The following is a 56,933-nucleotide window of genomic DNA, read 5'->3' on the forward strand; positions in this document are numbered from 1 at the left end:
ATCGGCGACCAGTGGAATCACTTGCTCGACCACGGTAGTCGCCGTCAGCTCCGCATCCTCGATCAGCAGCGCCGCACCCGCGTCCACCGCGGGACGGGCGTTGAGCGCCTGCTCACCGTTGCCGTGCGGCAGTGGAACGAAGACCGCGGGCAACCCGACCGCCGAGACCTCCGCGGCCGTCATCGCGCCGGATCGGCACAACACGGCATCCGCGGCGGCGTAAGCGAGGTCCATCCGGTCCAGATAGGGCACCGGCAGGTAGGCGGGCTTTCCCGGGAAGTCCTGGACGGCGAGGGTGTTCTTCGGTCCGTGCGCGTGCAGGACTCCGATCCCCGCGTCCGCCAGCTCCCGTGCCGCACCGGATACCGCCGTGTTGATCGAGCGCGCTCCCTGCGACCCGCCGAACACCAGCAGGGTCGGCGCGTGCGGGTCGAGCCCGAAGTACGCCCTCGCCTCCGCACGCAGTCCGGGCCGATCGAGGGTGGTGATGGAGCGGCGCAACGGAATTCCGACGACGCGCGCGCCAGGCAGCGGAGTGCCGGGCACGGCGGTGGCGACCATGCGCGCGAACCGCGCCCCCACCTTGTTCGCCAGCCCGGGATGCTTGTTCGCCTCGTGCACCACGATGGGCACCCTGCCCCTGGCGGCGAGATAGGCGGGCAGCGCCACATAGCCGCCGAATCCGACCACCACGTCCGCCCGCACCCGGTCCAGCACCTCACGAGTGCGTTTGACCGACTCGCGCACCTTCAGGGGCAGCCGGAGCAGCTCCGCGGACGGTTTGCGCGGCATCGGGACCGGCGGGATCAGTTCGAGCGGGTATCCACGCTCGGGCACCAGGGTGTTCTCCAGGCCGCGCGCGGTACCGAGCGCCACGACCTTCGCATCAGGGCGCAACCGCAGGACCGCGTCCGCGAGCGCCATCGCGGGCTCGATATGCCCGGCCGTTCCGCCGCCGGCGACCACCACGGTGGGCGGCCTTCCCGCCGGGGACGCGCCCGTCGTGGTCTCCTTCGCCGGACGGCTCGCCATGCCGTCACCGCCCGTTGCCGGCTCTGTCACCGATGTCCTCTCCGAGTCGAACCACCACGTGTCGCGCTCCCGCGTGCCGTCCCGCCCCGGCCCGAGCCGCGGGCCGTGGACCGCCGACCGTACTCCGGTGCGGCCCTCCGGCGTTCGGCGGCCGCGTTCGACCGCGCACCCCGCGCCGCGGGCCGTCCGGTGCGGCCCGAGCCGCCCCGGCTGCTGGTCCTGCGCTTGGCAGGCGGGCGGTACGGGTCCGGCGCGGGCAGCCGCAAGAGCGTGCCGAACTTACCCGGTCCCTGCGTACGCAGTGCGGCCACCGCCTCCGGCTCGTGGCGGGCACAGTTGGCGAGTATCCCGAACAGCAACATGGTGACGACGAGCGAGGTGCCACCGTAGGAGATCAGCGGCAGCGTGACGCCGGTGACCGGCAACAGGCTGACGACGTAGCCGATGTTGATCGCCGCCTGCGCGACCAGCCAGGCGGTCAGCGTGCCGGCCACGATCCGGATCCACGGGTCGAGGTTGCGCATCGCGATCCGCAGCCCGACGCTGGCCAGCAGGCCGAAAAGGCCGATCACGGCCAGGCACCCGACGAAGCCGAGTTCCTCGCCGAGCAGCGCGAAGATGAAATCGTGTTCGACGTTGGGCAGGTATCGCCATTTCGACTGCCCCTGCCCGAGCCCCTTGCCGAACAGACCGCCGTCGGCCAGCGCGTAGAGCGCCTGGGTGGCCTGCAGTCCCTTGCCCTGCGGATCGCTGCCGGGGTTGAGGAAGGTCATCACCCGGGCCAGCCGGTACGGCTCGATCAGCGCCAGCAGCACCGCTCCGGCCACGGCGCCCGAGAGGATCACCGCGAAGAGTCGTTTGGGTGCGCCCGCGAACCACAGCAGGGCGATCAGCACGACGCCGAGGGTGATCGTCCCGCCGAGGTCGGGCTGAACCATCAGCAGCGCGAACATCAGCAGCGCGGCGGGCACGACCGGCACGAGCAGGTGCCGCCACTGGTGCAGCACGTTGTACTTCGTCACCAGGATGTGCGCCCCCCACAACGCGAGCGCGACCTTGGCGACCTCGACCGGCTGCAGTGACAGCGGACCGACGACGAACCAGCCCTGCGATCCGTTCACGCTGGTGCCCAGCGGGGTGAGGACGAGGGCGAGCAGCCCGAGGCCGAGGACCATACCGGTGGAGGCCAGGGCGCGGATCCGCTTCAGTGGCATCCGCAGGCCGATCCAGAACACGACACCGCCGAGCACGACGAACAGCATGTGTTTCTGGAACTGGGCGTACACGGAACTGCCGTCGCCGGGTGCGTAGGAGGCCACCGAGGACGCCGAGAGCACCATGACGATGCCGATGGTGGTGAGCAGACCGCACACGGCGAGGATGAGGTGGAAGTCGGCGAGCGGCCGGGACAGCCACGCCGTCAGCGCCGTCCGCAGTGCGGTGATCCCGCGTTCGGGACGGTCACGCTTCTGGCGGGAGCTCCGTGGCGACCTCCGCCGCACGGTGCGGGCGGCCTCGGGGTCGTCCTCAACCACCGTCATGGTGCTGTTCCCGCGCGCCATCCACCCCGTCCGGTTCCGGCAGCGCCCGCACCGCGGAGACGAAGGCGTCACCCCGATGGGCGTAGTCGCGGAACATGTCCAGGGAGGCAGCGGCAGGCGCGAGCAGCACTACATCACCGGGTCGCGCCAGCGCGCCGGCCGCACTCACCGCCGTAGTCATGGGCTCATCGTCACCCGGAAGTAGTCTCCGGACGGGTACATCCGGCGCGTGTCGCGCAACAGCGGCGGCGATCACGTCGGCATCGATGCCCAGCAGGACGACTCCGCGCAGGCGATCCGCGGCGCCGGCCACGAGTTCGTCGACCGAGGCGCCCTTGAGTTGACCCCCCGCGATCCACACCACGTTCGGGTGCGCGTGCAGGGATCCGGCCGCGGCGTGCGGGTTGGTGGCCTTCGAGTCGTTGACGTAGCGGACTCCGCCCACCTCGCCCACCTCGACGGCGCGGTGCGCCGCGGGACGGTATGCGCGCAGACCTTCGGCGACGGCGTGAGCCGGGACCCCGTTGGCCCTGGCCAGCGCCGCCGCGGCGAGGGCGTTGGCGACGTTGTGCGGGCCGGCTGGGCGTACGTCGGCCAGCGTCGCGAGTTCCTCGGCCGCGTGTACGGGATCAGCCACGAAAGCGCGGTCCACCAGCAGGTCCTCCACCACACCGAGCTCACCGGAGCGTGGGGTCGCCAATGAGAAGGCCGTCCGCACGGCCCCTTCGGGGGCGTGCGCGTCCGCCAGCCGGGCCGACCACTCGTCGGCCGCGTTGTGCACGACGTTGCTCGCACGGTCGTGAATCGTGCCCTTCGCGGCCGCGTACTCCGCGAGGGAACCGTGCCAGTCGAGATGGTCCTCGGCGACGTTCAGCACGACCGAGGCGAGCGGCGCCAGGGTGTTCGACCAGTGCAGCTGGTAACTCGACAACTCGACGGCCAGCACCTCGTGCCCGGCAAGTACGGCGTCGAGTACGGCGAAACCGACGTTTCCGCAGGCCACGGCGTCCTGCCCGGCCGCGCGCAGGATCGACTCGAGCATTCCGACAGTGGTGGTCTTGCCGTTGGTACCGGTGACCGCGAGCCACACGGGCGGGCGGGGCAGCTCCTGCCCGATCCGCCACGCGAGTTCGACGTCGCCGATGACCTCGACACCTGCGGCCGCGGCCGCCGTGAGCAAGGGTGACGACGGCCGCCAGCCGGGGCTGGTGACCACCAGCGAGGTGCCCTCCGGCGGAGCATTCAGGCCAGGCACCAGCCGCGCTCCGTGGACCGCCAGTTCGGCGAGGCGTTCGGGATTGCCGTCGGTGACGGTCACCTCGGCGCCCATGTCCACCAGCGCGGCCGCAACGGATCGCCCGGTCACGCCCGCACCGGCGACGAGGACACGGTCCCCTCGGAACACCGGCCTAGCCTCCCGCCGCGCCGAGCTGCTCGCTGTAGAACAGGCCGAGGCCGAACATGCAGCAGATCGCCGCGAGCAGCCAGAACCGGATGATGACCGTCGTCTCCGCCCAACCGGCGAGTTCGAAGTGGTGGTGGAACGGCGCCATCCGGAACAGCCTGCGCCGCGTGGTGCGGAAGACCGCGATCTGGGCGACCACCGACAGCATCTCGACCATGAACAGGCCGCCGATGACGATCGCCAGCAATTCGGTGTGGGTGGTGATGGACAGGCCCGCGACCAGTCCACCGAGGGCCAGCGAACCGGTATCGCCCATGAAGATCTTCGCCGGTGCCGCGTTCCACCACAGGAACCCGACGCAGGCCCCGGCCGCGGCCGCGGCGACCACCGCGAGGTCCAGTGGGTCCCGTACGGCGTAGCAGGCGGCCTGCGGGGTCTCCGCGCAGCTGAGCCGGGCCTGCCAGAAGGAGATCACCACGTAGGTCGCCAGCACCATGGCCGACGCCCCGCCGGCCAGCCCGTCGAGGCCGTCGGTGAAGTTGACGGCGTTGGACCAGCCGGAGATCACCACGTAACAGAAAATGATGAAGATCGGCAGCGGGAAGGCGATCAACGCGAGGTCACGCACGTAGGAGAGATTGCGCGTCGCGGGAGTGATGCCTGATTCGTCGGCGAACTGCAGGACCAGGATCGCGAACGTCACGGCGACCACAAGCTGGCCGACGAGCTTTGCGGTCTTGTTCAGCCCGAGGTTGCGTTGCTTGCGGATCTTGATGAAGTCGTCGAGGAAACCGACGATACCCAGCGCGACAGCCAGGAACAGGACGATCAGGCCGGACGCCGACGGTCCGTTTCCTGTGGAGCCGCGCATCCAGTCCAGGGCGTGGGCGACGAAATAGCCGACGACCATCGCGACGATGATCGCGACGCCACCCATGGTCGGGGTACCGCGCTTGGACTTGTGCCCCTGCGGGCCCTCCTCGCGGATCTCCTGCCCGAACCCCTGCCTGGAGAACACCCGGATCAGGTACGGGGTCAGCAGGATGGAAACGAGCAGGCCGACCGAGGCCGCGATCAGGATGCTGATCACCGCGCACCGTCCTGTCTCGAGTCACCGGTTCCCGGCACGTCCTCGGCCAGCACGGCGTCGGCCACGCGCCACAGCTGCGCGACCTTGGAGGCCTTCACCAGCATCACGTCATCCGGCCGCAACTCCTCGCGCAGCAGCGCGATCGCGGCGTCGGTGTCGGGTACCAGGACCGACTCCTCTCCCCAAGATCCCTCGTGACTCGCGCCGAGGTGCATCGGCGCCGCGGCGGAGTCCTCCCCGCCGACGACCACGAGCCTGTTGATGTTGAGCCGGACGGCGAGGCGGCCGATCTCATCGTGCGCGGTCACGCTATCGGCCCCGAGTTCGCCCATGACACCGAGTACCGCCCATGACCGGCGGCCCCGGCTCATCGAGGCCAAAGTCTTCAGTGCTGCTCGCACGGACTCCGGATTGGCGTTGTAGGAGTCGTTCAGCACGGTCAGCCCATCGGAACGGGTGCTGACCTCCATGCGGCGTTCGGAGCGGCGCCGCACCGCGCCGAGGGCGGCCGCGAGTTCGTCCACCGGGCTGCCGAGCTCCAGTGCCACGGCCGCCGCGGCGAGCGCGTTGCTCACGTGATGTTCGCCGTACAGCGGCAGGGTCACGTCCGCCTCCCCCGCCGGGGTGATGAGGCGGAACGACGCGCGAGCCTGATCGTCGAGGGTGACGTTCTCGGCGCGCACCGTCGCCGCCGCGCTCTCGCCGAAGCCGACCACCCGCGCTGTCGTACGCGCGGCCATGGCCGCCACCAGCGGATCGTCCATGTTGAGCACGGCGACACCACCGTCGGCGGCGGAGGGTAGCGCCTCGGCGAGTTCGCCCTTGGTCTTCGCGATCCCCTCCCGGGAACCGAACTCGCCGACGTGCGCGCTGCCGACGTTGAGCACGACACCGATCCGCGGGGGCGCCACCGCGGCGAGTTCGGCGATGTGCCCGGGGCCGCGGGCGGAGAGTTCCAGCACCAGGTGCCGCGTCCCGGCGTCGGCGCGCAGCGCGGTCCAGGGGTGGCCGAGTTCGTTGTTGAACGAGCCAGGGGGCGCGACGGTCGGGCCCAGCGGCTCGAGCAGTTGTGCGATCAGGTCCTTCGTCGAGGTCTTGCCGGAGGAGCCGGTCACCCCCACGACCGTCAGTTCCCTGGCGGACAGCTCGGTGACGACATGCCGGGCCAGCTTGGCGAGCGCGGCGAGTACCGCGGCTCCGGACCCGTCGGTGTCCCCGGTGAGCGCGACCGAACGCTCGTGGGCCTCGCCCTCGGCGAGCGGCGCCGCGATGACCGAGGGCGCGTCCACCTCGCGCGCGGCGAGCACACCCGCCGCGCCGGCCTCGATCGCCTGTCTGGCGAACGTGTGCCCGTCGACCCGCTCGCCGGGCAGAGCGAGGAACAACCCACCCGGCTCCAGCGCGCGCGAGTCGAACTCGACACCGGCGGTGACCTGCTCCGTCCCCTCGGCACGGTGCAGCCTGCCGCCGACGATCCTGGCGATCTCGGCGAGGGTCAGTGCGATCACGTGTTCACCTCGAGCTGGTGAGGGTTATGCACAACCCGGATGACGGGGGCTGCCCGGAGGGCTGCTCGCGGCGGCCGGGTGCTGGTGACACTCGCGCAGTAGCCGCACCTGCGTATGTGCGTAACACTCATTCTTCTAAGCCTCGGTCCCTGATGGCTGCCTCCAGTTCGTCACGGTCGGAGAAGGGGTGCACGACGCCGCCGATGTCCTGGCCGGTTTCGTGTCCCTTGCCCGCGACCAGGACCACGTCCCCTGGCCCTGCCCGGCGCACGGCCTCGGCGATCGCGGCCCTGCGGTCGCCGATCTCGGCGACCTCGCTGTCCAGCGTCGGACCGACCGCTCGGGCTCCCGCCAGCATCGCGGAGCGGATCGGCTCCGGGTCCTCGCTACGGGGATTGTCGTCGGTCACGATCAGCACGTCGCTGCCCTTGGCCGCGGCCTCGCCCATCAGCGGGCGCTTGGCGGTGTCCCGGTCCCCTCCGCAGCCGAGGACCGTGATGATCCTGCCCTCGGTGCGGGCCCGCAGTGCCTGCAGCGCCTGGGCGACGGCGGCGGGCTTGTGGGCGTAGTCGACGACCGCGGTGAAGGGCTGGCCGAGGTAGACCCGCTCCATCCGGCCGGGCACCTCGACCGAGGCGAGCCCGGCGACGATGGCCTCGATCGGCACTCCCGCCGTGTCCAGGATCGCCGCCGCGAGCACCGCGTTGGCGATGTTGAACGTGCCGGGCAGCGGCAGGGTCGCCCGCGCGGTCAGGCCGCCGGGGCCGTGCAACCGGAAGGACTGCTCTCCGGTCCGGGTGATCGCCATGTCCGAGGCCCGCCAGGCGGCGGGACTGTCCGGCTCGATCGAGACGGTCACGGTGTGCGGGCGGACCAGCGCCTGCCCCCACGCGGTGTCCAGCATGACCACCTCTGCGGTGGAGCGGCCGTCGAACAGCATCGCCTTCGCCGCGAAGTAGTCCTCCATGTCCCGGTGGAAGTCCAGGTGGTCCTGCGAGAGGTTGGTGAACGCCCCCACGGCGAACCTGGTGCCGTTGGCGCGGCCGAGCGAGAGTGCGTGGCTGGACACCTCCATCGGCACATGCGTCACGCCCTGCTCGACCATCACCGCGAACAACGCCTGCAGATCGGGCGCCTCGGGTGTGGTGAAGGCGCTCGAGAGGCGCTGTCCCGCGATCCTGGTCTCCACGGTGCCGATGAGCCCCGTGGTCCGGCCTGCCGCGCGCAGTCCGGCCTCGACGAGGTAGGCGGTGGTGGTCTTGCCCGAGGTGCCGGTGACTCCGAGCACGGAGAGTTGCAGGGAGGGCTCGCCGTAGATCCAGGCGGCGATCGGGCCGAGGATGGCCCTCGGGTCCGGGTGCACGAGAACGGGAACCGGTGAGTCGCGCAGCGCGGGACGATCGGCGCCTGCCTGGTCGGTGAGCACGGCGGCGGCACCGGCGGCGATGGCCTCGGCCGCGAAGTCCGCACCGTGCGCCCTGGCTCCGGGCAGTGCCGCGAAGAGATCGCCGGGAAGGACCTGCTGGGCACGCAGGGTCGCGCCGGTCACGACCGTCTCGCTCTCCGGACCGGCACCACTTTCCGGGAACAGCCGTGCGTCGGCGCGCGCAGCGAGCATGGTCAGCTGCACGGGCTCGATGCGGGCAGGCCGGGGTGGCGCGACCACGGCCTTCACCGGGCTGTCCGGGACCTGCCCCCTGGACGTGGCAGGTCCGTCGTTGTTGACAGACACGCGCGGAAGGTTACCGGCGACCCTCTCCGCGCCGAGCAGGGGCCGCGAAGCCGCGTGTTCGCCTTCTGTGCACACGTGTTTGCGCTCCACGAACGGGTCTCGGGGGGTTCCCAATTGTTGTGGTTTTCTCAGTAGCGGCCGTGGTGTTCGTGTTGGGTGAGGACGAGGGCTGCTTGGGTGATGGTGCCGATGTGGGTGGGGCTGAGGGTGATGCGGTGGAGTGCTCGCCAGCGGGGGACTGTCTCAGCGTCTTTGGCTCGGACCCGCCGGACTGGTTCCGGCGGGATGGGCACGGTGAGTGATGACATCTGATGTTGTCAGCGCTGAGGAGAAGACCACCAGGCCGGCGAGGACGTCGTCGGCGCAGGAGCAGTTGGCGGCCGCGATGGTTGCTCAGGCGCAGGAGCAGGGCTTGGCCCTGACCGGCCCGCACGGGCTGCTGAAGCAGCTGACCAAGACGGTCCTGGAGACCGCATCGAACGCGGAGATGACCGACCACGTCGGATACGCCAAGCACCAGGATGAGCCCGCTCGCGTCGGCAGGAACACACGCAACGGCGTTCGGTCGAAGACCGTGATGTCGGACGCGGTGGGCGAAGTCGAGGTGGCGGTGCCGCGGGACCGGGAGGGGTCATTCAACCCGGTGATCGCCTGTTACCAACGGGACGTGCGCTACACCGGCTAACGGCGGCAGTCCTGGTCGGGGCGCGCTCAGCTGACGCAGCGAGGCCCCCGGCCGTGTTTTTTGAACCGGGGACCTCCCTTGCTCTCACGCGAGGCGTTTCAACTCGCTGTTCTTGGCCACGTCTAGAAACGCTGCCATCTCCGTCTGGGTGAAGGACAGCACCGGGCCTGCCTCGCCAAGTTTGGAGTCGCGTACTCCGACCCAGCCGTCTACGGCCGCGAGTTCGACGCACTGTCCTTGTTCGGCGCTGCGACTGCTCTTGATCCACCGGGCACCGGCGAAGTCTGGTTGTGCCATGTGCGGCCATCCCTTCTGCGGTTACTTGTATTGCTCCGCCGCCTTCCGGATGAAGTCCACAGACTCCGCCGGTCCCAACGCGGCAGCGGTCATGCGACGCCACTGGTGACCATAGGATCTCACCACGTCCTTGTCGTCGAAGTATGTGGCGTTCTCGAACGTCTCGACGTACACGACGTCCAGCGGAGAGGCGATCCCCGGAGCGCCAAGCGTGAGCATCGTGAATCCGAACGGCACGCCCACAACGTAGGTCTGGGTCTTGTACGGCAACACCTGGATCTGCACGTTCTTGCGTTGCGCGGTGTCGGCGAGGTGATGTAGCTGGGCACCCATCACGTCGCGATTGCCCACTTCGCGGTGTAGGCACGATTCCGACAGCACGAATGCTCCGGCTGGCGCGTGGGCGCCCAGAAACATCCGCTGACGCTCGATCCTGGCCTGGATCTGATTCTCAACCACGTCCGGGTCGGGAGCTGCGGCGAGCGCTTCGGCGAGCATCGCGCGGGTGTAGTCCTCGATCTGGAGCAGGCCGGGCACCAGCTCAGCTTGCACCCACTTGATCTCCTCCGCGCCGCTCTCAAGATCGACGTACATCCGGAACCATTCGGGAATCGACGCCCGATACCCGTCCCATCGGCCACGCTGGTTCGCTCCACGGGCCAGGGTGAGCAAGCCGTCGATGTGGTCCTGCTCGTCGCCGTAGTACTCCAGCAGCATCTTGACCTCGGGCACGCTCACCCGAGTCTGGCCGAGTTCCAGGCGGCTCACCTTGGTCACCTTGACGCCGATGTGCTTGGCCGCGTCGTCCTGGTTCAGTCCCTTAGCTTCGCGTGCCCGTCGCAGCTCGTTGCCGATCAGGAGTCTGCACACCGTTTGGTTCGTGGACACGTGGTTTGCCTCCAGCTCAGTCGTGACCAAGACAGTATCTCCCCCGCAGGGTGCCATTCAGTCACCACCCAATCGTCGCACTGACTAACTTGCCATTCTCAAACTATGTTGTATCTTACGGTGTAGTTCGAGAATCTGGGAATCTCCGTTAGATGATTCACCTTCCGATGGCAGTAGGACACGTGCTGAGACGAGAGGATCGCCATGAGTCGAGCTCTTTGCTCGCAGTCCAGCCTGACCTCTCGTCTTGACCTGCCATACCGACTGATTGACGAGGCAGACGCCATCGAGCCCATCAGCAGCACGCGGCCGGACGCACACGCTCCGTTTGGCCGCGTGCACCTCAGGGCAAGGGAGAACGTGAGTCGGCGAGCCGGCTACTTCCTTGCCCACGCTGGCCCGTGCGGCTGCGGATCCCAACCCGCATCGGCCGCGCGGGCCAGCCTCGACGTTCATCACCGAACAAATCGCACCCGGCCACTCGTCGGGCACCTCTCGCTCACTCAGCCAAATCCGCCCCTCCCAGTTAGAAGGGTCAGAACGTGACAGCGCTTGCCTTGGCAGACCCGCCCCTGCACACGTCGCAACTGTTCGTTGCTCTGCGCAAGGTCTCGCGCGGCCGAATCGGAGCGACCGCTCCGGATGACGTGTTGTGTCAGCCGAACGAGGAGTTGGACAGCGGAGTGTTCTCGGCGTTGTATGTGTTGCGTCGCGACGGCTTCGTCGTTCTCGCTAAGCCGCAACCGGACCAACCGGGCTGGTACCCGGCGACTTTGACGATGCGCGGTACTCAACTGCTGGCCTCATGGCAGCGTGGAGGCCGGGACCTGTGAGTGCCTTGAGCCATGAGGTGCCCGAGCAGCGTGAGCAGCGTCGTCGTGCGCTGTTCAAGAAGGCGGCGTTGTCCTATGCCGGGCGCGGGTGGGCAGTATTACCCGGCCCGGTCTGTGACGGCTTGACCTGTTGGAATCCCACCACAGTGGAGCCTTTATTGGCCGCGCAGCCCGTCGTGCTCGCGCGGCTCGCGACCACCGACCCCGCTACAGTCCACTCCTGGTGGGCGCGCTACCCCCACATCATTCTCACTCGCGCAGGCGTGAACTTCGATGTGTTGTGTGCGCCTACCTGGCTGGCCGCCACTGCGGCGATCTCGTCGGCGCTACGCCGCTATCTTGGCCCGATTGCGCTGTGTCCGGACGGCGCACGATTCCTCGTCCACCAAGGTGCCACCGTTATCGCCGCGTTGGCGGACGAACGTGGCGTGCGGATCCTGCCGCGAGGCGCGCTGATCACTCTGCCACCCAGCCGGGTCCGCTCCGGCTCGGTGTCCTGGTGGATGACGCCGGAGGCCACGGGTGGGCAACTTGGTGATGCGGTGGGGATCCAAGCTGCCCTGCACGCCGCTATCCGGACTGGGCAGCGCCCGTGACCGTCATCTTCGCCCGGCTCCTGCGCCAACACGCTCACGGCGAAAGCCAGCGCGTCACCCACCTGATCGCTCTGTCGCAGAACGGCACCCTGCCCACCGAACTTGCCGCCCACTGCGGCGCCAAATTTCCGCCGCACGTGCTGGAGAACCTGCCCGGGATCGGTGGGGCGCCTTGTACCGCCTGCTTAGCGGCGATTCCGTTACCGCCATCAGCGCTGTGCGACCCCGAGGCGATGCCCTCGCTGCCGCCGGGGCAGCGCCCGACACCGCATCCCCACCACCGCACGCCTCCTCCGATGCCGGAATCAGGGATGGTGGCTCTCGGACTTCGGGAAGAAGACCTCGTCCACCGCGTACCGGACAAGCCCCTCGCCTCGGTGCTGGACGGGCGCACTGTAGTCATCACCGCCTGCGGAGTACTGGGCTGGGTCACCACAGTCGCCCCGGGCCAACCGGGCGCTCATCTTCGGAATTGCGATGACTGCGTTCGCACGGAACCGGACTGGCCGACGGAGTAGGCCCCGCTGCCTCGGTGATCGATCCCCGCGTAGTTGAGCCGAACTTGCGGTCCACGGCAGTCCAGTCAGTTAGAGTGATCGCCGGGGGACGGTGAGTGACTGACAGGAATGGCAGCGGGGAAATCGTGGCGGACACCGAACGGACGAGACATCGTGCGGTGGTGCTGCTGGACGACCTGCCCGAACGCGCGCCTGGCGTCCTGTACGCACTGACTCTCCCTGCATCGGTGGCAGCCGGTGAGGTGGTCGAGTTGCGCAACACGCCACGAGGACCAGCCGCCGCTGTCTACAGCAGCGTGGCGAATCTGGTCGCGGCGTGCGGTCTGGGGCAACCCTGGGCAGCCACGACGGTCGAGAGGTTGCAAGCCTTGGGCGACGAGCACGACTACAACTTGGCCATCCTCGACGCCTGGCTGCCCGAAGGGCACCGCTACCCGGAGCCCGACGTCCGTGCTGAACCAGACCTGGAACCCGCAACGCCCCGAGGTGAGGGCGCCTTGCTGTATGTGCCCTCGCGTCCGGTGCGCGAAGGCCAGCAGGTCGTACACCTGGAACTGCAACCCGACAACGCCGGGCGGCTGATGGTGCTCGCGTTCACCTCTCCGGAGGCGCTCGCCGAGCGTTGCGGTCCACACCAACCGTGGGTGGCCGTCGACCGCGACGACATCGACCTCATCGCCGAGCAGGCCGGAGCGCTCGGGGTCCTGTTCAACCCCGTCCTCGCCGAGGAAGCCCGACACACCGGCCCCGTACACGACTGGACCCGCACGAACGACCCCTCTCAACAGGAAGGACCCCAAAATGCCTGACGGTGGTTACTCCTTTGAAACCGGCGCGCTGGACGACATGGCTAGCAAACTCCGGGACGGCGCGGAGGCACTGGACCAAGCTGCCACCGCACAGGCCGAGGCACCAGATGCCGGAGCCTCATCACCGTACGTCGCGCGAGCACTGCAAGCGCTGATGACCTCCACCGTGGCCGGAGCGCAGGCACTGGACGATATCGCCGAGAAGATCAACGTCGCGCAGGGCAGCTACCACACCATCGAGAACACCCACGAGGGCGCGATGGAGAAGCAGCAACACGACACGTATGAGGACTGGGGCGAGGAATCGATGGGCGAGCGCAACATCCCGCTGAACTGACTCACGCTGAACACTTGAAGGGGACGGGAACCGGCGATGGGTGGCTCCGCACTCAACACCACGGTCAACGGTAGCTCCGGCACGTGTATCGAAGCCGCCGACGGCCTGGCCAAGCTCTACGCGGGCGCGCACGAAGGTGCCGACACGGTTCGCGCCGCGCGCGGTATTGGCGATGCGAGCTGGCGCGGTCCGGCACACGACCAGTTCAACGACAGCACCCAGGGCTTGAACCCGGACATCACCATGATCTCCGACCGTGCCTTCGACTGCGAATGGGCGTTGCGCGACTTCGCCGACTCCCTCGACGCAATCCAAACCCGCATGGCTGACGCTCTGGGCAAAGCCCGCGCTGGGGGTCTGGTGGTGGATGGTCCGTACATTGTCGGCCCGCCGCCACCGCCACCCGCACCCGTCCTGCCCACCGGGCCGTGTGGCACCGCCGAAGCACGGCAAGTGATGCACGACAACCAGCAGGCCATGGCCGCCCACAACGCGGTCATCTCCGAATACAACGCCAAGGTCGCCGTCTACAACGAGTGCAAAGCCATCGTGGAAACCGCCCGCACGATGGAGGAAAACGCCCACAACGCGCTACGCGAGGTCATGGGCAAGGTCGAAACCGGGCTCACCGAGATGGTCAACCTCACTCCCGTCGTTCTCGCCCGCACTATCAGCTATATCGGCACGATGGAAAAAGGGCGACAAGCCGCGATGGACAAGGCCGAACGCGCCGTGACTCGCGCCAGCGCCTTCGAGAAGTACGCCAACGGCACCTTGGCCAATCCGGACCAGCGCACCCTGGGTTGGCTACGCGAGTCCGCCAACAAAGCACGCGTCAACGCAGACATCGCCATCGCCCGCGCGAACCAGTTCGATCTTTGGATCAAGAACGTCCCTGAAGGCACTCGACGCATCATCGCCGCTTATCCCGGCAAGAGGCAGATCGGCTCACTCGGAGAGCACGCGAAAACCCAGGTCAAGGTGGGACAACGGATCCTGAAGGGAATGCCCTACGTCGGGAGCGGGATGATCGCACTGAACGAAGTCATGGATGCGGCGAGCGGTGAGCAGTCTTGGGGTAAGGCCATCGCTGATTCCGCAGGAACCATTGGTGGCGGCGCGTTAGGTGCGGCAGCCGCATCGGCGGCGGCGGGAGCCGTGTGGGGATCGGCGATCGGTCCATGGGGCACACTGGTCGTCGGAACGGTCGGCGGCGTCGCGGGCGCCATCGGAGGTCAAGCCGTCGTTGACTTCCTCGTACCGGAGTAGAGGCTCACTATGGTTGGACGTCACCGCGGGCCTGAACGAGGCCGCACCTGGTACAACTTCTCAGACTTACCTCCCCGCCCGGATTCACAGACTGGCGAGCCATTTCCTCCACACGCCCCAGGGTTCAAGAACGACAAGGGCGTCGCGGCTGAGCACGACCCCGCACGCTCGAATAAGGTCTCTCACAAGCCAGACCCGCCCGAGGGAATGGGGCCAGTACTCACTTGGCACCGCGACAGCCGCTTCTTCAACGTCCAAAGCTTCTTTGTCGCACTCGGGCTGATGAGTGGCGGGGCTCTGCTGCTCGCACTACTTAAGGGCGACCTCGGCTATCTCGGATTTTGGCAGGTATGGGTCGTCGCGGTCGTGTTCGCGTACTTGGCTTCTGGTCCATTGGACTACGAGACCACGTCCGCCGGCTCGGACTGGATCAAACTCGACTTCAACAAGCGCTTGTATCGACGTGCCCGTTCCGGCTACTTGAAGATCTACGAACTGACGACCGTCGAAGGCTACTTCGCTGGCGGCATGCTCCACCTCCGCATCGAGGACCTCGACGGGCACTGGCTCGACCGCCAGGTTGGGGACCTGCAACGCGACCGCCGTATCTGGGATCTCTTCTACAACGGCCTGCTGCACTCCGTTGCCAACGGCGCCGAAATCAACCGGGTCGCGGTCGATCTGCTGAGCCTCAACGAGACTCCGGCACTGCGACTACGGGACCGACGACCGGAAGCATCGCAAGACTGCACCTCTAACCAGCCAGAGCCGCACACACCTTCTGGCCAGCAAAGTATGCACGAAGAGCCATAGGTGCCCGAGTCAGAACTTCAACGTCCCCAATGCCACATTGGGGACATCCCGGAGCGTGATCAGCGGGCGGCGAGGCTCGCGATCTTCCATTCGCCACCGGATCGGGTGGCGACGACGTCGAGTACGGCGGCCGAGGAGGTCTGCTCATTCGTCTCGGTCCGAAGCGTCTGCTGGTCGAGGATCACCAGCAGCCGGGCGGTGTCGCCGCGCAGTTCGTCGACACCTGCCGAGCGGATGGTGGTCGTTCGCACGAGCTGCTGCTCCAGCGCCTGTTCGCGCGCCGCGGCGAAGCTCGACTCGTACTGCACCACCGCATCGCCGACCAGCAGCGAGTCGGCGGCCCGTTCGGTGCGGGCGAGATTGCTGTAGTCGTAGGAGAAGAGCGCCTTCACCGCCGCGCCCACCTGCTCCCGCAACTCGTTGGTCGCAGCGTCGTCGACGAAGGCCACGTTGCCCGCCGGGTCACCGGCGGTGAGTTCACCCGCACGCAGGCCGGACCAGACGGCCGACACCGTGGCGAGCACCACGATCACCGACAGAACGGCCAGTACGGTGGCACGCCTGCTCCGGGCGTCCTTGACGCGCGCACGCTCGCGCCGGCCCGCGCGCCCGGCGTCCTGCCCGCCCGTACCGGTCTCGCCGGTCGTGCCGGTCGTGTCGGTTTCGTCGGTCGTGCCGGTATCCATCAGCCCGCCGCCTGCACAGTGCTCACCTTCCAGCCGTCACTGGTCCGCTGCGCCTCGACGGTGAGTCTGCTCCGCCGGGAGGTGGCTGGCTCGCCCTTGGTCGCTACCTGGACATCGAGCACCGCGACCAACCGAGCGGTGCCGGTCACCGCGTCCAGCTCGGTCACAGCCGCCTTCAGCAGGCTCGCCTCCGCCACGCTCCGGGTTCCCGCAGCCCGGTCCAGCTGGAGCTGGCGGTCCCCGCTCAGGTCGTCGTGCAGCTGCCCCGCCGTCGCCGCGATCCAGTCGTCCACGTCCTGCCGCGCGGTGCGATGGTCGATGGTGTTGAGCGTGACCAGCGCGGTCGACACCTCCGCCAGCACCCTGTCCCGCTCCCGCGCGAGTGACAGCTGCTCGTCGTGTGCGGCACTCCACCAGGTCCAGCCGAACCAGGCCGCGGCGAGCAGTGCCACCGCGGCGAGCGCGATCAGCACGTCGCGGACCGGGTCCCGCCTGGCATCGCTCATGATCGCGGCAGTCCGAGCAGGCCGCCGAGATCGGCGGGACCGGCGCCGGTGAGCAGGCCGAGTAGTCCTGGCAGGCCATCGGTCCTGGGTTGCCCACCGTGTGGCGAGGGACGCGGCTGAGGTACTTCCACCGGAGTTCCGGCGAACGGCGCGTTCTGCGCTCCCCGGACACCGGTGGGACTGCCGGGTGGCTCGGCGCAGTACGCGTCGGTGTTCGGCGGGACGTCCGAGGTGTCACTGGCCGGTCGCTGCTCGGTCGCCTCGTAGCCCTTGGTGCAGGAGAACGGGTCGAACATGTTGAACACGAATCCCAGGTGCCCTTCCCCATTGGAGGTGATCGAGGGGCCGAGGGCCGCAGCGACCGGATAGGCGACGAGCAACTGTTCGATGGCGTCCTTGCGCGAAGTGGTGATCTTGGCCGTGGTGAGCAGATTGGCGAGCACGATGCCAAGGTCGGCACCGGAAGTGGCGAGCACCTCGCTGACCTGTCTGCCCAGTTTGGGCGCCTCGTCGATGACCGCCCGCAGATCTGGGTCGGCGGCCTTCAGCTCCGCGGTGAGAGTGCGCAGGCCCTTCGACAGTTCGGTGATGTTGCCCGCCTGTCTGCGCTGGGTGTCCAGCACGATCCGGCCGTCGGAGAGCAGGGCACGGGTCTGGGGCAGATGCTCGCTGGCCTTGGTGGTGAACGATTCCGCGGTGTCGAGCAGCTGCGCCAGGTCCGGGCCCGCTCCGGCGAAGGCATCATGGGTCTCGTCCACGACGGTGCGCAACGACTGCGGGTCGACGCTGCGGACGAGTCCGTCCAGACCACTCAGGACCGTGTCCGGGGAAAGCGGGATCGAGGTGCGGCCGGGCCCGATCACCGAGCCGTCCTCGAGAAACGGCCCCTCTTCATCCGGTGGGAGCAGGTCCACGTACTGCTCACCGACCGCCGAGCGGTTGGCCACGGCGGCCTCGGTGTCGGCGGGGATGGGTGGTGCGTCGGAGTCGATGTCGAGCGACACCTCGACGCCGTTCTCGGTCAGGTCCATCGCCACGACCCGGCCCACGGCGACGCCCCGGTAGGTGACTTCGGCGTTGACGAAGATGCCGCCGGAGTCGGTCAGCTGGGCCGTGACGACGTAACCGCGGGCACCGAAGAGGCGGTCCAGCCCGGCGTATGTACCGCCGACGTAGACGACCGACACAACGGCGATGACCGCGAACGCGAGTAACTGACCTCGATGTTTCCTGGTGAGCATCAGCTACCCCCCAGCAGCGAGCCGAGCAATCCGCCGGGCATACCGGAGCCGTTCCGCTCACCGGTCGCGGCGGGCGGCAGCGGCAGCGCGGGTAACTCGGCGGGTCCGGATGTGTCGCCGCCCTGCCCCTGACCCGGCTCGGCCGAATCGCCGTCACCAGGCACAGTGGACTGCGGCGTTTGGAAAGGTGGCTGCGAGGAGTTCGTGAGGTTCCGGTAGATCGAGTCCAGGTTGAAGTCGAGGCGCGCCCTGACGTTGGCGTAGTCACCCTTGAACACCGCACCCGCGACACTCGGCAGCGGATAGGTCGGCAGGATCTTCATCGCGATCGGCAGGTTCTGTCCCGCTTCGGCGAGTTTACGCAACGTGGGTTCGAGCGCCCTGAGGTTGGCCACGAGCTGGTCCCGGCTCTGGTTCACGGTTTCCACCGCGACCCCGGACAGCCGGTCCAGGGCCTGCAACATCCCGACGAGCTGGTCCCGTTGCTCGGTCACCACCCGCAGCCCCGGGGCGAGGTCGTCGAGTGCCGTGGTGAGGTTGTCCGTCTGCTGGACCAGGGTGCTGGAGAGCCGGTTCAGTCCGTCGATCGCCCTGATGATCTCCCCCTTCTGCCCGTCCAGTTCGGTCGCAATCGTGTCCACATGAGACAGCAAGGCGCGGATCTCGGCTTCGTTGCCCGACAACGCGGCGTTCAACTCCTGCACGATAGTCCGCAGCTGTTCAACTCCACCACCGTTCAACAGCAGCGAGAGTGCACCGAGTACCTCCTCGACCTCGGCGTTGCGACCGGTCCTGGCCAACGGGATCACCGCACCCTCGCCGAGCGTCCCCTGTGCCTGCTCGTCCGCAGGGGCCCGCAGCTCGACGAATTTCTCACCGAGCAGGCTCGACTGGCGCAGCTCGGCACTCGCGTTGGCAGGCAACGGAATGTCTCCGTTGAGGGTCATGCTGACGATGGCGTGTTTCGTGTTCGGCGCAAGCTCTACCCGGTCCACCCTGCCGATCGGTACGTCATTGGTCTTGACATGGGACTGGGGCACGAGGTCGAGTACGTCGGAGAACTCCGCGGTGACGCGATAGGGGTGCGCACCGAGATCGGCGCCGCCGGGCAGCGGCGTGTTGTACAGGCCGGAGAACCCGCCCTCCCCGCAGCCCGCGGTCGCCAGCAGCAGGGCGGTGACAGCCGCCGCTGCCAACGCCCGCCGGAGAACTCGGATCCTGTTCATCGGCCACCTCCCTGCATGTCCTCGATGAGGACGTCCGCCAGCGGAAGCGGCAGCGGTGGCAGCTCACCGCGCTGCATGGAGGCCAGCATCTGCGACAGCGACGGCACCTTCAGCACGCCGGACTCGATATCCGAGATCGTCTCGCAGAGCGGGCCGAGCGCGTCCGGAAGCCGCTCGGGTGTGCCCGCGCTGAGCACCCGGCACAGGGTGGTCAGCAGCGGGTGGGTGAGTTCGTTGGCGTTGTACCGGATCTGGATGCTGCCCGAGGCGGAATCGTAGGCGTTGATGAAGTTCGTCAGCCCGGTCGGACCGACGTCGAGCACCTCGGCCAGCGCCGCCCGCTGATCCACCAGCACTCCGCTGATACCGGTGAGCTTCTCCACATTGGACGAAAGCAGGTCGCGGTTCTCTTCGACGAACTCGCGGACGTCGGTGAGCGAACCGGCCAGTGCCGACAACGCGGCGCCGACGTCGTCGGCGTCCTCGGCCAGGAAACCGGTCACATCGGCGACGCGTTCGTAGAACTCGTTGAGCTGACGGTCGCTGTCGGCGAGCGCTGAGGTGAAGGACTGCAGGTTGCGCACGGTCGCGAACAGATCGCCCTTGGAATCCGCGAACGTCCTGGACAGCTGGGCGAGCTCGGCGACCGTGTTGTTCACGTTCTTCCCGTTGCCCTCCAGGTTCGCCGCCGCGGTGTCGAGCGCGTCCGACAGCGCGCCGTCGGAGTTCGCCCCTTCCGGACCAAGGCTCGTGGACAGTTCGTTCAAACTCTCGTAGAGATCGTCCAGTTCGGCGGGGGTCGCGGTGCGCTCGAGGGGGATGATCGCGCCGCTGCGCATCTGCTCACCGGTGTCGTAGGCGGGTGTCAGCTGCACGTACCGGTCGCTCACGAGGCTCGGCGCGACCACGACGGCACCGGCCTCCGGCGGGATCGGTACCCCTGCGTCGACCACCATGTCCACTCGCACCGTGCCACCCTGCGGGGTGACGCCGGTGATCTCCCCGACCTCGATGCCCAGAACTCGCACCGAGGAACCCTCGTACAGTCCCACGGTCTTCTCGAAGTACGCCGCGAGCCGGGTTCCGCTCGAATCCCGTAGCACGAACCAGAGGCCCGCGGATAGCAGCAGGACCGCCGCGCAGCCCAATGCGAACCAGGAGTACACGCTGCGCTGCGCCCTGGTCTCGACGCGCATGGCCGACATGTCAGTTCCCCCCTTGCTGCGTGACGCCCTGATCCGGCGCGGAGAGCGGCGGTGTGCAGCCCTCGGGGTTGATCCGCGCCCCGCCCGCGTTGATGACCGGCGGGAACAGTCCGCAGATGTATCCCTCGAACCAGCGTCCGTTGCCGGTGGCGTTGGCGCCCACCCGGCTGAACGGGGCCAGCAGTTCGAGGCTGCGGTTGAGGTTGTCCTGGTTGCGCTGCAACACATCGGTGACGATGCCGAGCTTCTCCAGCGCGGGCCGCAGCTGCGCGCTGTTGTCGGCGACGAGTCCGGACAGTTCGGCGGACAGTTCCTGGGCGCCGGTGAGCAGTGCGTCGATCGCCTCCTCCCGGTTCTGCAGTTCGGCCAGCAGCAGGTTTCCGTCCCCGACGATCTTCACCAGCTCCGCGTTGCGGTCGGCGAGGATCTGACTGACCTGCCCGGTGTTGGCCAGCAGCTCACCGAGCTCGTCGTCCCTCGAGGACACCGTTCTGGACAGCGCCGACAGTCCGTCCAGCGCGTCCCGGACGTGTTCCGGGGTGTCGCGCAGACTTTCGGACAGCACGGTGAAGCTCTGGGCCAGCTGTTCGGTGTCGATCTCCTCCACGGTGCTGGAGAGCTGATCGAAGGCGTCCTGCAGCTGGAACGGGGTCCTGGTGCGTTCCAGCGGGATCGTCTCGTTCGGATCCTGCGGGCTGTCACCTGCCGGCTGGATCGCGAGGAACTTCTCGCCGAGCAGCGTCTTGATCTCAATCGAGGCGGTGGAATCGGAACCGACCCTCGCGCCCTCCACTTTGAAGGTGACGTGGACCTTCTTGCCGTCCAGCACCACATCCTCGACCTCGCCGACCCGGACTCCCGCGACCTGCACCTCGTTGTCCGGCGCCAGCCCCGCGGACTCGGCGAACTCGGCGGAGTAGGTGATGCCGTTGTCGACGAAGGGCAACGAGTCGGCGGAGTACACCACCGCCATGGTCAGCGCGAGCACGACGAGAGTCACCGCGCCGACGGCGGCCTGGTTTCGCTGGCGCAGCGGTGTCATGAGGTCTGGCACCTCTCCGGTTGCGCGGTGGCGGGCAACGGCAGGATCGGCACCGTGATGTTCAGTGAGGAGATCCCGATGGTGCCGGAGAGTCCACAGAGGAAGTAGTTGTACCAGCCGCCGTAGCTCAGGGTTCTGGTGAACTTCTCCAGATTGCCCGGCATCACCGTGAGCAGTTCGTCGAGCAGCTCCTCGGAGTCGGCGAGGTTGCCCGAAAGTTCGCCCAGCGCCTCGATGTCCTTGCGCAGATGCGGCCGCGCTTCGGACAGCAGCCCGGACGTCGCCTCGGTCAGGCCGCCCAGCGCGGTGATCGCCTCGCCGATCGGTTCGCGCTGTTCGGCGAGTCCGGTGACCAGCTGTTGAGTCGTCTCGATGAGTCCGGACAGCTCGGGCCCACGTCCGTTCACCGTCGCGAGCACCTCGTTCAGGTTGCCGATGACCTCGCCGATCACCTCGTCCTTGTCGGCGATGGTCGAGGTGAGGGACGCGGTGTGGGACAGCAGGCTCCGGATGGTGCCGCCCTCCCCCTGGAAGACCTGGATGATCTCGTAGGACAACTGGTTCACCTCCTTCGGGTCGAGCGCCTGGAACAACGGCTTGAATCCGTTGAACAGCACGGTGAGGTCGAGCGCGGGCTGGGTGCGCTCGACCGGGATCGACTCGCCCTCCCGTAGCTGCCCGCCTCCGTCCACATCGGTGTTGAGTGCGAGATAGCGCTGCCCCACGAGGTTGCGATACTTCACGGTCGCGGTCACCAGGGCGGGCAGCGTGTGGGCCGTTGCCACGTCGAAACGCACCTCGGCGGAATCGTCCTCCGCGACGGTGATGGCGCCGACCTGCCCGACCTTGACCCCGGCGATCCGCACGTCGTCACCCTCGTGCAGTCCGGAGGCGTTGGTGAACCGTGCGGTGTAACCCGAGGCATCGCCGAAGTTGGTGTTGGCGATGGTCGCGCCCAACACGGCGGTCAGCATCACCGTGACGACGGCGAAGATCAGGATTTTGACCAGTGACGGGACGAAGCTCCTCACTCGACAGTCACCTCCGCACCCCGGTAGAGCGGCCCGAGCAGCAGGCCGGTCCACCCTGGGACCTCCTCAGGTGAAACCCCCGTCTGCCCCGCACGCAGCGCGGCGATCAACCTGTGCTCCTCGGGGGAGTTCGCGATCGAAGGCACACCCGCCGGCGCTCCCCCGCCCCCGGAACCGGGCAGGGTGCCATCGGGCGAGCTGGGCGGCGGGGGATGGCTGGACCCGTCCTTGATCGGCCCGCCGGGCGGGTACTGCGGCCAGCGTCCTGGCGCGGGTACCTGGGGATAGCAGCGCGGACCGCGCTTGTCGTCGTACCGGGGTTCGTCGACACCGGGAAGATACTTGCCCCTGCTCGCGGTGAAACGGATGTTGACGTGGTTCATCTCGTCGGTGCCTGCCCCGAACGCCTCCTCGGCCGCGGGGATCGAGTCCGCGAGTTGCTTGAGCAGGCACGGATACTCGGGCGCGTACTTGGCCAGCACGTCGAGCGTCGGCTGGGCCGTCGCGGTGAGGTCGATCAGGTTGTCCTTGTTGACCTCGAGGAAACTTCGCAGATCGGTCGAGGCCGAGGTGACCGAGGCGAACAGGCCGGCCAGCTGCTCACGCTGTTGCACGAGCGTTCTCGTGGTCGTCGTCAGATCGGCGAGCGCGGCGAGGAAATCGGGCGCCGCGCGGTCGTAGGTGTCGGCGACGTCGGCCAGCGCACTGATGTCGGCCTTGAGGTCAGGCAGCGACGGTGTCAGTTCGCCGAGATAACCGGAGAGCTGGGTCAGGGTGGTGCCGAGTTGCTCGCCGCGGCCCTCCAGCGCGGTCGATACGGCACCGAGGGTGCTGGACAGTTTCTGCGGCTGCACGGACCGCAGCAGCGGCAGCACGTTACCGAGCACCTCCTCGAGTTCGATCGCGGTGCTGCTGCGATCCTGCCCGATCACGTCGCCGTCGGAGATGCGCCTGCCCGTGCCGTCCTCCGGGAGCTGGAGTGCGACGTAGCGCTCACCGAACAACGTCTTGGGCAGCAGCCTCGCCGACACGTCGGCCGGTATCACGTCGGTCTTTTCCGGCTGGATCGCGAGGTGTAGCACGGCGTGCTCACCGGTGGTCTCGATCCCGCGCACCTCACCGACCAGCATGCCCCGCACCTTCACGTCGGCGCCCGCCCGCATCTGGTTGCCGACGTGGTCGGTCTCCAGCCGGACGCCGACGTACTCGGTGAAGGCCTTGTTGTAGATCGCGACGGTGGTGGTGAAGAACAGGGCGACCACGACCAGGAAGACCAGGCCGAGCACCTGATGGCGCAGGCGTCGCAGCAGGGTGCGCCGTGCCGGTGTCATGCCCATGGCCGTCCCGCCTTCCCTGTCATCCCGAAATCCGCACGGTGGTGCTGGAGCCCCAGATCGCCAGGCTGAGGAAGAAGTCGAGCACGGCGATCAGCACGATCGCCGTGCGCACGGCCCTGCCCACGGCGATACCCACCCCGGCCGGACCCCCGCGCGCGGTGTAGCCGTAGTAGCAGTGCGAAAGGATCACCAGCGCGCTGAAGATGATCACCTTGCCGAAGGACCAGAGCACGTCCTCCGGTGGCAGGAACAGGTTGAAGTAGTGGTCGTAGGTTCCCGCCGATTGCCCGTAGAACCAGATGGTGATCTGCCGGGAGGCGAGGTACGACGACAGCAGACCGACGGCGTAGAGCGGGATGACCGCGGTGACACCGGCGAGGACCCGGGTCGTGACCAGGTAGGGCATGCTGGGCACGCCCATCACCTCGAGGGCGTCGATCTCCTCGGAGATCCGCATCGCGCCGAGCTGGGCGGTGAAGCCACAGCCGACCGTCGCCGACAACGCCAGTCCCGCCGAAAGCGGTGCGACCTCGCGGGTGTTGAAGTACGCGGAGATGAAGCCGGTGAGTGCCGCTGTCCCGAGCTGGTTCAGCGCCGAGTATCCCTGCAGGCCGACGATCAGCCCGGTGAACAGCGTCATGCCGATCATCACGCCGAGCGTGCCGCCGATCACCGCCAGCGCCCCGGTGCCGAACGACACCTCGGTGAGCAGCCGCAGATACTCCCTGCCGTAGCGGCGCAGTGTCCGGGGCGTCCAGGCCAGCGCGCGGACATAGAAGGACAGCTGTGCGCCGAACCCCTCGAGTCCGGCACCGGGACGCGCGATGATCTCCAGTGTCCGGTCGGACACGCGCTGCTCACTCACCGGAGTGCCCATGTCACAACACCCCGCACCAGACCCCGCGCGACCGCGATCGTTTCGACAGGGCGCAACACCCAGCGTCCCGCACGTCGCGCGCGAAGGCGCCCCGCCGCCCCCGCTAGCGGGCCCTCCGGGCCAGTGCGCGCATCGTTGTCGGCCTGACGGCCGCGCCTCACGGAAGCATCCATGTCACAACGCCTTCGGGGGGACGATCTGGAGGTAGATCGCGGTCAGCACGACGTTGATCAGGAACAGCAGCAGGAAGGTGATCACGACGGCCTGGTTCACGGCGTCCCCGACACCTTTGGGGCCACCGGACGGGTTCAGGCCACGGAAGGCGGCCACCACCCCGGCGACGAATCCGTACAGCAGCGCCTTGATCTCGCTGACCCAGAGGTCGGGCAGCTGGGCGAGCGCGTTGAAGCTGGCCAGGTAGGCGCCGGGCGTACCGCCCTGCATGACGACGTTGAAGAAGTAGCCGCCCAGCACCCCTACGACGCTCACCAAACCGTTGAGCAGCACCGAAACCACCATCGCGGCCAGCACACGCGGCACGATCAGGCGCTGGATGGGATTGACCCCCAGCACCTCCATCGCGTCGATCTCCTCGCGGATCTTGCGGGCCCCGATGTCGGCGCAGACGGCGCTGCCGCCCGCACCCGCGACCAGCAGCGCGGTGATCAGCGGACTCGCCTGCTGCACGATCGCGAGCGCGCTGGCGGCCCCGGTGAACGACTGTGCGCCGATCTGCTGAGTCAGCGAACCCAGTTGGAGGGCGATCACCGCGCCGAAGGGAATCGCGACCAATGCGGTCGGCAGGATGGTGACACTGGCGAAGAACCAGCACTGCTGGATCCACTCGCGGAACTGGAACGGCCTGCGCGGAATCGCGCGCAGTACCTCCCAGGAAAGGGTAGAGAGCCGGCCGACCTGGATCAGCGCGCCGGCGCCGGGAAAGGTGATGCTCGTGCTACCGCTGCCCATCACTCCTCCGCCACCGGTTCCGACTCTGGCTCTGCCTCTGGCTCTGGCTCTGTATCTCTCTGCTAACTCGGGTCCGCGATCGAGTCCCCAGGGCTACGATTCGCAGGGACAGTCCAGTTCTGCTGCGTGACGCCCTGCCGCCTCGATAGCGGGACTACGTCGGCCGAGTTCCACGAATCACCATGATCTCGCAATCCGCAGTTCACAGCCGCCGCCCTCTCACACCTTCAATGCATGGGTGGCCGTCGCTCCCCCGTCAGCGACGAACTCGGAGCCCGTGCAGTAGGAGCTGTCGTCGCAGGCCAGGAACAATGCCAGACCGGCGATCTCCTCCGGCTGACCGACCCTGCCGAGGGCGACCTTGCGGCCGACGCGGGACAGATCCACCTCGGCTCCGCCCGCAGCGTCCTGCACCATCTTGGTGTCGATCATGCCGGGATGCAGGGAATTCACCCGAATGCCCCGGTCGCCGAGTTCGAGCGCGGCGACCTTCGTCATTCCGCGAATCGCGAACTTGCTCGCCGTGTACGCGACGAGGAACGGCATTCCGGCCAACCCCTCCACAGAGGACACGTTGACGATCGAACCGCCACCGGCGGCCGTCATAGGCTCAACGACCGAGCGCATGCCGAGAAACGCGCCAATCTGGTTGACCCGGATGACCCGCTCGTAGTCGGCGAGCCGCGTGTCACCCAGTTGCGAGAAGTGCAGTATGCCCGCGTTGTTGACCAGCACGTCGATCGAGCCGAACTCATCGAGGGCCCGCTCGATCGCGACGGCCCAGTCCTCCTCCGACCCGACGTCGAGGTGCTGGTAGACGGCCGCATCGCCCAGTTCGTCCGCGAGGCACTTACCGGCCTCGTCGGCGATGTCAGCGATCAGCACGCGCGCGCCCTCGGCGACAAAGCGGCGAACGGTGGCCGCTCCCTGCCCCCGCGCCGCACCCGTGACCAGTGCGACCTTGCCATCGAGCCTGCCCATACCCGTGTCCTTCCAGGAATTCCGCTACCGCCGCGAGTGCTCCGCTCCTGCCGGCTCCTACATCATTTCGTCGGTCAGTGGCAGCATCACCGTCTTCAGTTCCGTGTACGCCTCGAAGGCGGACTGGCCGCCTTCCCTGCCGAGACCGGACTGCTTGAAGCCGCCGAAGGGCAGGTGCGGCTCGATCTGGAATCCGTTGATACCTATCGTGCCCACCCGAAGTCGCCGTGCCACGCGGAACGTGCGCTGGACGTCCGAGGAGAACAACCCGGCTCCGAGGCCGTACTCGGTGTCGTTGGCCAGCCGGACGGCCTCGTCCTCGTCGCTGAACGGGACGACTGCCAGCACCGGGCCGAAGATCTCCTCCTGCGCGATGGTCGACGAGTTCTCCACATCGGCGAAGATCGTGGGACCGACGAAGTTGCCCGAGGCCAGATCTCCGCCGAGTCGCTCGCCGCCGGTCACCAACCGGGCGCCCTCGGCCTTGCCGCGTTCGATGTAGCCGAGAACGCGTTCCAGCTGCCGCTCGTTGATCAACGGGCTGGAGATCACTCCTGGGTCGAACGGGTCGCCGTAGGTGACACCTGCCGCCATTCCCTGTGCGGCAGCGAGGAACTCGTCGTAGACGTCGCGATGCACGAGTGCCCTGGTGTTGGCGACGCAGGCCTGTCCGGACAGACCCATCGTCACCGCGCCGACCACGGTGGCGGCGGCGAGACCGATGTTGGGTGCGTCGGCGAAGACGATCGCCGGGCTCTTGCCACCGAGTTCCAGTGACACCCGCTTGAGTGTCCCCGCTGACGCTTCCACGATCCGTTTACCGATCGCCCTGCTGCCGGTGAAACTCACCTTGTCGACATCCCGGTGCGTGATCAGGGCCTCGCCAACGGGATCGCCCGGCCCGGTGACGACGTTGAGTACCCCGTCCGGCAGGCCCGCCTCGACCAGCAGCTCCACCATGCGCAACACCGAGAACGTCGCGTACTCCGAAGGCTTCAGCACGACCGTGCACCCGGCGGCGAGCGCGGGCGCGACCTTCTGTGCGAACAGCAGGAACGGCGCGTTCCACGGCAGGACCGCGGCCACCACGCCGATTGGTTCACGGAAGGTCATGGCGAGGTGGTCCCCACCCTGGTACGGCGGCAGCGTCTGCCCGCCGACCTTGTCCACCCATCCGGCGTGATGATCGAAGACGTCGGCGGCTGCCCCGACCGAGGTCGCATAGATACCGCCGAAGGACAGCGGGACGGAGTTGTCCAGCGCCTGCAGCCCACGCAGCTCCTCGGCGTGCTCACGCAACAGGTCCGCGTACCGGTGCAACAGTCCTATCCGGACGTTCGCACGGGAGTTCGACCAGATTCCCGAATCGAAGGCGCGGCGGGCGGCGGCGACCGCTTCGTTCACGTCGGCCACACCGGCCACCGCGAAATCACCGACCTCCTCGCCCGTGGCCGGATGCTGATGGGTCCATGTCGCCGCGTCCTTCGCGGGACCCCACTGGCCGTCGATGTAGAGCTGGCCGGTCTTCAGGCCGAGCGACTCGCGGTGCGGCTGCACGGTAAGCGTCATGAGCTGGCTCCTCGGATCAGCGGAGGTTCAGGATTTCGGGTGCGGAGAACATCTGGTTCGGATCTTGATCGTCGAAGTAGCCGCCGACCCGATCGGCGAGTTCAGCCGGCGTCCAAAACGGACCTTCGGTGTCGAAACGTTGCCGCACGGTGGGCGGGTTCAACAGGGCGACCATGCCTCCGTGTACGACGAAGACCTGCCCGGTGATCCGCTCGGCGGCCGGAGAGGCCAGGAACGTGACCAACGGCGCCACATGGTCGGGCGAAAGCGGGTCAGCCTCGCCCTCGGGCACGTCACCGAAAGTCCTCGCGGTCATCGCCGTGCGCGCCCTAGGGCAGATCGCGTTCGCCCGCACGCCGTACCGGCCGCAGGAACGGGCGGTGGCCACCGTGAGCGCGGCGATTCCCGCTTTCGCCGACGCGTAGTTCGGCTGTCCCTCCGAACCGACGAGAAACGCCTCGGATGCGGTGTTGACCACGCGGGCGAAGACCGGTGCGCCCTCTGCTTTGGACTGTTGACGCCAATGTGCCGTCGCGTTGCGGGACAACAGGAAATGCCCGCGTAAGTGCACTCGGACGACCGTGTCCCAGTCCTCATCGTTCATGTTGAACAACATTCGATCCCGGACGATGCCCGCGTTGTTCACCAGCACGTGCAGACCGCCGAAGTGTTCGGTGGCGGCGCGGACCAGAGCCTCGGCACAGGCGGAGTCGGACACGTCACCGGACACCGGCAGGGCCTTACCGCCCAGCGCTTCGATTTCCCCGGCTACGGTCGTGGCCGTGTCCCCGAGGTCGTTGACGATCACCGAGGCCCCCGCACCGGCCAGCGCCAGCGCCTCGGCCCTGCCGAGGCCCGCGCCGGCGCCGGTGACGATCGCGACCTTGCCGTCGAGCCCGGTGTCCTCCGCGCTCACGCGATCGTCACCACCTGGCGGATGACGTCGGTGCTGCCCTCGCGTAGCAACGCGAGACCGTCGTTGATGTCGTCGAACTCCAGCTTGCGCGAGATCATGCCGTCGAGGTCGAGCAGTCCGGCACGCCAGAAGGCCAGCATTCGCGCCGTGTCCCGGTGTACGTGTGAGGAACCATAGAACGAGCCGAGGATCTTCTTGTCGTGCAGGAACAACTCCTGCGCGCTGAACTGGACCATCGCGTCGCCCTTGCCCGCACCGACGACAACCACCGATCCGCCACGGCGCGCGTTGTCCCATGCGGACCGGATCGTGGCCGGGAGACCGACCACGTCGAAGGCGTAGTCGAACCCCTCCGCCGCCACCGACTGCTTGAGTTCCTCGAGCCCGTCAGGGGTGGTGGCGTGCGTGGCGCCGAACCGTTTCGCGATGTCGTGCTTGCCCGCGACGGGATCCACGGCGACGATCGTGGTCGCACCCGCAAGTCGCGCACCCTGGATCACCGAGATCCCGACCCCGCCACAGCCGATGATCACCACCGTCGAGCCAGGGGCGACCCGCGCCGTATTGAGTACGGCGCCGACTCCGGTCAGCACACCGCACGCGATCAGCGCCGCGGTTTCGAAGGGCACATCGGGATCCACCTTGATGGCTCCCGCCGCGGGAACAACCACCTCCTCGGCGAATGTCCCCAGTCCCGCGTAGCCGAACAGCGGCGTATCGCCGATCCGGAAGCGAGGGGAGGTGAACGCGGCGATCGCGTGCACCGCGCACAGGTTGGGCTCGCCGCGCAGACAACTCGAGCAGTTGCCGCACGGTGGCACGAAGGACACCGTCACGTGGTCACCGGGAACGAGGTGTTCGACGGCGGACCCGACCTGGAGGATCTCGCCCGCGCCCTCATGTCCGACGACGCCCGGAGCCAGCGCGGGCAGCGTGCCGTCCATCGCCGATAGATCGCTGTGACAGACGCCCGAAGCCCGGACTCCGATCCGAACCTCGTGCGGCCCCGGATCGACCGTCGTGACGTCGTCACGCATCTCGAGCCTGTCGTCGCCGATCGCGTTCAGCACCGCCGCTTTCACCGCACTGCCTCCCTCGGGAAGTCCCGCGAACCGCCGTTGGTTCGCGTCTCACGGCACAGACTAGAATCTGTTCTCGCAAACAGCAAGGGGCAAAATCGGCGGGCTATTCCCGCATGAGCAGGGCATTCTTTGGACAAGAAGCAACCGCCTGAGAAACACGTTCTACTTCAGTTGCGGGTGGCGCGGGGTCGATGATGCGCAGCTCGTCGTCGTCATCGATCTCGAAGACCCGGGGCGCGATGGCGACGCATACCTCGTTCGCCTCACAGAGCGTGCGATCGACGCTCACCTTCATGACTTCCTCCCGTCCGGTTTTCGGTGTCTTATTCAAAGTCGGGTTTTTCACTGACGACGTGCGGTCATGCCGCGCCTCACCTGCAGTCGACAGCCACGACCACCCCTACTGCGACACAAAAGCCCGCCACAGCGGGACCTCTCCGGGGCGGCCCTGTCTACCGACTTGCGAACAACCCTCCCGGTAGAACTAGAACTTGTTCTACACTAACCCTCCAGTGGCGACCAATACCAGGACAACGGGTGAGGCGAGGTTCGGATGCGGATCAGCTACGCGCCGGAGCACGAACGGCTGCGGGACGAGCTACGGGAGTACTTCGCGACACTGATGACCTCCGAACGCAGGGAGGCACTGCGCGGCGAAGGCGGCGAGTACGGCGACGGCAGCGCTTACAAGGACATCGTGCGCACCCTCGGGCGGGACGGCTGGCTGGCCATCGGCTGGCCGAAGGCCTACGGCGGGCAGGAACGTCCCATGCTCGACCAGCTGATCTTCACCGACGAGGCGGCGGTGGCCGGTGTCCCGGTACCCTTCCTGACGATCAACACCATCGGACCGACGATCATGCGGTTCGGCACCGAGGAGCAGAAGGAGTTCTACCTTCCGCGGATAGCGGCGGGCGAACTGCATTTCTCGATCGGCTACTCCGAACCAGAGGCCGGAACCGATCTCGCCTCGCTGCGTACCCGCGCGGTGCGCGAGGCAGACACCTACGTGGTGAACGGCCAGAAGATGTGGACGAGCCTGATCGAGTACGCCGACTACATCTGGCTGGCCGCGCGAACGGATCCGGACGCGCGCAAACACAAGGGCCTGAGCATCCTGATCGTGCCCACCTCGGCCGAGGGCTTCTCCTGGACGAAGGTGCACACCGTCGCGGGTCCCGGAACGAGCGCGACCTATTACTCCGACGTCCGCGTCCCGGTATCGGCCAGGATCGCCGAGGAGAACGCCGGCTGGCCACTGATCACCAACCAGCTCAACCACGAGCGAGTCGCGCTCACCTCGGCCGCCCCGGTGCGGTCCGCACTGCGGGAGGTCACCGAGTGGGCCGCGGCCACCACCGCGCCCTGGGGCGGCCGGGTCATCGACGCCGAGTGGGTGCGGCTGCACCTCGCCAGGGTGCACGCGCAGGCCGAGTACCTGAAGCTGCGCAACTGGAAGATCGCATGGGCCGCTGGCGAGAACGAACTCGGGCCCGCGGAGGCTTCGGCGACCAAGGTGTTCGGCACCGAGTTCGCGATCGAGGCCTATCGCCTGTTGATGGAGGTACTCGGCGCGGGCGCGGTCGTCCGGGAGGGCTCGCAGGGAGCGCTGCTGCGCGGCCGGATCGAACGCATGCACCGGTCCTCGCTGATCCTGACCTTCGGCGGCGGCACCAACGAGGTCCAACGCGACATCATCGCCGCGACGGCGCTCGGATTGCCGGTGTCCCGCTGAACTCCGTTCCGGAGCGGGCTCGGCCCCAATCGCGATGACAGGAGGACTGATCATGGACTTCGCATTCACCGAGGCACAACGGGACCTCGCGGGGCTGACCCGCAAAATCGCGTCCGCGTCCCCCGTCGGGGAGCAACCGGAGCGGCACGGCACCGGCGGCTTCGACCGTGCGCTGTGGACGGATCTGACCAGGGCCGGGATTCTCGACGCCGCACTGCCGTCGGCGGTGGGCGGCGGCGGATTCGGTCTGCTGGAACAGTGTTCGGTGCTCGTCGAACTCGGCAGAGCCGTCGCGCCGGTACCGTTCGCACAGACCGTGACCATGGCCGCGGCCGCGCTCGCGGAGTTCGGCACCAGCGAGCAGTGGGAACGCTGGCTGGTACCGGTGACCCGGGGTGAGCGCGTGCTGACGGTCGCTCTTCCCGACGCAGGCGACCCGCCCGGATTCAGCGCCCACCGCAGCGAGCACGGCCTCCGGCTCTCCGGAGCCCAAACCGCCGTCGGCTTCGCGGCCTTCGCCGACGGGCTGCTGATACCCGCCAGGACGGCGCAGGCAGACGCCGTGTTCCTGGTGGAGCGCGACCGCGCCGGCGTTTCGGTGCGCGAGCAACAGGTGGTTGACCGCGCCGACGCGGCGCTGGTCGAACTCACCGACGTGACCGTCACCGACGCGGACCGACTCGGCGCGAACGTTCCGGGCACCGTGGACATCGCCGAGTGGTTGCGTCTGCGGGGGACGGTGGGCCTGGTGGCCCAGCAGCTGGGGGTGCTCGAGCGAGCACTGGAACTCACCGCGGAGTACGCCCGCGAACGCAGACAGTTCGACCAGGTGATCGGGGCGTTCCAGGCGGTGCGGCAGCGCCTGGCCGACGCCTACACCGACGTCGAGGCCGTCCGGCTGACGTTGTGGCAGGCGGCGTGGTGCCTGGCCGAGGGCCAGGGTGGCGCCGAGGAGGCCGCCACCGCCAAGTTCTGGGCCGCCGAGGCCGGACACCGCGTCGCCCACACGGCGGTCCACGTCCACGGCGGCGTCGGCATCGACGTCGACCACCAGTTGCACCGGTACTTCGCCGCAGCCAAGCGTGGCGAGTTCGCGCTCGGTGGTGCCACGGCACAACTGCGGTCGCTGGGGGCACTGCTGGCCGAGGCAGCGACAGCATGAGCCCGGCCTCCGCCGCCCCCACCGTCACCGAACTGCTGCTCGCGCGAAGCGACGATGACCATCCGGGACTGCGGTTCGAGGAGCACGGCTGGTCGTGGGCACAGCAGGTCGGCTTCTGCAACGAGTACGGGGCCGCCCTGCGGGGACTGCTCGCCGACGCACGTCCACCACACGTCGGCGTGCTGGCGGACAACCTGCCCGAGTTCTCCTTTCTCCTCGGCGGCGCGGCACTGTCCGGGGTGGTGCTGGCCGGGCTGAACACCACCCGCAGGGGCCAGGCGCTGGCCAGAGATGTGCGGCTCGCCGAGTGCGCACTCGTGCTCACCGAAGCGAAGTACGCGGGCCTGCTGGCCGGGCTCGACCTCGGCGGTGCGCGCGTGCTGGCCCTCGACGGTCCGGAATGGCTGGGCGCACTGGCCGCACACCGAGGTGTGCCGCTACGGCCGGTCACGGTGACCGCGGACGACCTGCTGATGTTGATCTACACCTCAGGCACGAGCGGGGATCCGAAGGCGGTGCGCTGCACGCACGGCAAGATCGCGTTTCCCGGCCGAATGCTGGCCGAGCGATTCCAGTTGTCCAGTTCGGACACGGTGTATGTGTCGATGCCGATGTTCCACTCGAACGCGGTGATGGCGGGCTGGTCGGTCGGGCTGGCCGCTGGGGCCACAATCGCGCTGAGGCGGAAGTTCTCCGCCTCCGGCTTTCTCGACGACGTGCGAACTTTCGGCGCCACCTACGCCAACTATGTCGGCACGCCACTTTCCTATGTGCTCGCCACACCATCGCGCCAGGACGACGCCGACAACCCACTGAAGGTGGTGTACGGCAACGAGGGCGCCGAAGCAGACCTGGCCGCGTTCGCCAGCAGGTTCGGCTGCCGCGTCGTGGACGCGTTCGGCTCCACCGAGGGCGGTGTCGGGTTCGCCAGAACCCCGGACACCCCGCCCGGTTCCCTCGGCAGGCCCACCGACGGAGTGCTGATCCTGCACCAGGACACCGGCGAAGTGTGCCCACCCGCCGAGTTCGATGCGGCGGGAACATTGCTCAACGCCGAGGACGCTGTGGGCGAACTGGTCAACACCGGGGGCGCGGGATGGTTCGCGGGCTACTACGGCGATCCGGAGGCCGACGCTCAACGACTGCGGAACGGCCGCTACTTCACCGGCGATCTCGCCTACATCGACAGGGCGGGATTCTGTTACTTCGCGGGCAGGCTGGGCGACTGGATGCGGGTCGGAGGGGAGAACCTGGGCACGGCGCCGATCGAGCGGATCCTGCTGCGACATCCCGGAGTGCTCGAGGCAGCCGTGTACGGCGTACCCGATCCCGGCGGGGTCGGCGACGCCGTGATGGCCGCGGTCGTGCTCGACGAGACAAGGCGACCGGGGCCACGCGAACTCGGCGACTTCCTTGCCGCACAACCGGACCTAGGGCCGAAACAGTGGCCGAGATTCGTGCGAATCGTCAACGAACTACCACGGACATCTACCTACAAAATCGTTAAACAGAAGCTGAAATCCGAGCACATCCACTGCTCTGATCCGGTATGGGTGCACGACGGGCGGGAATTCGTTCACCAACAACTCGCCACCGACGGTGGAAGGCTCCTACGGTGAGCACCAGGCGAACCACTGACCCCGACAGGTTCTGACGCCCACGTCTCGCACTTTCCCGGGAAAGTGCGCGGGATTGGTACACCGGTCAACTCGTCGGCGAGTCCTCGTCGGGGGTGGTGATCGGCCGCAGCTGGCGCGGGCCGGTGTCCGGGCGGGAGGGCGGCGGGCCCAGCACGATGCGCGCGTTGGCGACGACCGCGCCCGAAGGGGAGGCCAGCACCGGGTCCAGCGCCAGCGAACGGACCTCGGGGTTGTCCTCCGCGAGCGCGGCGATCCGCAGCACCAGGTCCTCCAGCGCGGCGAGATCCGCGGGCTCGTCCCCGCGATACCCGGTGAGCAGCGGAGCGGTCCTCGGCTCGCGTACCAGCGTCGCGGCGTCCACGTCGGTCACCGGAATCGACCGGTACGCCCGGTCGCCGAGCAGGGTGCTGACGACGCCCGAAAGCCCGAAGGAGACCAGGGTGCCGAACGAGGGATCGTCCTGCAGGCCGATGACGCAGGACAATCCCTTCTGCGCCATCCGCTGCACGTACATGTGCTCGGATCCGGACACCTCGCGGATGTCGCGGTAGCTCGTCCGCACCGACTCCTCGGACATCAGGTCCAGACGCACACCGAGCAGGTCCGGGCGCCCGCGCAGCCGCTCGTCCACGGCCTTCACCGCCACCGGATACCCCAGATCCGCCGCCGCGGCCACGGCGTCGTCAGCCGAGGACACGTTCCGGAACGGCACCACCTCGATGCCGTAACAGCCGAGCAGCCGCAGCGCGTCGTCGTCGTCGAGTGGCAAGCCAGACTCGATGTCCTGGCCGGCCAGCAGTTCCCGGACCACGGCTTGGGCCCGCTCCGGATGTAACCCCTCTGGCCGGACGATGCTGCCCTGCGGGCGCTCCCGCCAAGCCGCGTATCTGACGGTTCTGGCCAGCGCGTTCACCGCCCGCTCCGGGGAGGGGTACGAAGGGATCGAACCTCGTACGGGAGTCCCGTCGTCGCCGGTGACCGCCAGTTCCGCGGGCACTCCTTCGGCGGCGAGGAAGGTGGACACGATGGGCTTCTCCCGCTGCCTGCCGGTCTCCACGACCGCCTCCCGCAGCGCCCTGGCGTAGCTGGTGCCCGGAATCGCCAGTGGCGGGACGAACACGACCACGAGCGCGTCCACGTCCGGCGAACTCAGCGCCTCCCCCACCGCCGCGGCGAACTCCTCGGGACCTGCCTGCGGTCCGACGTCCACCGGATCGATCCCGAGCTGCAGACCCTGCGCGCGAGCGGTGTCCGCGGCCAGCAGGCCGATCGCGCTGGAGTTGCCCACGATCCCGATCCTGGCACCCGAGGGCAGCGGCTGGTGGGCGAATACGAGCGCGGTGTCGAAAAGTTGCGCCAGCGAGTCGACCCGCACCACGCCTGCCTGCTCGAACAGCGCCTGCACACTCGACTCGTCGACCTCGGCCGAGGTGGCGGCCAGCTGCGGGCGGACCGCGTGGCGCCCGGACTTCACCGCGACGATGGGTTTCGTACGGGCGAGTCTGCGCGCGAGGCGGGCGAACTTACGGGGGTTACCGAAGGACTCCAGATACAGCAGTACGAGGTCGGTGTTCGGATCGCTCTCCCAGTACTGCAGCAGGTCGTTGCCCGACACGTCGGCGCGGTTACCAGCGGAGACGAAGGTCGAGAGTCCGAGTCCGCGTGCCTCCGCGTCGGCCAGGATGGCGATGCCCAGCGCGCCGGACTGGCAGAAGAAGCCGGTTCTGCCCCTGGCGGGTAACCGGGGGGCCAGAGTGGCGTTCAGCCGGACACCGCTGTCGGTGTTCAGTACGCCGAGCGCGTTGGGCCCGACGACGCGCATCCCGTGTGCCCTGGCCTCGCCGACCAGCCGCAGTTCGGCGTGCAGGCCGTGCGGGCCCGCCTCGCCGAATCCGCCGGACACGATGAGCAGCGTCTTGACGCCCTTCTCCAGTGCCCCGTCGAGCACCGACTCGACCGACTCGGCCGGAACGGCGACCACGGCGAGGTCTACCGGATCTGGAATGTCCACAACAGACGGATAAGCACGGACGCCGCGAACGGATCGGTGCTCGGGGTTCACCGGATACACGGTGCCCGCGAAATCGGCGGACAACAGGTTCGTCAGCGCCACGTAGCCGATCTTGGTCGGGTCCGTCGACGCGCCGATCACGGCCACCGATGTCGGATGCAGCAGGTTGTGCACACTGCGAGCCTCGGCGGCCTGTTCCCTTGCCCTGGCGACCGCGAGAGACTCCTCGGTGGGGTCGATATCGAACTCGAGATGCAGCACACCTTCCTCGAAAGCCCTGCTGACCTGGTAACCCGCATCCCGGAAGACCCGCACCATGGCGGCGTTCTCCGCCAGCACCTCGGCGACGAAGCGGCGCAGCCCGCGTTCGGATGCGGCGGCCGCGAGGTGCTCCAGCAGGATCGAGCCGAGGCCTCTGCCCTGATGAGCGTCGTCGACCAGAAATGCGACCTCGGCGGAGTCGCCGCCCTCGAGCCGTTCGTACCTGCCGACCGCCACGATGTCGTCCCCGAGCATCGCGGCGAACGCGACTCGATCGTGATGGTCCACGATGGAGAATCGGTCGAGGTCCCGCTTCGGAATCCTGGGATACGCGCCGAAGTACCGCAGGTATCTGGTGCGTTCGGACAACCTGCCGTGCAGGGCGACCAGTTTGTCCGCGTCGTCGGGGACTATCGGACGCAGGTGGACGGTTCCACCGTCGGACAGCAGGACGTCGGCCTCCCAGCGGCGGGGATAGTCGAACGGATCGTGCCGCATACGGTCCTCTGCCGCGGACGGGTCGCTGGTGGGGGCCGCTTCCTTCTCGTTCGTCTGGTCGCCGGTCACGTCAGTCCCTCGGATCGTCGGGGTCCAGGCCGTGCAGGGGAAAGATCGCCCTCCGGGTGTCCCGGATCGCGATGTCGACCGCGTCGTCCACGCCGTCGCCCCACGGGCGGAAGGCGGTGTCGGCTTCGTCGGTCATGGCGGCAGGAAGGCGAGCACCAGGGGCCGCCCTGCCGATGGCCTCCACCCAGCCCGGTGGGAGTGGCGTCTCCGGAGCGACGTCCCGGTTGAGCACGGTCGCGATGAGATGGGTCCAGGAGCGGGGTACCACGCGGATCAGCTGGTAGCCACCACCGCCGACGGCCAGCCACCGCCCCTGCGCGTACTTGTCGGCGAACTCGCGCATCGTGCGGTAGATGGTGCGATGGCCGTCCACCGAGAGCGAGAGGTCCGCCAGCGGGTCCTCCTCGTGGGAGTCGACGCCACACTGGGTGACGAGAATCTGCGGCTGGAACTCCGCGAGCAGCGAAGGCACGACAGCGTGGAACGCCCGCAACCAGGCGGGATCCCGGGTGTGCGGTGGCAGCGGGATGTTCACCGCGCTGCCCTCGGCACCGCCTGTCCCGACCTCGCCGGAGTACCCGGTACCCGGCCACAGTGTGAGTGGGTGCTGGTGCAGCGAGACGGCCAGCACCCTGGGGTCGTCGTAGAACGCGGCCTGTACTCCGTCGCCGTGATGCACGTCGGTGTCCAGGTACGCCACGCGGTCGAAACCGTTGTCCAGCAACCAGGAGATCGCGACGGCGCAGTCGTTGTACACGCAGAAACCCGCCGCGTGGCCGGGCATCGCGTGATGCAGTCCGCCCGCGATGTTGACCGCCCTGCTCGCACCGCCCTCGGCGATGGTTCGTGCGGCAAGCAGCGTGGACCCGACCACGAGCGCCGAGGACTCGTGCATCTTGTCGAATACCGGGTTGTCCTCGGTGCCGAGTCCGTGCGCGAGTTCCGCGCCGGTCATCGGGGCCCGTTTCACCGCCTCGACGTATTCGGTGGTGTGGATCCGGTACAGCTCCTCCCCGCTGGCCGGTTCCGGCACCAGCAGCGGTACGTCGCGCAGCACGCCGAGCTCGGTGGCCAGCCGGATGGTGAGTTCCAGCCGTACCGGGTTGAACGGATGCTCCCCGCCGAGGTCGTATCCCAGCAGCGCGGAGTCCCAGACGACGGCGGAGGCAGACATGTCCAGAGCCTAGGTCCTGCGCCCCGGTTCGGCAGCCGTGCCCCGCGCCGGTCCGGGCCTCCCTGCCGCATCGCTCAGCCCGGTTGCCCGCCCGTCGCGACGGGGCGGGCGGGGTCTGCCGACCACTGCGACCAGGACCCGGCGTAGAGCGCGGCCGGCTCCTGCCTGCCCGCGACCTCTAGCGCCAGCACCACGGAGCACGCGGTCACCCCGGAGCCGCAGTACGCCCCGACGGCCGTGTCCGCGGTGACGCCGATGTCGGCGAACCGGGCGGCCAGCTCGGCAGGCGTGCGCCAGCGCCCCTCCTGGCCGGTGTGCCCGGCGAACGGAGCGTTGCGTGCGCCAGGAATATGGCCCGCCCGTGGATCGATCGGCTCGGTCTCGCCCCGGTAGCGCTCGGGGGCCCGCGCGTCGAGCAGCAGGCCGTCTCGGGCGAGGTCCGCGGCGTCGTCGGCGTCGAGTACCGGCATCGAGCCGGGCCGGACCTCTATGTCACCCGGTTCCGGCTCGGGCGTCCGCGTGCTCAGCGGCCTGTCCTGCGCCACCCATGCGGCGAACCCCCCGTCCAGCACCGCGACCTCGCGGTGACCGGCCCAGCGCAGCAGCCACCACGCCCGTGCCGCGATCGAACCGTCGCCGTCGTCGTAGACCACAACGGGATGACCTGCACGGACGCCCGCCCGCCGCAGTGCCGCCCGCAGGACGTCCGGGGACGGCAACGGGTGCCTGCCGGCCGTACCGGGCGCGGCCGCGAGGTCCGTTTCCAGATCCAGGAACACCGCACCGGGGAGGTGCCCCGCACGATATGAGTCCAGTCCCGGCGGTCCCGCCATCCGCCAGCGCACGTCCAGCAGAACAGGACGCCGGGACGGGTTTGCCTCGAGTTTGGCGGCTAGGTCTATCGTGGTCGTCAGGGAACGCATTCGATCAATCCTCCACATCGGACCGGCCAGCGTCAGGCCGGGCCCTGCCCGCCGGGTGCGGGCAGCTGTTACCTGATCGCCTGCGGGGGAGTCGGTACCAGCGACTACCATGGGGAACGCGGACGAAGGGGACAGCGTGAACGATCTCATCGACACCACCGAGATGTACCTGCGGACCATCTTCGAGCTCGAAGAAGAAGGTGTTGTGCCGCTGCGTGCTCGCATTGCCGAGCGCCTGCAACAGAGCGGCCCGACGGTGAGCCAGACGGTCGCCAGGATGGAACGCGACGGGCTGGTGGTCGTCGCTGACGATCGCCACCTGCAACTGACCGATCACGGTAGGGAACTGGCCATCGCCGTGATGCGCAAGCATCGGCTCGCCGAGCGCCTGCTGGTCGACGTGATCGGGCTCGAGTGGGAGCACGTGCACCTCGAGGCCTGCCGCTGGGAGCACGTGATGAGCGAGGCCGTGGAGCGCAAGCTGGTCAAACTGCTCGACCACCCGACGACCTCCCCCTACGGCAACCCCATCCCGGGGCTGGACAAGCTGGGCGAGGGTGGCGAGCCTGCCCCACCGGCCGAGTCCGACCTCGTGCGGCTGGACGAGTTCGCCCGCGCCGGCGGCGGCGACGTGGAGATCCGGCGGATTGCCGAGCACGTACAGCTCGACGAGACGCTGATGACCGAGCTGAAATCGGTGGGAGTCGTACCTGGTCAGATGGTCAGGGTCGGCAAGGTCAACGGTGGCGGGGCCACCATCGAGGTCACCGGTGACAACACGACCGTGCAGGTCGCCAGCTCGGTACTGCACGCCGTACTCGCACAGGCCCGGTGAGCCATACCTAGTGCCGATCGACGACATGACAAGCAGCTCAGCCGCCGCTACAGCCTTCACCGATCTGCATGACCGCGCCCCGGAGGGGGTCTGGTCCGCGCCCGGCAGGGTGAACCTGATCGGCGAGCACACCGATTACAACGATGGTTACGTCCTGCCGTTCGCACTACCCCACCGGCTGGCGGCGGCGGGTTCCGCCCGCGACGACGACCTGCTGACCGTCGCCTCGGTCGGCTCGGACGGGAAGCTGCAGCACGCCGAGCCGGTGCGGATCGAGGAACTGACCCCCGGCGCCGGCGTCGCTGATCTCGGTTGGGCCGCCTACCCGGCCGGCGTGGCCTGGGCACTACGCGAACAGGGCTTCGACCGCGGTGCCGACCTGGTGCTCGCCGGCGACGTGCCGACCGGTGCGGGACTGTCGTCCTCGGCCGCACTGGAGTGCGCGGTCGCATTGGCGCTGCTCGGCCTCGCCGGGCAGGACGAGCCGGACGAGGCCGCCAGAGTCGAGATCGCCCGGTGGGCCCAGCGCGCGGAGAACGAGTTCGTCGGGGTCCCCACGGGTGTGCTCGATCAGACGGCGTCGATGTGCTGCGTGGACGGGCACGCGTTGTTTCTCGACGTGCGGTCGGGCCAGGCCGAGCAGGTGCCGTTCGACGCGGCGGCCGCCGGACTGCGAATTCTGGTGATCGACACCAGGGTGAAGCACGCGCACAGCGAGTCCGGCTACGGCGATCGCAGGAAGGGGACTGAGCGGGCAGCGGATCTGCTCGGGATCAAGGCACTGCGCGACATCGAGGCCGGCCAGCTGGACACCAGTCTCGCGAAGCTGCCGGAGGAACTCCGGCCATTGGTCCGGCACGTGGTGACCGAGAACGAACGGGTCCTGCGAACTGTCGACCTGCTCCGGGCGGGGCGCCTCGCCGACCTCGGCCCGCTCCTGGACGCTTCCCACGAAAGCCTGCGCACGGACTACCGAGTCTCGGCCACCGAACTGGACCTCGCGGCGGAGTCCGCACGGGCAGCGGGCGCACTCGGCGCCAGGATGACCGGTGGCGGTTTCGGTGGCTCAGCGATAGCCCTGGTCCGCGAGACCGACCAGGCGGCGGTCGAGTCGGCCGTCGCGACCGCTTTCGAACGGGAGGGCCTGCGGCGGCCCAGGATGTTCGTCGGTATCCCGTCGGCCGGAGCGGGCCTGGACGAAAGCTGGGCCGGGTAGCGCCGGCGGCGCGCCCGAAACCGGCCTCTCGGCCCTGACCTCCCTTCTCCGCTACACGCAGCCCCGGGCGGGGCCGGGCGTCAGCGGAAGTAGACACTGGACGCTGCGGGTGTGTCCGCCGACACACCCCGAATGCCGAAGTCAGATCCCTGCGCAGCACTGTTCATCCGCGAGAAAGGCCCCGTCGAGAGATGTCAACGGTTACCGAGAAGCCGAGCAAGGCCCTGAAGCTGGTCGTCACGGGCGGCGCCGGTTACGTCGGCAGCGTGTGTACCGCCCGCTTGGTGGAAGCGGGCCACGAGGTCGTCGTGGTGGACGACCTCTCGACCGGGCACGCGGACGCCGTTCACCCCGGCGCCCGGTTCGTCGAGGGCGATGCGGCCGAGACCGCCGAGACGTTGCTCGCGGAAGGTTTCGACGGCGTGCTACACTTCGCCGCCAAGTCGCTCGTCGGGGAGTCGATGCAAGATCCCGGGAAGTACTGGCGCGGTAACGTGCTCACCTCCCTCCGGCTGCTCGATGCCATGCGGGCCCATGGGACCCCTCGCCTCGTCTTCTCCTCCACCGCCGCGACCTACGGTGAACCAGAGAGTTCACCGATACCGGAGACCGCACCGACCCAGCCGACCAACACCTATGGTGCGACCAAGCTGGCGATCGACCACGCGATCACCACCTACGCGCGCGCCCACGGTCTGGCCGCGGTCAGCCTGCGCTACTTCAACGTCGCGGGCGCCTATCGCGGTTTCGGTGAGCGCCACGCCACGGAGACGCACCTGATCCCCATCGTGCTGCAGGTGGCAACCGGCCAACGCGACCAGGTCCAGATCTACGGCGAGGACTACCCGACCGACGACGGCACCGCAGTGCGCGACTACATCCACGTCGCCGACCTCGCCGACGCCCACCTGCTGGCACTCGACCATGCCACCGCTGGTGAGCACCGCATCTACAACCTCGGCAACGGCACCGGCTTCTCCGTTCGCCAGGTGATCGAGGCCTGCCGCGGCGTCACCGGCCATCCGATTCCGGCCGCGGTCGCTCCCCGCCGCGCTGGCGACCCCGCCGTACTGGTCGCGGCCAGCGACCGGGCCCGGGCGGAACTGGGCTGGAAGCCGGAGCGCGCGGACCTCGCCGGGATCGTGTCCGACGCGTGGGCCGTCACCCGCGATCGTCAGTCATAGCGGCCAGGCGGCCACGTCCTCAGTCGATGAGCCAGTCCGGCGGGCCACCCTCGGGCACCAGCCGGTTGAGCCGGTCCGGAGGTACCCCCAGCTGGATCGACTCCGCGAGCAAGCCGGCGAGGACGTGGCCGGGGAAGGCGTCGAGGGCGTTGTCCAAAGCCATTCCGGCGAAAGCTCCGTCTCCCCTGAGGTAGGCCGAGAATCCGAGCAGACACGCGGCTTCCGCGCGTTCGGGTGCGGGAAGCCCGCGCACCAGTTCGAGCCAGAGCCGCTCGGCGTCGTGTCCTCGCCGCTCCCCCGCGGACAGTGCGAGACCGAGGCAGTCGTCGCGGATGCGCCGGTCGGACAACGCCCACGCCAGCCGGGCGGCCTCCTCGTCGGTCAGTGCCAGCACCCCCGACCGCGACCGTGCCAACGCGGACACGATTTCGCGCCGGTCCCGATCGAGCTCCAGGTCAGGTTCGCCGGTGCCTGCCGATTCGCTCCACCGGTCGAGTAACTCGCCGCGACGGGCGATGGCGGCCTCGTCCACCGGGTCCAGCAGTCTGCTCATCTCGCCGCGGCTGCCGAAGGTGACCTTGCCGGTGCTGGCCATGACCGTGGCCGCGACCGTCGTCGCCGGATCCGGCAGGCGCCCCGAACAGGTCGAGTCCTGGTAACACCGGTAGCGCACGCCCGCGCTGATCTCAGGTACCCACAACGCGTGTTTGACCGGGATTCCCGCGGTGTCCAGAACCTCCCGCACCAACTTGATCAGACCACTCTGGACCAAGTTGCCCGAGTTCTGTTTGTGCCGCGGGGCGCGGACCACCAGCAGAGTGACACCCAGAGCGTGCTCCGCGAGCAGTGGGGCGACCAGTGATCGGGCCAGTTGCTTGCGATATCGCGGTGGTGGCAGATCGCCGCGCAGTACGACGCCGATACGGGTGCCACTGGGCGGCCCATGGGCGATCACGACCAGGGAGTCGGTGGGGCGAAAGCCGAGCAGGCACGGAACCGCCGCGATCAACTGCGCCGGGTCACGCAGGTTGACCGTCGACTGGCCTGCGGGAGTGGAAGTCGTCATGACTCCACCTTGGAACGCGGGCATCGGCAGCGGTACCACCCGGCGCACATCTGTGGACAACGGTGTCCGAGAAGAACAACTCGAACCTGGGGACCCCGCGGGCGGTTCCCGCGGCCCGCCCGGTCGTTCGGGCAGCGGGCGAACCGCCTGCGGGGGTTGGGCCTCAGTCGCAGTGTTCGAACGGGCTGGTGTAGCTGTTGGAACCCACCGAACCGCCCCATTTGACGCAGGTGGAGCCAGCGGCCTTGATCACCGGGCCCGCGTAGTAGGAGAAGTTGCCGGAGTCGGTCGCCCTTGTTCCGCCCTGCACCTCGAGGAAGGCGGAGACCGGCGATGGGGTTCCGAGCGAGGTCGCCTTCATCGTCACCACACAGTTGCTGGCGGTCGCCGACTTGTAGAGCAGGTAGACCGTCCCCGCCCCGCTGAGACCGGCTGAGTCGATAACCGAGAAGCCCGACCCACAGGCCGCTTCGGGAGAGTAGGGGTTGCCACCACAGTTGTTCTTGCTGGTGAAGTTGGTGTGACCGTAGTAGGGAACCGCGACGCCGTTGAGCCTCGCCTTGACCACCGAACCGTTGTACCGCTGTTCGTAGTGCAGGTGAGGTCCGGTGACTCCGCCCGTCGAGCCCGCCGCGCCGATCTTGGTTCCCAATCGGACGGTCTGCCCGACCGACACCGCCTGGGACGACAGGTGGGCGTACCGCGTCCGCCAGCCACTGCCGTGGTCGATCTCGATCCACCGGCCGTAACTGGTGCTGCCGGTATTTCCCACCCGGGTGATCGTGCCGCCGGACGAGGCGAGTACTGGCATACCGGTGATGCCGCTCTTCTGGAAGTCCACCGAGTTCGCCGGGCTGTGCCCGCTGAACGTCGCCGCCGTAACGGTGACACCACAGGCGAACGGGACCTGGAAGTTGGGTGCGGCCGACGCGGGCGTCTGGCCGGTGGCCACCACACCCAGTGCGCCGAGCAGTGCGGCCGCTGCCCCGGCCGCGAGTCTTCGCAGTCTCAACATCACTACCTCCATCAGCAGGGAGTGACCATACGAACACACGATCAGGTGAGGTGGAAGACTGCCGAGCTAATTAAATAGTTAACATTTAACCTTCATTTGACAATCAATGTCACTCTATAACCACTATTGCTTGTTGACCGGCTAGTCAACAATCTCTAAAGTTCCCGGCCATGGGCCGAACCTCGGACGCACGGGAACGCATCGTCCGTACCGCCGCCCGGCTCTTCCTGACTCGCAGCTACACCTCGGTGGGCGTCGGGGAGATCTGTGCCGCGGCGGATGTCCGAAAGGGCAGCTTCTACCACTACTTCCCGGCCAAGACCGATGTGGCGATCGCGGTGATCGACCTGCACGCCGCCGGTCTCGAACAGCGCCTGCGCGAAGCAGGCGCCGCCGAGCCCGCCCAGGCGCTGCGTGGTGTCGCGCTCGCGGTCGGCCGTATCCAGCTGGGTTTCGAGGAGCGGTTCGGACAGGTCGTCGGCTGCCCGTTCGGCAACCTCGCCGCGGAGCTGTCCACCGCCGACACCGTGGTCCGCGAGCACCTGGCGGCCGTTTTCGCCACCTGGCGGCAGCGGATCGCGACGGTATGCCATCGCGCCGCGGCGCACGGCCTGCTGCGGAAGGGAACGGACCCGGATCGGCTGGCCGCCGCCGTGCTGGCCCACGCGCAGGGGCTGATCCTGCTGGCCAAGGTCGACAACTCGCCCGCGGTGGACATCGCCGAGGCGATCGATGACCTGATCACCGCCCATCTCGCCGAAGGAGCGCCCGTATGACCGCACCTGCCGAGATCGACTTCCACCTCGATCCGATGTGCCCGTTCGCCTACCAGACCTCCGTCTGGATACGCGAGGTACGCGCGCAGACCGGTCTCGAGATCAACTGGCGCTTCTTCAGCCTCGAGGAAGTCAATCGGGTGGAGGGCAAGAAGCACCCCTGGGAGCGGGACTGGTCCTACGGCTGGTCCCTGATGCGTATCGGTGCGCTGCTGCGACGCCGCGACATGACGCTGCTGGACGACTGGTACGAGGCGACCGGACGAGCACTGCACGTCGAAGGACGCAAACCGCACGATCCCGAGGTCGCCAGGGAGTTGCTCGCCGCCATCGGCGCCGACCCGGGGACGCTGGACGAGGCGATCACCGACCAGGAGACCCACGACGAGGTCAGAGCCGACCACGAGCGGGTGATCCGCGCTGGCGGGTTCGGCGTGCCCACGCTGTTCTTCCCCAACGGTCAGTGCCTGTTCGGGCCGGTGCTGATCGACCCGCCCACCGGTGCGGCCGCCCTGCGGTTGTGGGACCTGGTCACGGGAATGCTCGAGTTCCCCGGTCTGTACGAGCTTCAGCGGCCCAAGAGCGAGCAGGACCAAGCCGCCATCGCCAGAACACTCCAGCCGTACCTGAGTGGACGGGACTGGGTGAGCATCAACCGTGGGCAGGTCATTCCCTTCGCCCAGCCTGTCGGCGAGTGAGACAAGAGAAATAGGAGACGTCGATGAAGACCGAGATCCCGAGCATTCCGATGCGGCCACTGGTGGACGCACTCGACCAGCAGTGGCTCAGCCTCGCCGAACTGATGGCCGGCCTGCCGGACGATGCTTGGAACACCGCGACCGAGCTACCCGGATGGACGGTGCACGACGTGCTCGCCCACATCGTCGGCACGGAGTCCGCCCTGCTGGGTGAGCAACCGGTCGAGTCGGCGAGCGACTTCTCCGCACTCGCCCACGTGCGCAATCCCATCGCGATCTTCAACGAACAGTGGGTGGACATGCTGCGCGGGCACTCGCCGGAGCAGCTGCTGGACCGGTTCAACGAGGTCACCGGGCGCAGGCGGCAGGCGCTCGCCGCGATGAGCCAGGAAGACTTCGACGCTCCCAGCTGGACGCCGCTCGGCCAGGGCACGTACGCCCGATTCATGCAGATCCGGGTTTTCGACTGCTGGATGCACGAGCAGGACATCCGGACCGCGGTGGACAAGCAGGGACACGACGGTGGGTCTCGCGCGGAACTCGTCGTCGACGAGATCGAGCGGGGTCTCGGCTACATCGTCGGCAAACTCGGCCACGCGCCACAGGGCAGCTCCGTCACCATCGCGCTGACCGGCCCGGTCCGGCGAATGATGCACGTCCGTGTGGACGGCCGGGCGACGGTCGTAGACAGCCTCACCGAGCCTGCGACCACGACGATCACCCTGCCGTCCACCCTGTTCACCCGGCTCGCCGGCGGGCGGACCAACGCGGACGACAATCGCGCGGAGATCAGTGTCTCCGGGGACACCGGGCTCGGCGAGCAGATCGTGCGCAACCTCGCCTACACGATCTGACACCGCCGACGCTGGTCTTCCAGGCATCGCACTTTCCCGGGAAAGTGCGATGCCTGGAAGACCCAGCCCCAGGTCACGCTCGTGCGCCTCCGCGCTTTCCCGGGAAAGTGCGATGCTAGAACGCGGCGCGCAGTGCCTTCTGCCCACCGACCACCGGCAGAGTGACCGAGGTGCGGGTCAGGTCGAGACCAAGGCCCGCACCCGGTTCCGGGCGCAGCGTGAAGTCGTGATCGCTGGAGGCGAGCACGAACTCGAGCTTGTGGCCCGCCTCGAGCACGTAGTCCTTCGGCTGCAGGTCGAAGGACACCCGGTAGGTCTTGCCTGGGGTGATCGGCCGGGTCTTGGCCGGGTCGATGCGGTTCTGCGGATCCGTCCAGCCACGGGTGATCACAGTGGACGTGCCGTCGGGGGCCCGGTCCACCAGCACCCCGGTGATGTTCGCCGCAGGCTCGTCGAACGAGAGACCGAGTGTCAGACCGGGAGTGCCGCTGAGTCGCACTGGACGCGTGGCCGCCCCGGTGGAGTAGCTCAACCGGTTGCCCGATCGGGTTGCGTCCACCAGTTGTTCGATGGTCTTGCCCGCGTCGTCGGTGAACCGCTCGGTGCCGGCCCGGCCGGGGGTGCGGTGGCGCGGGTCGAGTCCGCCCTTGCCCGCACCTCCAGGCCGCGGGTACACCGTCGCGTCGGCCGTACCCGGCGCGGGCCAGTCGGCCTCGTCGGTCCACGAGCCGTCCTCGCGCTGAACGGTCGACTTCGGCTCCTGCTCGATACCGTTGTCCAGACCGTAGAGATAGTGCGAGAACCACTTGTTCAAGGTCGACAACCACACATCTCGGCGCAGCGAGTACGGGTCGGCGTGGCCGGACTGGTGCAGCCAGATCTTGTGCTCCACCCCGTGCGCACGCAGCGCCTCGTACCACCGCGCCACCTGACTCATCGTGACGTTCCAGTCGTTCAGGCCGTGCACGGCCAGCACCGAGGCCCGGACCTTGTCCACGTCGTCGAGATAGTTGCGTTCCGCCCAGAAATCGCTGTAGTCCCCGGTGACCCGATCCTGTTCGGCGGTCAGCGCATCGATCACCGGGCGGCAGATCTCCCTGTCGTCCCTGGTGTAGACGTATTCGGCCAGCACGTCAGCGTCCTCGCCCTGGTACCCGCCGGGTGCGACAACGGCGCCGTCCTCCCGGTAGTAGTCGTACCAGCTGGAGATGGCCGCGATCGGCACGATCGTCTCCAAGCCCTCGACACCCGTGCTGGCAACGGCGTTGGGCAGGGTGCCGTTGTAGGAGACGCCCATCATGGCGGTCTTCCCGGTGGTCCAGTCCGCCGTCACTGGCGCGCCCGCGGCGTCCCGTGCGGCCGCGCGGCCGCCCAGCCAGTCCACAACGGACTTCGCGCCGATCGTCTCGTTCTCACCTCCGGTGGTCGGGCAACCGCTGGATTGCCCGCTGCCGAGTGACTCGCCGTAGACCACCGCGAAACCACGCGAGGTGAAGTACTCCTCGTACCGCCAGGTGATCTGGGCCGCGCCGTTCGGCCCGGCGAGGCCGACGCCGTCTGCCTCGCCGCGCGGCCCACCCTTGCCGGAACCGGGCCTGCCGGGTACGTACAGCTCGACGTCCACGTCGTGGTTGGTGATGTCGTTGCCGCCCGCGTAGTACGGGCTGGCCTGGTACACCACGGGCACCGTCAGGCCGTGCTCGGTCGCGCTCGGCCGGACGACCTCCACGTGCACCTCGTCGTCGGCGCCGTCAGCGTCGCTGTCCACCGGGGCCGTGACCCACAGGCTCTCCCGGACCACGTCCTCCGGATCGAACACGGGCTGCGCCTCACCACCGGAGAACACCGGCCCGGAGGGGGGATCGGCGTACGCAGTGACAGCGGTCAGCGGCAGGGTGATGACGGCCGTCAGCAGGACGGCGACACGTGCGGCTCTCACAGAACCCCCAGTGGGACGGCGGCGGGCAGGGAAACCAGCCCGACCCTTCCGGGCGAACCGGTCGGTGTCAACGAGATTGGGCCACTTGCCAGACGAAAGGACCGTCCCCGACGGAAATCAGCCCTGGGCGATGTAGGCCTCCAGCTGTTCCTGGCTCTGCTCCAGCTCGTTCATCCGGACCTTCACCACGTCACCGATGCTGACGATGCCGGTGAGCCTGCCTTCGGTCAGTACCGGAACGTGCCTGATCCGCCGCTCGGTCATGACCACGCTGAGCGAGTCCACCGCGTCCTCCGGCGAGCAGGTCGCCACCACGGTGGTCATGATCTCGGCGACCGGCCGCTCGAGTAACGTCGCGCCGTTCTCGTGCAACCGCCGCACCACGTCCCGCTCGGACACGATGCCGACAACGGACTCGTCCTGGTCGACGACCACCATGGCGCCGACGTTGTGCTCCGCGAGCCGGGCGAGCAATTCGGCCACTGTGGCCAGCGGCTCCACCGTGGCAACTTCCGCGCCCTTGGTTCGCAACACATCGGCAATGCGCATGAGAGTCCTCCCGACTGGTGAGCTGGATCACGCCAGGTTACTGGCAGGTTCGGCAGCGGGAAAGCCCGTAGGCCCCACTCGACCGGGTCAGCGCACCGCGTCCGCGGCTGCGGCGAAGGTGTCACAGCCCGCGGTGCCGTCAGCGTTGAAGCCGGTGCGAGCCCAGGCGAGCTGGCTGGTCAGGGTGCCGTGCGTGTCACTGTCGGTCGAGTTGGCGAAGTCCTCGACCGCCACCTGCGCCTGCCCTTCGGTGATGGACCCACGCCCCGCAGCGGCGGCGAGGAACAATCCGGCGAAGCAGTTCGCCTGCAGCTCTGCCCGCCGAGTCAGCTCGAGCTCCTCGGCGCCGCCCTCCTCGGCCCCGGCGAGCTCCGCACCGAGTGAGTACATGATCCCGCTCAGCAGTTGCACGTGGTGGCCGTACTCGTGCGCGAGCACGGCGAGGTGCGCCGAACGATTGAGTCCTACGGTGGCCAGCAGACGCTCCTGCGGCATGTAGATGACCTCGTCCCACCCGCAGTAGAACGCCGTCGCCTCGGCCTCCTCCGGGGGTGCGCCGCATTCGCTGGGCGCATGCGCGTTGACTTCGAGCCCCGCCTCGTCGAACGGCTCCCCCGCGGCGGCCAGTACCGGCTCCCAGGCATCGTCGAGGCAACGCAGGCCGGCTTCGTAGAACACTTTCAGCTCGGCGCTTTCCGCACCGATTCCCGGCAACTCGCAGGCGACCTCGGGCAGCGCGACCCCCTCGGCCAGCAGCGGATTGCTGTCCAGTCCGGCGATCGGCACCGGCGCAGGGTCACTGCTGGACGGTCCGGGCTCGGAATGCACCGGATCAGCGCCGGTGGCGACGGGAACCGCCACTCCGGCGACGGGGGCGGGGGCCCTGCCCACCATGGCCACCACGAACACCAGTCCCAGCACGAGGCCGAGAACGCCGACGATGGCGAACGGCGAGTTGCGTGGGGGCAGCGAGGCGGCAGCGGACTCGGAACCGCCGACGCTACGTGCCTCCTCGGCAGTGTCCACAGAGCACCTGGTGATCAGATCGTCCGGCATCGGGCGCGCGGGCTGGTCACGATCCCCCGAGAACGTGAGAAGAGCGATTCCCCCAGATCCAACGCCCGTTCAGCATATCGATACGAGTGATCGCAGGGATCACAGGACGGGAACGGTGTTCATCTGGCAAGCACGCACCCCACCCCGGCAGACTGGTCCGATGACCGACACGACACCGGCGGACGACCCGCGCGACCCGCATCTCTGGCTCGAGGACGTCACCGGCGACGCCGCATTGGGCTGGGTGCGCGAGCAGAACGCGGCGACCGTCGCCGAGCTCACCGACGGCGAGCGGTTCAGCCGCCTGCGCGACGGCATCCGCGAGGTGCTCGACGCCGACGACCGGATCCCCTACGTCCGCAGGCGCGGCGAGTACCTCTACAACTTCTGGCAGGACGCGGCTCACCCGCGTGGTCTTTGGCGGCGCACGACCCTGCGGGAGTACCGCAGGGCCCAGCCGGACTGGGAGATCCTGCTCGATGTCGACGCACTCGCCGAGGCCGAGGGCGAGAACTGGGTGTGGCAGGGAGCGTCAGTGCTGCGACCAGGGTTCCATCGTGGGCTGGTCGAACTCTCCCGTGGCGGCGCGGACGCCACGGAGGTGCGCGAGTTCGACCTCGGCACGCGTGAGTTCGTCGAGGACGGATTCCGGCTGCCGGAGGCGAAGAGCTCCGTGGACTGGATCGACGAGAACCGGATCTACGTGGGTACCGATGTCGGGGACGGTTCGCTCACCACGTCCGGCTACCCGCGCCTGGTACAGGAGTGGCACAGGGGCACACCACTGGCCGAGGCCAGCACGGTGTTCGAGGGAAAACCGGACGACGTCGCGGTACACGGACTCCACGATCCGACCGAGGGCTACGAACGGGACCTGATCGTCCGGGCCATCGACTTCTACCGCTCGGAGATGCATCTGCGCACGCCCGACGGCCTCGTCCGGTTGGATCTGCCCGAGGACGCGAGGCCTTCGCTGCACCGCGAGTGGCTGCTGGTGCGTACCCGGTCCCCGTGGCACACGGGATCCGCCGAGTACCCGGCCGGCGCGTTGCTCGCCATCCGGTTGCGGGAGTTTCTCGACGGCGGCAGAGACATGGAGGTGCTGTTCGAACCGGATGCCCGCACATCGCTGGACTACTACGGCTGGACCCGTCACCACCTGCTCCTGAACACCCTGTCCGACGTGAAGAACGAGCTTCGCGTACTCACGCCGGGCCCGGATGGCTGGCGCTGCGAGCCGCTTGCGGGCGTGGGCACGGATGCCGCGAGTATCGACATCACCGACACCGATCCTGACCACAGCGACGAGTTCTTGTTGAACGTCAGCGGATTCACCGAGCCGTCGACACTGCTGTACGGCCATGTCGGGCAACCGGTGGAGACACTCAAGCGGGCGCCCGCGTTCTTCGACGCCGACGGCCGCACCGTCGAGCAGCACTTCGCCACTTCCAAGGACGGCACGCGGATTCCGTACTTCGTCGTCGGCGACCCCGGCGGCCGCCCGGGGCCGACACTGCTGACCGGCTACGGCGGGTTCGAGGTGAGCCTGACCCCGTCGTACAGCGGGGTGATCGGCCGGGGCTGGCTGGCTGGCGGCGGGACCTATGTCGTGGCCAATCTGCGCGGAGGTGGCGAGTACGGCCCCGAGTGGCACACCCAGGCGATCAAGCACGACCGCCGGCGGGTCTACGAGGACTTCGCCGCCGTCGCCGAGGACCTCGTCGCACGTGGAATCACCACCAAGGACCAGCTGGGAATCCAGGGCGGGAGCAACGGTGGCCTGCTGATGGGCGTCATGCTCACCGGCTACCCGGAGCTGTTCGGCGCGATCGTCTGCCAGGTTCCGCTGCTGGACATGCGCCGCTACCACCGGCTACTCGCTGGGGCGTCGTGGATGGCCGAGTACGGCGATCCGGACGAGCCCGCCGACTGGGACCATCTGCGCGCGTACTCGCCGTACCAGAACCTGCGGGCGGGGCAGGACTACCCACCGGTGCTGTTCGTGACCTCGACCAGGGATGACCGGGTGCACCCCGCCCACGCGCGCAAGATGGTCGCCAAGATGCGAGAGCTGGGCTACGGCCACGACCTTGTGCGCTACCACGAGAACATCGAGGGCGGTCACGGCGCGGCGGCCGACAACGCCCAGCTCGCGTTCAAATGGGCCCTGGTGTTCGAGTTCCTGCTACGCCAACTCACCTGAGGCGCGGGTGGGGAGCCTGGGCTGCCGGCTCCCCACCCGCGTCCGGTATCAGCTGCAGCCGGACGTGGAGCCGCAACCCTCACAGGCGTAGCAGGATCCGGCGGGGCGCATCTTGGTCCCGCACGTCATGCACAGCGGCGCGTCGGCCGCCTTGCCCAGTTGCAGTTCCACCAGCTCGGCGGTGGTCTGCGCCTGCCTGCCGTGCTCGTAGTCCTGGTCCTCGTTCCGCTCGAGCCTGCGCCGGGCGGCGCTGGAGTCCACGCTGCTGCGCAGTTCCTCCAGGTCCACGTTGTCCTGCCCGCCCGAGGAGGAACCGTAGTCGGCTTCCACCTGCGATGAGCGCTCGTCCGCAGTGAAAATCCCGAGCTGCGAACGCTTCTCGTACGGCAGATAGTCCAGCGCCAGCCTGCGGAACAGGTAGTCCAGCACGCTGGTCGCGATCCGCACATCCGGGTCGTCGGTCATCCCCGCGGGTTCGAAACGGAGGTTCGAGAACTTCGAGACGTAGAACTCCAGCGGAATGCCGTACTGCAGGCCGACCGAGATGGACATGGAGAACGCGTCCATGACCCCGGCCAGCGTCGAGCCCTGCTTGCCGAGTTTGACGAAGATCTCGCCCAGTCCGTCATCCGGATAGGACCCTGCCGTCAGGTAGCCCTCGGCACCGCCGACGGTGAAGGACACCGTCTGGCTCGGGCGCTTCTTCGGCAGACGCTTGCGAACCGGGCGGTACTCGACCACGGTCTCCGGCTCCGCCGCCTGACTGTCCTTCTTACCCGTGGACAGTGGCTGACCGACCTTGCAGTTGTCCCGGTAGATCGCCAGTGCCTTGAGCCCCAGCTTCCAGCCCTGGAAGTAGATCTCCTCGACATCGGAGACGGTGGCCGACTCCGGCATGTTGACGGTCTTGGAGATCGCGCCGGACAGGAACGGCTGCACCGCGGCCATCATCCGCACGTGCCCCATCGGGGCGATGGAACGTTCCCCGACGGCACAGTCGAACACCTCGTAGTGCTCGGGGCGCAGGCCTGGCGCATCCACGACGTGACCGTGCTGAGCGACGAACTCGACGATCGCCTCGACCTGCTCCTGCTGATAGCCCAGCGAGTGCAGCGCTCCCGGCACGGTCTGGTTGACGATCTGCATCGAACCGCCACCGACCAGCTTCTTGAACTTCACCAGCGAGAAGTCCGGCTCGATCCCGGTTGTGTCGCAGTCCATCATGAAGCCGATGGTCCCGGTCGGGGCGAGGACACTCGCCTGCGCGTTGCGCCACCCCTGAGCCGTGCCGATCTCGATGCAGCGCTGCCACTCGTCCGTGGCCAGCTTGCGCACGTTGACATCGTTGGTGTGCATCGTACGGATCTGGTCGTTGGCCGCCGCGTGCTTGCGCATCACCCGCTGGTGAGCCTCCGCGTTGCGCGCGTAGCCCTCATACGGCCCGACGACGCCGGCCAGCTCGGCCGAACGCCGGTAGGACACACCGGTCATCAGCGAGGTGATACCGGCCGCGAGCGCCCGGCCGCCGTCGGAGTCGTAGGCGTGCCCGGTCGCCATCAGCAGCGCGCCGAGGTTGGCATAGCCGATTCCGAGCTGCCGGAACTTGCGGGTGGTGTCCCCGATCGCCTCGGTCGGGAAGTCCGCGAAGCAGATCGAGATGTCCATCGCGGTGATGACCAGCTCCACGGTCCTGGCGAACAGCTCCGCGTTGAACGTGCCGTCGTCGGCGAGGAACTTCATCAGGTTCAGCGATGCGAGATTGCAGCTGGAGTTGTCCAGGTGCATGTACTCCGAACACGGGTTGGACGCCGTGATCCGACCGCTTTCCGGGCACGTGTGCCAGTCGTTGATCGTGTCGTCGTACTGCATGCCGGGGTCGGCACACTCCCAGGCCGCGGTCGCCATCGAGCGGAACAGCGATTTGGCGTCGACCTCGTCGAGCACCTCGCCGGTCATCCTGCCGCGCAGCCCGAAGCTGCCGTCGGACTCGACCGCCCGCATGAACTCGTCGGAGACGCGCACCGAGTTGTTCGCGTTCTGGTACTGCACGGACGAGATGTCCGCGCCGCTGAGGTCCATGTCGAACCCGGCGTCCCGCAGGACCCGGATCTTCTTTTCCTCACTGGCCTTGGTCTGGATGAACTCCTCGATGTCTGGATGATCGACATCGAGCACGACCATTTTCGCGGCCCGCCGGGTGGCTCCCCCGGACTTGATGGTGCCCGCGGAGGCATCCGCCCCGCGCATGAACGACACCGGGCCGGACGCCGTTCCGCCGGAGGAAAGCAGCTCCTTCGACGAACGGATCCTGGACAGGTTCAGGCCCGCACCCGAACCACCCTTGAAGATCAGGCCTTCCTCGCGATACCAGTTGAGGATCGACTCCATGGTGTCGTCGACGGCCAGGATGAAGCACGCCGACACCTGCTGGCGGGAGGTCGTTCCCACGTTGAACCAGACCGGGGAGTTGAAGCTGAACACCTGGTGCAGCAGCATCCAGGTCAGTTCGTGCTCGAAGATCTCCGCGTCGTCCGCGCCGGCGAAGTAGCCGTGCTCGACCCCTGCCTTGACGTAGGTCTTGACGACCCGGTCGATGAGCTGCTTGAGGCTGTGCTCACGCTGTGCACTGCCCACGGCGCCACGGAAGTACTTGCTGGTGACGATGTTGGTGGCGTTGACCGACCAGAACTCCGGGAACTCGACACCACGCTGCTCGAAGTTCACCGTCCCGTCGCGCCAGTTGGTCATCACGACGTCCCGCTGTTCCCAGGCGACCTCGTCGTACGGGTGCACTCCCGCGGTGGTGTAGACCCGCTGCACGTTCAGCCCGCGAGGCGCACGCGCGCCCTGCTTCCCGGACTTGCCGCCGGCTTTTGCTCCCATGGTCTCTGTCATGGGTCTCCCCTCACTCCCGCGCGGGGTGGCGGCATCAGTCGCCACCCGCGCTCCGTTCGCTCTCGTCCGAGTCGGCCGGACCAACCGTGCTCGCCATCGCTTCACGTAGGCCGGCGATCTCCTTTTCGAAGTCCTCGATCGAGGAGAAGGAGCGGTAGACGCTCGCGAAGCGCAGGTACGCGACCCCGTCGAGCTCGCGGAGCGGGCCGAGAATGGCCAGCCCCACTTCGTGGCTCGGAATTTCCGCGACCCCGGCGGACCGGATCGACTCCTCCACCCGCTGGGCGAGTTGCTGGAGGGCATCGTCGTCGACCGGCCGGCCCTGACAGGCGCGGCGCACTCCCCGAACCACTTTGTCCCTGCTGAACTGTTCGGTGACCCCGGACCGCTTCACCACGGCGAGCACCATCTGCTCCGACGTGGTGAACCGACGACCGCACTCCGAGCACGAACGGCGCCGGCGGATCGCCTGGCCCTCGTCCACCTCACGGGAGTCGACGACCCGGGAATCCACGTGACGACAGAACGGGCACCGCATCCGTCGGTCACCTTCCTCTCCAGCCGACCGTGCCGGCTCTCCCCCGGCTACCCCGCTGCGACCCCTTCGGCACGGAGCCGGGCTGGTGATCGACATGTGGACAGCCGGTGGGTAAATCCGGCAAAGCTGTGGACAACTACTGCAGATTCTACCCCAACCTGTGGACCAACTACAGGCATGTAACTACTACATATAGGGGTTGACTGTAGATCGCGTCCTCAAGGCGCGCAAGCGACTCAACTGGGTGAACACGGAGGTGTTCGGGCCGTGAGCGCAGAGCTTCGAAACGCTACGGCGACGACGGGGCGAGGCCCGGCTGATACGGCACCGCGAGGGGCAGTCCAGCGGGAACGGCGGCACTGTCGAGGTCGTTGAGCTGGCGGATCCGGCGAACCACCTCAGTGGTGTCGCTGGCCGGCGCGTACCGCCCGGCGAGTTCCGACAGCGTCTCCCCCGCACTGACGGACACCAGGGTGGTTTGTTCCGGAACCGGGGCACCGGCCCGTGCGACGTTTCCGGCGAGCAGGCCGAGCATGACGACCAGCAGAGCCGAGCCCGCGGCGAGCGCGAAGAGCCAAGGCCAGCGCACCGCGACCTGCCGGCCCGGCGCACACG

52 protein-coding genes (2 of these 52 only partly in view) are annotated in these 56,933 nt (G+C 68.1%); 17 read left to right on the forward strand and 35 right to left on the reverse strand.

Going from position 1 to position 56,933, the window contains the following annotated elements:
• The 6 genes from murG to D0C15_RS07380 all read right to left on the reverse strand — a co-directional run.
• A protein-coding gene (murG, locus tag D0C15_RS07355) for an undecaprenyldiphospho-muramoylpentapeptide beta-N-acetylglucosaminyltransferase (RefSeq protein ID WP_116041949.1) crosses the window boundary here: on the reverse strand, positions 1–1,032 show its 5' portion. 102 nt of this gene lie to the left of the window's left edge; only the first 1,032 of its 1,134 coding nucleotides appear in the window; its start codon is at positions 1,030–1,032; its stop codon lies off the left edge, out of view.
• Between the two features lie 26 nt (positions 1,033–1,058).
• Positions 1,059–2,573, reverse strand: a complete 1,515-nt coding sequence (gene ftsW / locus D0C15_RS07360) for a putative lipid II flippase FtsW (protein WP_116042353.1) — start codon at positions 2,571–2,573, stop codon at positions 1,059–1,061.
• A complete protein-coding gene (gene murD, locus D0C15_RS07365) occupies positions 2,560–3,978 on the reverse strand; it encodes a UDP-N-acetylmuramoyl-L-alanine--D-glutamate ligase (RefSeq protein ID WP_116041952.1) in 1,419 nt (472 codons plus the stop codon). The genes ftsW and murD overlap by 14 nt, the downstream gene beginning before the upstream one ends.
• A 4-nt stretch (positions 3,979–3,982) precedes the next feature.
• Positions 3,983–5,068: a phospho-N-acetylmuramoyl-pentapeptide-transferase gene (gene mraY, locus D0C15_RS34955; protein WP_116041955.1), complete on the reverse strand. Its 1,086-nt coding sequence runs from the start codon at positions 5,066–5,068 to the stop codon at positions 3,983–3,985.
• Positions 5,065–6,576 (reverse strand): UDP-N-acetylmuramoyl-tripeptide--D-alanyl-D-alanine ligase, encoded by a 1,512-nt coding sequence (locus D0C15_RS07375; protein WP_116041958.1) that lies wholly within the window; start codon positions 6,574–6,576, stop codon positions 5,065–5,067. Before D0C15_RS07375 ends, mraY begins: the two co-directional genes overlap by 4 nt.
• A gap of 127 nt (positions 6,577–6,703) precedes the next feature.
• Positions 6,704–8,194, reverse strand: coding sequence for a UDP-N-acetylmuramoyl-L-alanyl-D-glutamate--2,6-diaminopimelate ligase (locus D0C15_RS07380; RefSeq protein ID WP_245975635.1), 1,491 nt, complete (start codon positions 8,192–8,194; stop codon positions 6,704–6,706).
• A gap of 415 nt (positions 8,195–8,609) precedes the next feature.
• Between D0C15_RS07380 and D0C15_RS07390 the strand changes: the two genes are divergently transcribed.
• Positions 8,610–8,993, forward strand: a complete 384-nt coding sequence (locus D0C15_RS07390; RefSeq protein ID WP_116041963.1) for a transposase — start codon at positions 8,610–8,612, stop codon at positions 8,991–8,993.
• 84 nt (positions 8,994–9,077) lie between these two features.
• Here D0C15_RS07390 and D0C15_RS07395 read toward each other — a convergent pair whose 3' ends face one another.
• Positions 9,078–9,290, reverse strand: a complete 213-nt coding sequence (locus tag D0C15_RS07395; RefSeq protein ID WP_116041965.1) for a DUF397 domain-containing protein — start codon at positions 9,288–9,290, stop codon at positions 9,078–9,080.
• Positions 9,291–9,311: 21 nt separating this feature from the next.
• Positions 9,312–10,178: a helix-turn-helix domain-containing protein gene (locus D0C15_RS07400; protein WP_162829934.1), complete on the reverse strand. Its 867-nt coding sequence runs from the start codon at positions 10,176–10,178 to the stop codon at positions 9,312–9,314.
• Positions 10,179–10,720: 542 nt separating this feature from the next.
• Here D0C15_RS07400 and D0C15_RS07405 point away from each other — a divergent pair.
• Together D0C15_RS07405 and D0C15_RS07410 are read left to right on the forward strand one after the other, a co-directional pair.
• Positions 10,721–11,011: a hypothetical protein gene (locus tag D0C15_RS07405; protein WP_162829935.1), complete on the forward strand. Its 291-nt coding sequence runs from the start codon at positions 10,721–10,723 to the stop codon at positions 11,009–11,011.
• The gene (locus D0C15_RS07410; RefSeq protein ID WP_162829936.1) at positions 11,008–11,607 is read left to right on the forward strand and encodes a bifunctional DNA primase/polymerase; all 600 of its coding nucleotides are present in this window, start codon (positions 11,008–11,010) and stop codon (positions 11,605–11,607) included. The genes D0C15_RS07405 and D0C15_RS07410 overlap by 4 nt, the downstream gene beginning before the upstream one ends.
• 305 nt (positions 11,608–11,912) lie before the next feature.
• Here the strand turns inward: D0C15_RS07410 and D0C15_RS33985 are convergent, their stop codons facing one another.
• Entirely contained in the window at positions 11,913–12,071 is a 159-nt protein-coding gene (locus D0C15_RS33985) for a hypothetical protein (RefSeq protein ID WP_162829937.1), read from the reverse strand.
• Between the two features lie 149 nt (positions 12,072–12,220).
• On the opposite strand from D0C15_RS33985, the gene D0C15_RS07415 reads away from it, so the two are divergent.
• The 4 genes from D0C15_RS07415 to D0C15_RS07430 all read left to right on the forward strand — a co-directional run bounded on the left by D0C15_RS07415 (position 12,221) and on the right by D0C15_RS07430 (position 15,353).
• Entirely contained in the window at positions 12,221–12,934 is a 714-nt protein-coding gene (locus D0C15_RS07415) for an SAV_915 family protein (RefSeq protein ID WP_116041976.1), read from the forward strand.
• Positions 12,927–13,271 carry a hypothetical protein gene (locus D0C15_RS07420; protein WP_116041979.1) on the forward strand — a complete coding sequence of 115 codons (345 nt, stop codon included), beginning with the start codon at positions 12,927–12,929 and terminating at the stop codon, positions 13,269–13,271. The genes D0C15_RS07415 and D0C15_RS07420 overlap by 8 nt, the downstream gene beginning before the upstream one ends.
• A gap of 36 nt (positions 13,272–13,307) precedes the next feature.
• On the forward strand, positions 13,308–14,540 hold the full coding sequence (locus tag D0C15_RS07425; RefSeq protein WP_116041982.1) for a hypothetical protein: 1,233 nt from the start codon (positions 13,308–13,310) through the stop codon (positions 14,538–14,540).
• A 282-nt stretch (positions 14,541–14,822) separates the two neighbouring features.
• The gene (locus D0C15_RS07430; protein WP_211323112.1) at positions 14,823–15,353 is read left to right on the forward strand and encodes a hypothetical protein; all 531 of its coding nucleotides are present in this window, start codon (positions 14,823–14,825) and stop codon (positions 15,351–15,353) included.
• A gap of 59 nt (positions 15,354–15,412) precedes the next feature.
• Here D0C15_RS07430 and D0C15_RS07435 read toward each other — a convergent pair whose 3' ends face one another.
• From D0C15_RS07435 to D0C15_RS07505, 15 genes are all read right to left on the reverse strand, one after another.
• Complete coding sequence (locus D0C15_RS07435) at positions 15,413–16,039, reverse strand: hypothetical protein (RefSeq protein WP_342768557.1); 627 nt, start codon at positions 16,037–16,039, stop codon at positions 15,413–15,415.
• Positions 16,039–16,545 (reverse strand): hypothetical protein, encoded by a 507-nt coding sequence (locus tag D0C15_RS07440; protein WP_116041987.1) that lies wholly within the window; start codon positions 16,543–16,545, stop codon positions 16,039–16,041. The genes D0C15_RS07435 and D0C15_RS07440 overlap by 1 nt, the downstream gene beginning before the upstream one ends.
• Positions 16,542–17,786, reverse strand: a complete 1,245-nt coding sequence (locus D0C15_RS07445; protein ID WP_116041989.1) for an MCE family protein — start codon at positions 17,784–17,786, stop codon at positions 16,542–16,544. Before D0C15_RS07445 ends, D0C15_RS07440 begins: the two co-directional genes overlap by 4 nt.
• Positions 17,786–19,012, reverse strand: a complete 1,227-nt coding sequence (locus D0C15_RS07450) for an MCE family protein (RefSeq protein WP_116041992.1) — start codon at positions 19,010–19,012, stop codon at positions 17,786–17,788. The genes D0C15_RS07445 and D0C15_RS07450 overlap by 1 nt, the downstream gene beginning before the upstream one ends.
• On the reverse strand, positions 19,009–20,208 hold the full coding sequence (locus D0C15_RS07455) for an MCE family protein (RefSeq protein ID WP_116042361.1): 1,200 nt from the start codon (positions 20,206–20,208) through the stop codon (positions 19,009–19,011). The genes D0C15_RS07450 and D0C15_RS07455 overlap by 4 nt, the downstream gene beginning before the upstream one ends.
• A gap of 10 nt (positions 20,209–20,218) precedes the next feature.
• A complete protein-coding gene (locus D0C15_RS07460; RefSeq protein WP_116041995.1) occupies positions 20,219–21,259 on the reverse strand; it encodes an MCE family protein in 1,041 nt (346 codons plus the stop codon).
• Positions 21,256–22,290 (reverse strand): MCE family protein, encoded by a 1,035-nt coding sequence (locus tag D0C15_RS07465; RefSeq protein WP_116041998.1) that lies wholly within the window; start codon positions 22,288–22,290, stop codon positions 21,256–21,258. Before D0C15_RS07465 ends, D0C15_RS07460 begins: the two co-directional genes overlap by 4 nt.
• Positions 22,287–23,621: an MCE family protein gene (locus D0C15_RS07470; protein WP_116042364.1), complete on the reverse strand. Its 1,335-nt coding sequence runs from the start codon at positions 23,619–23,621 to the stop codon at positions 22,287–22,289. The genes D0C15_RS07465 and D0C15_RS07470 overlap by 4 nt, the downstream gene beginning before the upstream one ends.
• Positions 23,622–23,646: 25 nt before the next feature.
• Positions 23,647–24,504: an MlaE family ABC transporter permease gene (locus D0C15_RS07475; RefSeq protein ID WP_116042001.1), complete on the reverse strand. Its 858-nt coding sequence runs from the start codon at positions 24,502–24,504 to the stop codon at positions 23,647–23,649.
• Between the two features lie 174 nt (positions 24,505–24,678).
• Positions 24,679–25,473, reverse strand: coding sequence for an MlaE family ABC transporter permease (locus tag D0C15_RS07480; RefSeq protein ID WP_116042003.1), 795 nt, complete (start codon positions 25,471–25,473; stop codon positions 24,679–24,681).
• Between the two features lie 219 nt (positions 25,474–25,692).
• Positions 25,693–26,454 carry a glucose 1-dehydrogenase gene (locus D0C15_RS07485; RefSeq protein WP_116042005.1) on the reverse strand — a complete coding sequence of 254 codons (762 nt, stop codon included), beginning with the start codon at positions 26,452–26,454 and terminating at the stop codon, positions 25,693–25,695.
• A gap of 57 nt (positions 26,455–26,511) precedes the next feature.
• Positions 26,512–28,023, reverse strand: coding sequence for an aldehyde dehydrogenase family protein (locus tag D0C15_RS07490; RefSeq protein WP_116042008.1), 1,512 nt, complete (start codon positions 28,021–28,023; stop codon positions 26,512–26,514).
• A 16-nt stretch (positions 28,024–28,039) separates the two neighbouring features.
• A complete protein-coding gene (locus D0C15_RS07495; RefSeq protein WP_116042011.1) occupies positions 28,040–28,939 on the reverse strand; it encodes a 3-oxoacyl-ACP reductase in 900 nt (299 codons plus the stop codon).
• Positions 28,936–30,021: a Zn-dependent alcohol dehydrogenase gene (locus tag D0C15_RS07500; RefSeq protein WP_116042013.1), complete on the reverse strand. Its 1,086-nt coding sequence runs from the start codon at positions 30,019–30,021 to the stop codon at positions 28,936–28,938. Before D0C15_RS07500 ends, D0C15_RS07495 begins: the two co-directional genes overlap by 4 nt.
• Before the next feature lie 103 nt (positions 30,022–30,124).
• Entirely contained in the window at positions 30,125–30,316 is a 192-nt protein-coding gene (locus D0C15_RS07505) for a ferredoxin (protein WP_116042016.1), read from the reverse strand.
• Positions 30,317–30,574: 258 nt separating this feature from the next.
• Between D0C15_RS07505 and D0C15_RS07510 the strand changes: the two genes are divergently transcribed.
• The 3 genes from D0C15_RS07510 to D0C15_RS07520 are packed head-to-tail and all read left to right on the forward strand — an operon-like array spanning position 30,575 to position 34,537.
• The gene (locus D0C15_RS07510) at positions 30,575–31,756 is read left to right on the forward strand and encodes an acyl-CoA dehydrogenase family protein (RefSeq protein ID WP_116042019.1); all 1,182 of its coding nucleotides are present in this window, start codon (positions 30,575–30,577) and stop codon (positions 31,754–31,756) included.
• A gap of 52 nt (positions 31,757–31,808) precedes the next feature.
• Complete coding sequence (locus D0C15_RS07515; protein WP_116042021.1) at positions 31,809–32,918, forward strand: acyl-CoA dehydrogenase family protein; 1,110 nt, start codon at positions 31,809–31,811, stop codon at positions 32,916–32,918.
• Entirely contained in the window at positions 32,915–34,537 is a 1,623-nt protein-coding gene (locus D0C15_RS07520; protein WP_116042024.1) for a long-chain-fatty-acid--CoA ligase, read from the forward strand. Before D0C15_RS07515 ends, D0C15_RS07520 begins: the two co-directional genes overlap by 4 nt.
• Positions 34,538–34,622: 85 nt before the next feature.
• Here D0C15_RS07520 and D0C15_RS07525 read toward each other — a convergent pair whose 3' ends face one another.
• From D0C15_RS07525 to D0C15_RS07535, 3 genes are all read right to left on the reverse strand, one after another.
• Positions 34,623–37,328, reverse strand: coding sequence for a bifunctional acetate--CoA ligase family protein/GNAT family N-acetyltransferase (locus D0C15_RS07525; protein ID WP_116042366.1), 2,706 nt, complete (start codon positions 37,326–37,328; stop codon positions 34,623–34,625).
• Positions 37,329–37,398: 70 nt separating this feature from the next.
• Positions 37,399–38,571, reverse strand: coding sequence for an acetoin utilization protein AcuC (locus D0C15_RS07530; protein ID WP_116042027.1), 1,173 nt, complete (start codon positions 38,569–38,571; stop codon positions 37,399–37,401).
• 74 nt (positions 38,572–38,645) lie between these two features.
• A complete protein-coding gene (locus D0C15_RS07535) occupies positions 38,646–39,494 on the reverse strand; it encodes a sulfurtransferase (RefSeq protein WP_116042030.1) in 849 nt (282 codons plus the stop codon).
• A gap of 109 nt (positions 39,495–39,603) precedes the next feature.
• On the opposite strand from D0C15_RS07535, the gene D0C15_RS07540 reads away from it, so the two are divergent.
• The 3 genes from D0C15_RS07540 (at position 39,604) to galE (ending at position 42,729) form a co-directional block, all read left to right on the forward strand.
• Positions 39,604–40,329, forward strand: coding sequence for an iron-dependent transcriptional repressor DtxR (locus D0C15_RS07540; protein WP_116042032.1), 726 nt, complete (start codon positions 39,604–39,606; stop codon positions 40,327–40,329).
• Between the two features lie 25 nt (positions 40,330–40,354).
• Complete coding sequence (galK, locus tag D0C15_RS07545) at positions 40,355–41,545, forward strand: galactokinase (protein ID WP_116042369.1); 1,191 nt, start codon at positions 40,355–40,357, stop codon at positions 41,543–41,545.
• Positions 41,546–41,736: 191 nt separating this feature from the next.
• Positions 41,737–42,729 (forward strand): UDP-glucose 4-epimerase GalE, encoded by a 993-nt coding sequence (gene galE, locus D0C15_RS07550; protein WP_116042035.1) that lies wholly within the window; start codon positions 41,737–41,739, stop codon positions 42,727–42,729.
• 19 nt (positions 42,730–42,748) lie between these two features.
• Here the strand turns inward: galE and D0C15_RS07555 are convergent, their stop codons facing one another.
• Both D0C15_RS07555 and D0C15_RS07560 read right to left on the reverse strand, forming a co-directional pair.
• Positions 42,749–43,795 carry a DUF4192 domain-containing protein gene (locus D0C15_RS07555; protein WP_162829939.1) on the reverse strand — a complete coding sequence of 349 codons (1,047 nt, stop codon included), beginning with the start codon at positions 43,793–43,795 and terminating at the stop codon, positions 42,749–42,751.
• Between the two features lie 163 nt (positions 43,796–43,958).
• On the reverse strand, positions 43,959–44,810 hold the full coding sequence (locus D0C15_RS07560; protein ID WP_116042041.1) for a M23 family metallopeptidase: 852 nt from the start codon (positions 44,808–44,810) through the stop codon (positions 43,959–43,961).
• Positions 44,811–44,980: 170 nt separating this feature from the next.
• Here D0C15_RS07560 and D0C15_RS07565 point away from each other — a divergent pair, with 170 nt between their 5' ends.
• From D0C15_RS07565 to D0C15_RS07575, 3 genes are read left to right on the forward strand one after another with little or no spacing between them, the layout of a single operon-like run.
• Positions 44,981–45,586, forward strand: coding sequence for a TetR/AcrR family transcriptional regulator (locus D0C15_RS07565; protein WP_116042043.1), 606 nt, complete (start codon positions 44,981–44,983; stop codon positions 45,584–45,586).
• Positions 45,583–46,284 (forward strand): mycothiol-dependent nitroreductase Rv2466c family protein, encoded by a 702-nt coding sequence (locus D0C15_RS07570; RefSeq protein ID WP_116042046.1) that lies wholly within the window; start codon positions 45,583–45,585, stop codon positions 46,282–46,284. Before D0C15_RS07565 ends, D0C15_RS07570 begins: the two co-directional genes overlap by 4 nt.
• A 23-nt stretch (positions 46,285–46,307) precedes the next feature.
• A complete protein-coding gene (locus D0C15_RS07575; protein WP_245975622.1) occupies positions 46,308–47,138 on the forward strand; it encodes a maleylpyruvate isomerase family mycothiol-dependent enzyme in 831 nt (276 codons plus the stop codon).
• Between the two features lie 115 nt (positions 47,139–47,253).
• Here D0C15_RS07575 and D0C15_RS07580 read toward each other — a convergent pair whose 3' ends face one another.
• The 3 genes from D0C15_RS07580 to D0C15_RS07590 form a co-directional block, all read right to left on the reverse strand.
• Positions 47,254–49,077: a Xaa-Pro dipeptidyl-peptidase gene (locus tag D0C15_RS07580; protein ID WP_116042049.1), complete on the reverse strand. Its 1,824-nt coding sequence runs from the start codon at positions 49,075–49,077 to the stop codon at positions 47,254–47,256.
• 117 nt (positions 49,078–49,194) lie between these two features.
• Positions 49,195–49,626: a CBS domain-containing protein gene (locus D0C15_RS07585; protein ID WP_116042051.1), complete on the reverse strand. Its 432-nt coding sequence runs from the start codon at positions 49,624–49,626 to the stop codon at positions 49,195–49,197.
• Between the two features lie 87 nt (positions 49,627–49,713).
• The gene (locus D0C15_RS07590) at positions 49,714–50,652 is read right to left on the reverse strand and encodes a neutral zinc metallopeptidase (protein WP_162829940.1); all 939 of its coding nucleotides are present in this window, start codon (positions 50,650–50,652) and stop codon (positions 49,714–49,716) included.
• 190 nt (positions 50,653–50,842) lie between these two features.
• Between D0C15_RS07590 and D0C15_RS07595 the strand changes: the two genes are divergently transcribed.
• On the forward strand, positions 50,843–52,885 hold the full coding sequence (locus D0C15_RS07595) for a prolyl oligopeptidase family serine peptidase (RefSeq protein WP_116042374.1): 2,043 nt from the start codon (positions 50,843–50,845) through the stop codon (positions 52,883–52,885).
• 48 nt (positions 52,886–52,933) lie between these two features.
• Here the strand turns inward: D0C15_RS07595 and D0C15_RS07600 are convergent, their stop codons facing one another.
• From D0C15_RS07600 to D0C15_RS07610, 3 genes are all read right to left on the reverse strand, one after another.
• Positions 52,934–55,780: a vitamin B12-dependent ribonucleotide reductase gene (locus D0C15_RS07600; protein ID WP_116042063.1), complete on the reverse strand. Its 2,847-nt coding sequence runs from the start codon at positions 55,778–55,780 to the stop codon at positions 52,934–52,936.
• Between the two features lie 34 nt (positions 55,781–55,814).
• Positions 55,815–56,318, reverse strand: coding sequence for a transcriptional regulator NrdR (gene nrdR / locus D0C15_RS07605; RefSeq protein WP_116042065.1), 504 nt, complete (start codon positions 56,316–56,318; stop codon positions 55,815–55,817).
• Positions 56,319–56,607: 289 nt separating this feature from the next.
• Positions 56,608–56,933, reverse strand: partial view of a hypothetical protein gene (locus tag D0C15_RS07610; RefSeq protein ID WP_245975623.1) — the 3' portion only. 31 nt of this gene lie beyond the right edge of the window; the window shows 326 of its 357 coding nt (coding positions 32–357); its start codon lies off the right edge, out of view; the stop codon is at positions 56,608–56,610.

This window comes from Amycolatopsis palatopharyngis, assembly GCF_003385185.1.
Lineage (GTDB): Bacteria > Actinomycetota > Actinomycetes > Mycobacteriales > Pseudonocardiaceae > Amycolatopsis > Amycolatopsis palatopharyngis.

Excerpts from the sequence above, each read along its gene's own strand:
- ftsW (WP_116042353.1), bottom strand. The coding sequence starts at position 2,573 with ATGACGGTGGTTGAGGACGACCCCGAGGCCGCCCGCACCGTGCGGCGG.
- D0C15_RS07380 (WP_245975635.1), bottom strand. The coding sequence starts at position 8,194 with ATGCTCGCTGCGCGCGCCGACGCACGGCTGTTCCCGGAAAGTGGTGCC.
- D0C15_RS07390 (WP_116041963.1), top strand. The coding sequence starts at position 8,610 with ATGACATCTGATGTTGTCAGCGCTGAGGAGAAGACCACCAGGCCGGCG.
- D0C15_RS07395 (WP_116041965.1), bottom strand. The coding sequence starts at position 9,290 with ATGGCACAACCAGACTTCGCCGGTGCCCGGTGGATCAAGAGCAGTCGC.
- D0C15_RS33985 (WP_162829937.1), bottom strand. The coding sequence starts at position 12,071 with ATGAGCGCCCGGTTGGCCCGGGGCGACTGTGGTGACCCAGCCCAGTAC.
- D0C15_RS07420 (WP_116041979.1), top strand. The coding sequence starts at position 12,927 with ATGCCTGACGGTGGTTACTCCTTTGAAACCGGCGCGCTGGACGACATG.
- D0C15_RS07425 (WP_116041982.1), top strand. The coding sequence starts at position 13,308 with ATGGGTGGCTCCGCACTCAACACCACGGTCAACGGTAGCTCCGGCACG.
- D0C15_RS07430 (WP_211323112.1), top strand. The coding sequence starts at position 14,823 with ATGAGTGGCGGGGCTCTGCTGCTCGCACTACTTAAGGGCGACCTCGGC.
- D0C15_RS07435 (WP_342768557.1), bottom strand. The coding sequence starts at position 16,039 with ATGGATACCGGCACGACCGACGAAACCGACACGACCGGCACGACCGGC.
- D0C15_RS07440 (WP_116041987.1), bottom strand. The coding sequence starts at position 16,545 with ATGAGCGATGCCAGGCGGGACCCGGTCCGCGACGTGCTGATCGCGCTC.
- D0C15_RS07445 (WP_116041989.1), bottom strand. The coding sequence starts at position 17,786 with ATGCTCACCAGGAAACATCGAGGTCAGTTACTCGCGTTCGCGGTCATC.
- D0C15_RS07450 (WP_116041992.1), bottom strand. The coding sequence starts at position 19,012 with ATGAACAGGATCCGAGTTCTCCGGCGGGCGTTGGCAGCGGCGGCTGTC.
- D0C15_RS07455 (WP_116042361.1), bottom strand. The coding sequence starts at position 20,208 with ATGCGCGTCGAGACCAGGGCGCAGCGCAGCGTGTACTCCTGGTTCGCA.
- D0C15_RS07460 (WP_116041995.1), bottom strand. The coding sequence starts at position 21,259 with ATGACACCGCTGCGCCAGCGAAACCAGGCCGCCGTCGGCGCGGTGACT.
- D0C15_RS07470 (WP_116042364.1), bottom strand. The coding sequence starts at position 23,621 with ATGACACCGGCACGGCGCACCCTGCTGCGACGCCTGCGCCATCAGGTG.
- D0C15_RS07475 (WP_116042001.1), bottom strand. The coding sequence starts at position 24,504 with ATGGGCACTCCGGTGAGTGAGCAGCGCGTGTCCGACCGGACACTGGAG.
- D0C15_RS07480 (WP_116042003.1), bottom strand. The coding sequence starts at position 25,473 with ATGGGCAGCGGTAGCACGAGCATCACCTTTCCCGGCGCCGGCGCGCTG.
- D0C15_RS07485 (WP_116042005.1), bottom strand. The coding sequence starts at position 26,454 with ATGGGCAGGCTCGATGGCAAGGTCGCACTGGTCACGGGTGCGGCGCGG.
- D0C15_RS07490 (WP_116042008.1), bottom strand. The coding sequence starts at position 28,023 with ATGACGCTTACCGTGCAGCCGCACCGCGAGTCGCTCGGCCTGAAGACC.
- D0C15_RS07505 (WP_116042016.1), bottom strand. The coding sequence starts at position 30,316 with ATGAAGGTGAGCGTCGATCGCACGCTCTGTGAGGCGAACGAGGTATGC.
- D0C15_RS07510 (WP_116042019.1), top strand. The coding sequence starts at position 30,575 with ATGCGGATCAGCTACGCGCCGGAGCACGAACGGCTGCGGGACGAGCTA.
- D0C15_RS07515 (WP_116042021.1), top strand. The coding sequence starts at position 31,809 with ATGGACTTCGCATTCACCGAGGCACAACGGGACCTCGCGGGGCTGACC.
- D0C15_RS07520 (WP_116042024.1), top strand. The coding sequence starts at position 32,915 with ATGAGCCCGGCCTCCGCCGCCCCCACCGTCACCGAACTGCTGCTCGCG.
- D0C15_RS07525 (WP_116042366.1), bottom strand. The coding sequence starts at position 37,328 with ATGCGGCACGATCCGTTCGACTATCCCCGCCGCTGGGAGGCCGACGTC.
- D0C15_RS07530 (WP_116042027.1), bottom strand. The coding sequence starts at position 38,571 with ATGTCTGCCTCCGCCGTCGTCTGGGACTCCGCGCTGCTGGGATACGAC.
- D0C15_RS07535 (WP_116042030.1), bottom strand. The coding sequence starts at position 39,494 with ATGCGTTCCCTGACGACCACGATAGACCTAGCCGCCAAACTCGAGGCA.
- D0C15_RS07540 (WP_116042032.1), top strand. The coding sequence starts at position 39,604 with ATGGGGAACGCGGACGAAGGGGACAGCGTGAACGATCTCATCGACACC.
- galK (WP_116042369.1), top strand. The coding sequence starts at position 40,355 with ATGACAAGCAGCTCAGCCGCCGCTACAGCCTTCACCGATCTGCATGAC.
- galE (WP_116042035.1), top strand. The coding sequence starts at position 41,737 with ATGTCAACGGTTACCGAGAAGCCGAGCAAGGCCCTGAAGCTGGTCGTC.
- D0C15_RS07555 (WP_162829939.1), bottom strand. The coding sequence starts at position 43,795 with ATGACGACTTCCACTCCCGCAGGCCAGTCGACGGTCAACCTGCGTGAC.
- D0C15_RS07560 (WP_116042041.1), bottom strand. The coding sequence starts at position 44,810 with ATGTTGAGACTGCGAAGACTCGCGGCCGGGGCAGCGGCCGCACTGCTC.
- D0C15_RS07565 (WP_116042043.1), top strand. The coding sequence starts at position 44,981 with ATGGGCCGAACCTCGGACGCACGGGAACGCATCGTCCGTACCGCCGCC.
- D0C15_RS07570 (WP_116042046.1), top strand. The coding sequence starts at position 45,583 with ATGACCGCACCTGCCGAGATCGACTTCCACCTCGATCCGATGTGCCCG.
- D0C15_RS07575 (WP_245975622.1), top strand. The coding sequence starts at position 46,308 with ATGAAGACCGAGATCCCGAGCATTCCGATGCGGCCACTGGTGGACGCA.
- D0C15_RS07585 (WP_116042051.1), bottom strand. The coding sequence starts at position 49,626 with ATGCGCATTGCCGATGTGTTGCGAACCAAGGGCGCGGAAGTTGCCACG.
- D0C15_RS07595 (WP_116042374.1), top strand. The coding sequence starts at position 50,843 with ATGACCGACACGACACCGGCGGACGACCCGCGCGACCCGCATCTCTGG.
- D0C15_RS07600 (WP_116042063.1), bottom strand. The coding sequence starts at position 55,780 with ATGACAGAGACCATGGGAGCAAAAGCCGGCGGCAAGTCCGGGAAGCAG.
- nrdR (WP_116042065.1), bottom strand. The coding sequence starts at position 56,318 with ATGCGGTGCCCGTTCTGTCGTCACGTGGATTCCCGGGTCGTCGACTCC.